The organism is Sedimentitalea todarodis (assembly GCF_032595355.1).
GTDB lineage: Bacteria > Pseudomonadota > Alphaproteobacteria > Rhodobacterales > Rhodobacteraceae > Sedimentitalea > Sedimentitalea todarodis.
In genome coordinates this window covers 1-46,982 of record NZ_JASMWN010000028.1, presented here as the reverse complement: position 1 = coordinate 46,982, position 46,982 = coordinate 1, and the positions used below count along the sequence as shown (strand labels likewise).

General features: G+C 59.5%; 38 protein-coding genes and 3 pseudogenes. 8 read left to right on the top strand and 33 right to left on the bottom strand.

The features are described from left to right. From QO231_RS23045 to QO231_RS22995, 11 genes are all read right to left on the bottom strand, one after another. The coding region (locus QO231_RS23045; RefSeq protein ID WP_316782021.1) for a VCBS domain-containing protein at window positions 1–1,786 on the bottom strand (1,786 nt) is incomplete at its 3' end. A gap of 10 nt (window positions 1,787–1,796) precedes the next feature. Continuing rightward, window positions 1,797–3,098, bottom strand: coding sequence for an HlyD family type I secretion periplasmic adaptor subunit (locus tag QO231_RS23040; protein WP_316782019.1), 1,302 nt, complete (start codon window positions 3,096–3,098; stop codon window positions 1,797–1,799). Beyond that, window positions 3,088–5,028 (bottom strand): ATP-binding cassette domain-containing protein, encoded by a 1,941-nt coding sequence (locus tag QO231_RS23035; RefSeq protein WP_316782017.1) that lies wholly within the window; start codon window positions 5,026–5,028, stop codon window positions 3,088–3,090. Before QO231_RS23035 ends, QO231_RS23040 begins: the two co-directional genes overlap by 11 nt. After that, the gene (locus QO231_RS23030) at window positions 5,028–6,461 is read right to left on the bottom strand and encodes an ABC transporter family protein (RefSeq protein ID WP_316782015.1); all 1,434 of its coding nucleotides are present in this window, start codon (window positions 6,459–6,461) and stop codon (window positions 5,028–5,030) included. The genes QO231_RS23035 and QO231_RS23030 overlap by 1 nt, the downstream gene beginning before the upstream one ends. Before the next feature lie 585 nt (window positions 6,462–7,046). Continuing rightward, the gene (gene pldH / locus QO231_RS23025; protein WP_316782014.1) at window positions 7,047–7,790 is read right to left on the bottom strand and encodes a pyridoxal 4-dehydrogenase, SDR-type; all 744 of its coding nucleotides are present in this window, start codon (window positions 7,788–7,790) and stop codon (window positions 7,047–7,049) included. Window positions 7,791–7,817: 27 nt separating this feature from the next. Continuing rightward, window positions 7,818–9,005 carry a pyridoxamine--pyruvate transaminase gene (ppaT, locus tag QO231_RS23020; protein WP_316782012.1) on the bottom strand — a complete coding sequence of 396 codons (1,188 nt, stop codon included), beginning with the start codon at window positions 9,003–9,005 and terminating at the stop codon, window positions 7,818–7,820. Next, window positions 8,998–9,804: a 4-pyridoxolactonase gene (gene pldA / locus QO231_RS23015; protein ID WP_316782010.1), complete on the bottom strand. Its 807-nt coding sequence runs from the start codon at window positions 9,802–9,804 to the stop codon at window positions 8,998–9,000. Before pldA ends, ppaT begins: the two co-directional genes overlap by 8 nt. A gap of 33 nt (window positions 9,805–9,837) precedes the next feature. Continuing rightward, window positions 9,838–10,773, bottom strand: coding sequence for a putative B6 ABC transporter permease subunit 1 (locus QO231_RS23010; RefSeq protein WP_316782008.1), 936 nt, complete (start codon window positions 10,771–10,773; stop codon window positions 9,838–9,840). Window position 10,774: 1 nt separating this feature from the next. Continuing rightward, window positions 10,775–11,866: a putative B6 ABC transporter permease subunit 2 gene (locus tag QO231_RS23005; RefSeq protein WP_316782005.1), complete on the bottom strand. Its 1,092-nt coding sequence runs from the start codon at window positions 11,864–11,866 to the stop codon at window positions 10,775–10,777. Beyond that, a complete protein-coding gene (locus QO231_RS23000) occupies window positions 11,863–13,464 on the bottom strand; it encodes a putative B6 ABC transporter ATP-binding protein (protein ID WP_449421124.1) in 1,602 nt (533 codons plus the stop codon). Before QO231_RS23000 ends, QO231_RS23005 begins: the two co-directional genes overlap by 4 nt. Before the next feature lie 8 nt (window positions 13,465–13,472). Continuing rightward, window positions 13,473–14,489, bottom strand: coding sequence for a putative B6 ABC transporter substrate-binding protein (locus tag QO231_RS22995; RefSeq protein ID WP_316782000.1), 1,017 nt, complete (start codon window positions 14,487–14,489; stop codon window positions 13,473–13,475). A 51-nt stretch (window positions 14,490–14,540) separates the two neighbouring features. Between QO231_RS22995 and QO231_RS22990 the strand changes: the two genes are divergently transcribed. After that, the gene (locus QO231_RS22990; RefSeq protein ID WP_316781998.1) at window positions 14,541–14,996 is read left to right on the top strand and encodes a hypothetical protein; all 456 of its coding nucleotides are present in this window, start codon (window positions 14,541–14,543) and stop codon (window positions 14,994–14,996) included. Window positions 14,997–15,004: 8 nt separating this feature from the next. On the opposite strand, the gene QO231_RS22985 is transcribed toward QO231_RS22990, so the two are convergent. The 11 genes from QO231_RS22985 to QO231_RS22935 all read right to left on the bottom strand — a co-directional run bounded on the left by QO231_RS22985 (window position 15,005) and on the right by QO231_RS22935 (window position 27,119). Then, window positions 15,005–16,024, bottom strand: coding sequence for a TRAP transporter substrate-binding protein (locus tag QO231_RS22985; protein ID WP_316781996.1), 1,020 nt, complete (start codon window positions 16,022–16,024; stop codon window positions 15,005–15,007). 32 nt (window positions 16,025–16,056) lie between these two features. After that, window positions 16,057–17,331, bottom strand: coding sequence for a TRAP transporter large permease (locus QO231_RS22980; protein WP_316781994.1), 1,275 nt, complete (start codon window positions 17,329–17,331; stop codon window positions 16,057–16,059). Next, window positions 17,328–17,849, bottom strand: coding sequence for a TRAP transporter small permease (locus tag QO231_RS22975; RefSeq protein ID WP_316781992.1), 522 nt, complete (start codon window positions 17,847–17,849; stop codon window positions 17,328–17,330). The genes QO231_RS22980 and QO231_RS22975 overlap by 4 nt, the downstream gene beginning before the upstream one ends. After that, window positions 17,846–18,760 (bottom strand): 5-formyl-3-hydroxy-2-methylpyridine 4-carboxylate 5-dehydrogenase, encoded by a 915-nt coding sequence (fhmpcd1, locus tag QO231_RS22970; protein ID WP_316781990.1) that lies wholly within the window; start codon window positions 18,758–18,760, stop codon window positions 17,846–17,848. The genes QO231_RS22975 and fhmpcd1 overlap by 4 nt, the downstream gene beginning before the upstream one ends. A 29-nt stretch (window positions 18,761–18,789) precedes the next feature. Continuing rightward, window positions 18,790–19,392, bottom strand: coding sequence for a glutathione S-transferase family protein (locus tag QO231_RS22965; protein WP_316781989.1), 603 nt, complete (start codon window positions 19,390–19,392; stop codon window positions 18,790–18,792). Next, complete coding sequence (locus QO231_RS22960; RefSeq protein ID WP_316781987.1) at window positions 19,389–21,335, bottom strand: TRAP transporter permease; 1,947 nt, start codon at window positions 21,333–21,335, stop codon at window positions 19,389–19,391. Before QO231_RS22960 ends, QO231_RS22965 begins: the two co-directional genes overlap by 4 nt. Before the next feature lie 19 nt (window positions 21,336–21,354). Then, the gene (locus tag QO231_RS22955) at window positions 21,355–22,296 is read right to left on the bottom strand and encodes a TAXI family TRAP transporter solute-binding subunit (protein ID WP_316781984.1); all 942 of its coding nucleotides are present in this window, start codon (window positions 22,294–22,296) and stop codon (window positions 21,355–21,357) included. A gap of 80 nt (window positions 22,297–22,376) precedes the next feature. Then, a complete protein-coding gene (locus QO231_RS22950) occupies window positions 22,377–22,763 on the bottom strand; it encodes a RidA family protein (protein ID WP_316781983.1) in 387 nt (128 codons plus the stop codon). A 22-nt stretch (window positions 22,764–22,785) separates the two neighbouring features. Beyond that, window positions 22,786–23,910: an LVIVD repeat-containing protein gene (locus QO231_RS22945; RefSeq protein ID WP_316781982.1), complete on the bottom strand. Its 1,125-nt coding sequence runs from the start codon at window positions 23,908–23,910 to the stop codon at window positions 22,786–22,788. 45 nt (window positions 23,911–23,955) lie between these two features. Beyond that, window positions 23,956–25,110, bottom strand: a complete 1,155-nt coding sequence (locus QO231_RS22940) for a cupin domain-containing protein (protein WP_316781980.1) — start codon at window positions 25,108–25,110, stop codon at window positions 23,956–23,958. 278 nt (window positions 25,111–25,388) lie between these two features. Further along, window positions 25,389–27,119, bottom strand: coding sequence for a GMC family oxidoreductase (locus QO231_RS22935; protein ID WP_316781978.1), 1,731 nt, complete (start codon window positions 27,117–27,119; stop codon window positions 25,389–25,391). 77 nt (window positions 27,120–27,196) lie between these two features. On the opposite strand from QO231_RS22935, the gene QO231_RS22930 reads away from it, so the two are divergent. Then, entirely contained in the window at window positions 27,197–27,910 is a 714-nt protein-coding gene (locus QO231_RS22930; RefSeq protein WP_316781977.1) for a FadR/GntR family transcriptional regulator, read from the top strand. Window positions 27,911–27,915: 5 nt separating this feature from the next. Then, a complete protein-coding gene (locus QO231_RS22925; RefSeq protein WP_316781975.1) occupies window positions 27,916–29,466 on the top strand; it encodes a GMC family oxidoreductase in 1,551 nt (516 codons plus the stop codon). Window positions 29,467–29,560: 94 nt separating this feature from the next. Here the strand turns inward: QO231_RS22925 and QO231_RS22920 are convergent, their stop codons facing one another. The 3 genes and pseudogenes from QO231_RS22920 to QO231_RS22910 all read right to left on the bottom strand — a co-directional run. Beyond that, on the bottom strand, window positions 29,561–30,730 hold the full coding sequence (locus tag QO231_RS22920) for a M20 aminoacylase family protein (RefSeq protein WP_316781974.1): 1,170 nt from the start codon (window positions 30,728–30,730) through the stop codon (window positions 29,561–29,563). A 3-nt stretch (window positions 30,731–30,733) separates the two neighbouring features. Beyond that, the gene (locus QO231_RS22915; RefSeq protein ID WP_316781972.1) at window positions 30,734–31,246 is read right to left on the bottom strand and encodes an L-2-amino-thiazoline-4-carboxylic acid hydrolase; all 513 of its coding nucleotides are present in this window, start codon (window positions 31,244–31,246) and stop codon (window positions 30,734–30,736) included. Window positions 31,247–31,371: 125 nt separating this feature from the next. Next, window positions 31,372–31,500, bottom strand: a pseudogene (locus QO231_RS22910) (transposase); the annotation flags it as partial. Window positions 31,501–31,701: 201 nt separating this feature from the next. On the opposite strand from QO231_RS22910, the gene QO231_RS22905 reads away from it, so the two are divergent. From QO231_RS22905 to QO231_RS22890, 4 genes are read left to right on the top strand one after another with little or no spacing between them, the layout of a single operon-like run. Further along, on the top strand, window positions 31,702–32,460 hold the full coding sequence (locus QO231_RS22905; RefSeq protein WP_316781970.1) for an energy-coupling factor ABC transporter ATP-binding protein: 759 nt from the start codon (window positions 31,702–31,704) through the stop codon (window positions 32,458–32,460). Further along, a complete protein-coding gene (locus QO231_RS22900) occupies window positions 32,435–33,031 on the top strand; it encodes an energy-coupling factor transporter transmembrane component T family protein (protein WP_316781969.1) in 597 nt (198 codons plus the stop codon). The genes QO231_RS22905 and QO231_RS22900 overlap by 26 nt, the downstream gene beginning before the upstream one ends. A gap of 21 nt (window positions 33,032–33,052) precedes the next feature. After that, entirely contained in the window at window positions 33,053–33,598 is a 546-nt protein-coding gene (locus QO231_RS22895) for a biotin transporter BioY (protein WP_316781967.1), read from the top strand. Next, the gene (locus tag QO231_RS22890; RefSeq protein ID WP_316781965.1) at window positions 33,595–34,278 is read left to right on the top strand and encodes a nitroreductase; all 684 of its coding nucleotides are present in this window, start codon (window positions 33,595–33,597) and stop codon (window positions 34,276–34,278) included. The genes QO231_RS22895 and QO231_RS22890 overlap by 4 nt, the downstream gene beginning before the upstream one ends. Here QO231_RS22890 and QO231_RS22885 read toward each other — a convergent pair. The 7 genes and pseudogenes from QO231_RS22885 to QO231_RS22860 all read right to left on the bottom strand — a co-directional run bounded on the left by QO231_RS22885 (window position 34,275) and on the right by QO231_RS22860 (window position 41,641). Further along, a complete protein-coding gene (locus QO231_RS22885) occupies window positions 34,275–35,381 on the bottom strand; it encodes a thiolase family protein (protein ID WP_316781963.1) in 1,107 nt (368 codons plus the stop codon). The genes QO231_RS22890 and QO231_RS22885 overlap by 4 nt on opposite strands. Beyond that, window positions 35,378–36,445, bottom strand: coding sequence for an AMP-binding protein (locus QO231_RS22880; protein ID WP_316782022.1), 1,068 nt, complete (start codon window positions 36,443–36,445; stop codon window positions 35,378–35,380). Before QO231_RS22880 ends, QO231_RS22885 begins: the two co-directional genes overlap by 4 nt. Window positions 36,446–37,014: 569 nt before the next feature. Further along, window positions 37,015–37,207 (bottom strand): annotated as a pseudogene (locus tag QO231_RS26295) (transposase); the annotation flags it as partial. A 3-nt stretch (window positions 37,208–37,210) separates the two neighbouring features. Continuing rightward, window positions 37,211–37,582, bottom strand: a complete 372-nt coding sequence (locus QO231_RS22875) for a hypothetical protein (protein ID WP_316781961.1) — start codon at window positions 37,580–37,582, stop codon at window positions 37,211–37,213. Continuing rightward, window positions 37,485–38,470: pseudogene (locus tag QO231_RS22870) on the bottom strand (IS30 family transposase). The gene QO231_RS22875 and the pseudogene QO231_RS22870 overlap by 98 nt, the downstream one beginning before the upstream one ends. Next, on the bottom strand, window positions 38,433–40,742 hold the full coding sequence (locus QO231_RS22865) for a response regulator (RefSeq protein ID WP_316781959.1): 2,310 nt from the start codon (window positions 40,740–40,742) through the stop codon (window positions 38,433–38,435). Before QO231_RS22865 ends, QO231_RS22870 begins: the two are co-directional and overlap by 38 nt. Window positions 40,743–40,750: 8 nt before the next feature. Further along, entirely contained in the window at window positions 40,751–41,641 is an 891-nt protein-coding gene (locus QO231_RS22860) for a PhnD/SsuA/transferrin family substrate-binding protein (RefSeq protein WP_316781957.1), read from the bottom strand. A 202-nt stretch (window positions 41,642–41,843) separates the two neighbouring features. On the opposite strand from QO231_RS22860, the gene QO231_RS22855 reads away from it, so the two are divergent. Further along, entirely contained in the window at window positions 41,844–45,887 is a 4,044-nt protein-coding gene (locus tag QO231_RS22855) for a PEP/pyruvate-binding domain-containing protein (protein WP_316781955.1), read from the top strand. 562 nt (window positions 45,888–46,449) lie between these two features. Here QO231_RS22855 and QO231_RS22850 read toward each other — a convergent pair. Further along, window positions 46,450–46,982, bottom strand: a 533-nt coding sequence (locus QO231_RS22850) for an IS6 family transposase (RefSeq protein ID WP_316781954.1), incomplete at its 5' end; no start/stop codon positions are given.

Sequence of the window (46,982 nt, the reverse complement as noted above, 5' to 3'; positions counted from 1 at the left end):
ATGTGTCCTCGGTGCCGCCGGGAAGGCTCACCGGGCCGCTCACGACCGGGCCGTCGTTGCTGCCGGTCACCGTGATCACCAGCGTCTTGGTGTCGCTGCCGCCCGCGCTGTCGGTCACCGTCACCGGGATGCGCACCTGCTCCGTCGCACCCGCCGCCAGATGCTGATAGGCCGCATCCGTCGGATCAAAGCTCCAGGACCCGTCGCCGGTCAGCGCAAAGCCCGCCGGCGCCGCCTGGCCCAGCGAATAGGCCTGCGTGTCGCCGCTGTCCACATCCGTCGCCGACATCTGCCCAGACACCGCGCTGCCGTCCTCGGTCGCACTCGCCGTCGCCGCACTCAGAACCGGCGCATCATTCGTCCCGTGAATGGTGATCTGGATCTGATGCGACGTCCCGTCAACCGTCCGCACCGTCACCGTATCGGTCAGTTGATCACCCGACTTCAGAGCCTGGACCACGGGCTGGCCATTGTTGAGAGCGTAGCTCCAGATACCATCAGGCTGTACCGTTAACACACCGTGCGCGCCCGCCGCCAAAGGTTGCGGCACAAAGGATGCCTGTCCTGCATCCGGATCGATCGCATCAAGCTTGCCGCCCGCGCTCTGCAGCGAGTCCTCTGTCACGGTGCCAACGCCCGTGCCTGAGATCACCGCCTTGTCATCCGTGCCCAATACGTTCACGACGATCTGGTGGGCGGTGCCGTCAATGCTGTGGACCTTGAAAACATCGCGCACCATGGCACCGCCCAGGAGCGCCTGAACAGGGGCACTGTTGTTGCTCAGTTCATAGGTCCAATGCCCCGATTGGTCGGTCGTCAAGTTCCCAAACTGACCGAACAGCTTTGATGCCGCGAAATGATCCTGGCCGGGATCCGGATCGATCACATTGAGTTGGCCGGACGCGGATGTGACACGGTCCTCGACCGTTGTCCCGCTATCGGTGCCGGAGATGATCGCCGGATCCGGCGTGGATTTCACCTGAAATGGCACCTGCGCCTGCGCCATTTGCCCGTTCGGCTGAACAGCGGTCAGCGTCAGACTTCCGTTACCGGACCAATCCTTGGGGGGCGTCATTACAAGATTGCCGAGATCTGTTCCGGGATTGAGTACCCAGACCCCGCCCGGGCCAGGGTGGCCATGGTTGAGAGTCGTACCCGCCGGCAGCCCACCTATCGTAAGAGCCAGACCCTTGCTTGAATTGTGCCCGTCCACGGCGGTCAGATGAATGGCGAGGGGTTTGCCTTCGGTGCCATTCGGAATTAGCCCTGCCACCGCCGGGCCATTGTCATGACCGGCAGCGATCAGATGGCCTCCGGAACCGCCGGTATGGTTCTGAGACGCCACAGGAAACACGGCAGCCCCCGAGTTGCTGCCACCACCAAGCAGCGGCAGAATGTGGGTTGCAGGTCCGGACGTGAGGTTGGCCATCACGGTGTCCCGAAGAGAATGCGAACTGCTTTGCGGGAGGGGGGACAAGCCGTTGCCGGCTCCGATCGCTTCGCTTGACACCGCCCCCGATATTCCGGCGTCCGTCGTTGCTTCGGGAACGTCGTAGCCGAGGGCCCGCGCCACTGCCGGGGCCGACAGGACAAGTTGTCTGCCTGCCCCACGCGCGACCTGCGCAGCTTCGACGTCGTCGGGAGCGACATGACCACCTTCGGCAGCCTCGGGAGTCATGGGCGAGTCATCGACGACGACCCATGCAAAGATCTCTTCCGACAGCGTGTCGGACGGGTTTCCGTCACCTAGCGGCTTTTCTGGTTTGCGCCCATCCGAGTGTGCCATGATATCTCCATCAGCGTTCTGACAACGCCAGATCCAAGTTTGTGTAGATCGGCTTCCAGACATACTGGAAGACGGTTTTTTGGCCGGTTGTGATGTCTGCTTCACCCGTCATTCCCGGCAGCAGGCGCAAGCCCGAGTCCGAGGCGCGAAAATGGTCGGCCTCAAGGGCCACCTGAACTTCGTAATATGGCGCACCCTGCTCATCGAGCAAAGTCGTCGGTGAGACCTCTTCGACTTTTCCGCTGAGCGAACCAAACCGACTATAATCGAAGCTATCGATCTTTACGCGAACCGGTTGTCCGACGGCGACGAAGCCCACGTCCCGGGGTGACAGCCGTCCGGCAAAACGAAAACCTCCAGCTGCCGGAACGATCGTCACGACAACGCCGCCCGGATCGATCACATCTCCGACTGTGTCGTCAGGAACCGACTGAACCAACCCGGCAATTGGCGCATGGATTCTTGTCTCTTCGATCCGGCTCAGAAGACCATCCGCCTCAGCACGAAGCGCACGCAATTCAGCTTCCGTTTCCACAATCCGGTCTCGTGCCTCGGAATACTCCTGGAGATCCAGACCGGTAAGCGAAGATTCCAGTTCCGTGATTTCTGCTTCAGCGACGCTTCTTCGACCAGCAAGCCGGGCGAGATCAAAGCGGTATTGCGCTTCCTGCTCTCTCAACTCCGCAAGCGGTGCCCGGACACCGAGACCGCGTTCCCGCAAATCTTCCTGCACCGAGCGTTCTTCCTCTGCCACTTCGATTTGTCGATTCAGTTGCGGGAGCTGGGCGTCGATCGCCGCAACTTCGGCTTTCTTCTCGTCGATCTGGGCACGAATTGTTGCCCGCTCAGACCGCGCGAATTCCTTGATGGCCGCCAAAGAGGCCTCCTCGCGCTTCACCAGATCAGGATAGAATTCCCTGTAATTCTCAAAATCGGCATCCCGCCCTTCGACCAGCGAGAGCATTCGCTCAATTGCCAATACGTGACCCGCAATACGAGCGTTTGCAGCATCCAACGCTGATTGTGCTTCTACCTGATCCATAATGGCGACGACGTCGCCTTGCTCGACAAATTGGCCCTTGGAGACAAGCACCTCCTGCAATTGTCCCCCATGCCGGCTCTCTACCCGGTGAACCTGCGAAATCGGCTCAACCTCGCCGCGCGCCTTCGCGACCTCGTCAACCGTCGTGACAACCATCCAGACAACAAGGGCAGCGACTCCCAGAACCGCAACACCTGCGGCGCGTTTTATCCACCGCGTCGCGTCAGTCTCACCTAGGTCGAGTTGTATGTCAGTGGGTTTATTCTGCATCAGAGACCTCTGCCGGAGCCGCAACCGCGGCCTCCGCATTTTTCTGGACTGGGCCAAAGTAGACCATTGATCCACCGTCGAGAACTATTGCCAGATCAGCGGATGAAACGAGTTCGGTGTCGTGTGTCGAAAGAAAGACCGTCGCATTGCCGCGCTTGGTTTCGAGAAATGCAGCCAGAACGTCACGCTGTGGTTTTCCACCGGAAGCAAGCGGGTTATCGAGTACAAAAAACTTCGCTTGCGCATTCTGGATTTCTGTCCAGACCTCGTACTCTGCGTCGGATTGCATGATCAGCCCGCCCTCTTTGCCCAAGCCGTCGCCCTGCATCTTGGGCACCCTGCCGCTGCCAATATAGGCGCAACGCAGGCTGATTTCGTCTGGATCAAACTGCGTTGCCGCATGTCCATTGAACGTTAGCTGCCCAGACATTGTCGGCAGCCGACCGGCGATCATCTGCAAAAGCGTTGATTTCCCGGATCCATTGGCACCGATCACCGCGACAATGCTTCCAGCCGGTACGTCAAAGGTCACACCGGATACAGCAGGCGTCTGATTGCCATCAAACCTGAAATACAATCCTTGCCCTGAGACGTCGGGTGCCGTGGCCGGCATGGCGGCCTGCATGTGCGCGTCCCGCGCGACAGTCGGGGCCGACATAGATTTTCGCAAAGTGCTCCAACTTGACCGGAGAGATGCAAGTCTGGGAAATGCCATGTACAGCGCTTGCGCAGGCCCGGTAATGCGCCAGGTCAAAAGCATCGTACCGATAAGAATGCCGGGTGTGATATGCCCACTTAGTGCGAGGTCGATGCCGATCATCAGAGTGACCAACGCCGTTCCCGATCCCAATGTCGTCGCGACTGCAGATTGGCCACCACTGCGCACCATCGCCCGATAGGTGTCACGTGTCATCGAACGCAATGTCGCATCAAAGCGCCTTAGCCAGGCTTCCGACAGTCCCGCCGCCTGTATTGCACCGTTGGTTTCGACCAACTCTGCAACCATCGTCTGCCGCCTTTGGGATTGGTGCACCGCGAGCGGATCTCGAACAGATGGGCCGGACTGCGCCAGATATCCCAACCCCAAGAAAACGACCAGGTAGACAGCCGGAACAATTGCCATCGCGCCGCCAACGACGACCAGGGCCAGAAACGTCAACAGAATAAACGGAGCGTCATAGATCGCGGCGATGTTGGCCGAGGAAAACAAATCGGCGGCGCGTTCACCCTGGCGAATTCGAGCGATGGAGGCGCTCCCGGTCGATTGAGCGGCACCACCCATGGGACTTCGCGCTGCCTTGCCAGCCAGAAGAATTGATACTTGCCCGGCCAGATTGGCGTGTTCACTCGCGGCAAGTCCGGATCGAACGAAACGCAAGAGCAACATCGTTGCCAGCACGATCGCCGCGCCTGACAGGAGTGCTGGCAGCGAGTGAACGGCGCCAGCCCCGAGAACTCTGTCGTAGACCGCCATAGTAAAAAACGGAACGGTCAACGCGCAAAGGTTGATCGCGAGCGATTGCCAGGCGATGTGAAAAACGCCTCGTCTGGCGCGGGTTTGAATGCGGGCAAATGTCACCCTGGCGGCTTCCGATTCCGGCAAGACCCGCAGGTGGATGAAACCCTTTGAATTCCCCTTCGCGGAGACCCCTCCCGAACCGGAGGGGACATTGGTCATTTCGCCATCCTTGCGTACGACGGCGACCCAGTGACCCGAATCCAGACTGATAAGCGCTCCGTCGTGCCCATCACGCCAATTCGCCGGAACGTTCTTGCTGTGAGAGGCGTACAGGCCCAACAAATTACTTGCCCGGGCGATGTCACTCAGGGACTCGGCGCTTTCGCCAAATGCCACGTCGATGACCTCGGGCGAGTGGCGCCCGTCAAGTTCGGCCAGAACGGAATGGAGGAACAGTTTTGCATCTTCCATCATGTTTCCGCCATATCCGGGGACCTATCGATCAGGCCCACTTTCGGGTCATTGATCGATGACCGCAGCATCTTGGAATTGGTTGTCAGAATGATCCGCATTCTTTCTGAACAGGTCACAAGCAGGTCACCGAGCCTCTGCACACCGTCAACATCCAGATCAATTTCCGGATACTCCAACAGAACAACTCTTGGGCTTCCGACCAAAACCTGAACCAGCGCAGCCCGTTTTGTTGCACCATCCGAAAGGGGTCTTCCAGGCGACGTCAGTTCCGTCAGGAAGCCATGTGGAAGGCGCGCAACCATCTGTTCCAGCCCCAGGAACCCTGACAGTTCCCTCGCCTCGTTCTCCAGATCGGCATCCAGTCTGGAAACAACGCTGATCACGCTCGCCGAGATCAGCGATGGGCGGGCCGGAACAACGCGAATGCCAACGTCATTTCGTACCGAAGCAACAATCTGTGCCAGTTCTTGATCGGCAGAGAGGTCGGGCGACCCGTTCAGGATGACAATCCCGCTGGTTTCAGAATACAGATTTTCATGTTTCGCTGCGACCGGAGGATTGTTGCTCTCTGCCTGCGCCGCCAGGGCCTTGTCGGTTTGGGTTGCGGCGATTCGAGATGGCTGCGTTCTCAGGACCGTTGCGGCTATGCCCATCATCTGTGAGGCTGCCCGCGACCCAAGCAGAGTGCAGGCTGCCAATCCGCCAGTCGTAATCTGACCCGAGAGCACTTCGCCTGCCCCAAGCCACACAACAAAAACAGTCGTTATCAACGCACCACTTTGCAGCAGATCCATCTGTAGGCTGGCTACGCGTTCGATCTGTGCATTCGCTCGCGACACGTCAGCGCGCGACGCCGTCAGCCTCCCAAATGCCCGACCCAACAACGAAACACCTGGCGCCCTGTTGTCCGCGCCAACCACATCGTTGAGATTTCTCTCAAACTCTGCGCTGGCTGATTGGCTGAACCGGAGTGCCTTGCGATAGCCCGGAAGCGCAACAACAACGATCAGGAGAACAACAACGGCTACTCCAAGCGGCGCTGCCACGACCACGCCTCCGAGATATGCGATCAGAAGAACGAAAACGACCGTAAATGGGGCATCGTACAACGCAAGCGATGTCTGACCGACATTTGCGTCACGTGCTTTGGCCGGAACCGTGGACAACAACAATGCCTCGGATCGCTCGTGGTTCCCGGTGATCAATGCGCGAGAAACCTTGACCCAGAGTCCGTACTCTTCAAGCGCCGACCAGCGGGCGAATATCGCCGACCTCGCATATCTGAGGAGTCCAGAGAGAATGAGAGCGACGACCACTGCCGAAAAAATCACAAGCGCCGATCCGGCAGATTTGTTTGGAAGGATGCGATCATACACCTGAAGAAGCGCAAGCGGCAGGGCGAGCGCCAGTATGTTGATCGCAATTGACAAGCAAACGATCCAAGTGCGCGGCCCGATTCCCATGGAAGCTTCGCGAACTTTCTTTGTATCGGCCTGGATTTTACCAGACATTCTTATGTTGCTCGCCAATTCTCTGCATTGGTTAAACCCTTGACCCTAATCTCTGTTGGTTGGGCTGCGTCTGCGAAAGCTCAATTTCGTCTAGAAATTCCCTCCACGCAAGACCCGAGTCAAATAAATCTATGGTTTGCCGCAAAAATATTGGCAGCATGCGTTCGAAAAACCGCTTTGCCGACGCGCGTCTTTCATCGACTGAATTGACCAGTTTGCAGGGCGTAATTGGAGTAGCCGGCTCTCGGCTGATTGAAATGGTCCTGCCTATCTGGACAGTTTTACAACCTAAAGTGTTTCGCGCTAAGCCTGAATCACCTAACGCTGCCTGGCGCGCTCTCAGGCGAACATATATGGTCAAAACCCTGATCAACGACGTCATGATAGGGTTCCACCGTCAGACGGGCGCGACCCCAGATATGAGATCGGGAACATCGCAAGCACGGCCCCTGTATCGGGCATCTGAGCGACCAAAAGCGTGTTTCAGCCGCCAATTTGTTGCTCTCACCAGCGTATCATACCAGCATCGACATTGACGGTCTGACCGGTCATCCAGCCGGCGTCATCCGAGACGAGAAAGGACGCCACATTTGCGATATACGTGGGCTGGCCTTTGCCCGGCATTGCCTGCAGCATCTCGACAAACTCAAACGCTTCGTTGTGCGGGCTGGCCTTTACTCCGTCGGATTCAATCAGGCCCGGGGTCAACGCATTGAGCCGAATGCCCGCCTTGCCCAGTTCCGTAGCCAGCGCTCGGGTCAACCCGATCACCCCGCCTTTGGCCGCGACATAGGCCGCCATGTTTGGCGTGCCCGCAAAGAAGGTGTTTGACGCGATGTTCAGCACGACGCCCTTGCGCTCTGCTGCGCGCATCATGTCAGTCGCCTTGCGGCAAGTCAGAAACACACTGGTCAGGTTGGTGCCAATGATCTTGTCCCAATGCTCCAGATCCACGTCATCCCATGCGACGAATGGCACGATGCTGGCATTGTTCACCAGGATATCCACGGCCCCATCCCGCGCCGCCATTTCGAGCATCGCATTTACGGCTGCGGGGTCCGATACATCGCAGGCAATCCCTTGTGCCCCGTGGCCAATATCGGCGGCAGCGGCCATCGCCCCGGCCTCGTTGATATCGGCGATGAAGACGGTTGCCCCGTCTTCTGCCAGCCGCCTGGCGATGGCCTTGCCGATCCCCTGTGCGGCGCCCGTTACCACGGCGTGGCGCCCGTTCAATTTTCCAGTCATTGCAAATAGTCCCCTGCTGTTTTGATGTCAGTTTCCGTCGATATGCGCCTGGACCGCCGCCATCCCGGCGGCCACGTCCAGATCCACGCCTTGGGCCGCGAGCGCGCCACCAAGTGCTGCCACTGCGACCAGCGCATAGATCGGCTGCGCGGTTGGCCCCATGTGGCCGATACGAATGAGCCGGCCAAGCGTTTCCGCCCGCCCCGCCGAGAGCGACACACCATATCGGGCCCGCGCCTCGGCCAGAACCGGGCCGGCCTCGACACCGGCTGGCATCCGCACCGCGGTGGTGGTCGGTGACGCAATGTCTTCGCGTGCGGGCCACAACGACAGCCCCATGGCCTGAACACCCGCGCGACAGGCCGCCGCTGTCATCGCATGCCGCGCCCAGACCCGCTCTGCGCCTTCGTCCAGATATCGGTCCAGCGCCGCGTTCAACCCGTTGATCTCCGCGACCGACGGGGTGAACGGAAACGGCTCGGTCGATTTCCACGCATGACGCCAATCCTTGAGACTGAGCATCGACGCAAAGGGGGCATCCGGATTGGCCTCGATCTTGGCCCAGGCCGCATCCGACACCGCCACCAGCGACAGCGCGGGCGGACAGCCCAGGCATTTGTTGGGACCCGTGACATAGACGCCCGCCTTGCAAGCTGCCGGTGTTGTGGGCATGCCACCAAAAGACGACACCGCATCGACGATCAACAAGGCCCCGGCCTCGGCCACGACGGCACCGATGGCGTCGATATCGTTGAGTGTGCCGGACGGGGTATCGTGATGACAGACACTGACCACGGCAATCTCGGGGTTTTCGATCAGGTATCGTCGCACGGCTTCGGGATCGATACAGTCGTCATAGGCGACCTCGATCTCTTCGACCCTCTTGGCGTAGCGCGCGGCCCAATATCCAAACCCCTTGCCATAGACGCCCGAGGCCAGGTTCAGCACCACGTCGTCCCTCGCAATCAGGGACGCCGCAGCGGCTTCGAGCGCAAGAACCGGCTCTCCCTGCAGGATCATCGGTGGTGTATCCATACCCATGACCGACTGCGCCTTGCGCGACACCTCTTCATAGAACGCCTGAAACGCCGGGTCGTAGTCATATAGAACCGTGGTTCCGAGCGCCCGCAGCACTTCGGGGTAGGCATCCACCGGACCGGCGGTCAGTGTGAACACCGGTGGCATCGTTTCGGCGTATCGCAAGGAGTCAGCCATAATAGTTCACCCCGGTTCGGTAGTCCTTGAAACTCTCGGCATCGTGCGAGAACATCAATTCCGCGCCGGTTTCCTTGGCAATGTCGCGCAGGCGCTGCATTGATTGGACCCCGGCAATGGGGTCGATGTGGAACCCGGCCTGCACCCCCAATTCGAGGCTTTTCTTGGTATAGGCCGCGTCGATGGTGAACAGAATTGGCGCGCGGTTGGGCAGGTCAACCAACAGGCTGTAGTTGCCGATGGCGTGACCGGGCGTGAAGATCAGCTTGACCCCCTTGGCCAATTCGACATCGCCCTCGACCACCTCAAAGCGGCTGTTGGCGTCGGTCTGACCGGCCATCAGTTGATCGGCCATGCCCCGTGCGGCGGCGGCCTCTGCGGAAAAGGACATATCCGAATATCCCAGCACCTCGAACGGCTGCGGATTGGCCGCCTGTTCGATTTCCGCCTTGTGGCAAATCTTCCTGGCATCAGGAAAGAACTTGTTGCCGCCCACGTGGTCAAAATGGAAATGCGAATTGAACACCACGTCAATGTCCTTGGGCTCCAACCCCAACAACTTCAGTGCACCGGGAATGGTCTGCTGCTCGGTCTGCTGCGGCTTCTCGAATGGCAGGACTTTTTGCACATGGTCAAAATCATATCCGGTATCGATCAGAAACCGCCCTTCGGCATGTTCGATCAGGATCGAGTAGACCGGAAACCGGACTTCTCCGCCGGGCCCTTTGTTCCACCAGATGTGAAACCCGTCCAGAACCAGCGATCCGCCGTCCAGCAGGTAAACCTTGGTATCCGTCATGTTGCGTCTCCTTCCTGTTGTGTTCGGCCCCGATCAGCGGGCCCCTCTTTCATATGAATTACCCAGTGTTGCAGGCAGCCGCGCCTTGCGACCAAACACCACCAGCACAAGCATGACGGCGGCAAAGGGCAGCATCTGGATCACGTCGGTGGGGATATTGGACCCCGCGACCTGCAAGGCCGTCGTCAGCGACAACGCCGCCCCAAAAATCAGCGCACCGATCAGAACCCACAGCGGACGCCCCCGCGCCAGCATCGCCAGCACAATGCCGATGAAACCTGCCCCGCCCGTCATGAACGGAATGAACAGACCCGCGCCCACATTCGCCAGATAGGCGCCGCCCAGCCCGGCCATCGCACCGGTGAACAAGACCGAAAAGACCCGCACGCCCAGCACATTGCCCCCGGCCACATCGAGCGCAGCCGGGCTTTCACCCGCCGCACGCAGGGTCATGCCCAAGTTGGTGCGCCGGTACAGATACGCCAGCACAACCACCGACAGCAGCGCGAAATAGACAATGGGGTGGCGTGAAAAAATCGACGGGCCGATGACGGGAATATCGCTGAGCACAGGTATGTCCGCCCGCACGGGCGCGGGCAGTCGCGGGTAGGTCCGCGAAAACTGGAAATGATGCAGCAACGCCGTCAGCCCTTCGACACCCAGAGTCAGCCCGATCCCGATGACGATCTGGTTCAAACCAAGCCGGACACAGAGCACCGCCATCAAGATCGCTACCAGCATCCCGCCGACAAGCCCGCCCAAGAACCCCAGCCAGATCGAGTCAAACTGAAAGGCGACGTAGAACCCCAGATAGGCCCCCATCAGCATCATGCCTTCGATGCCGATGTTCAGCACCCCGGCCTTTTCCGACATTTGCTCGCCCAGACCGGCCAGCAGCATCGGGATTGCCGCCACGATGGCACCGGTCAGCAGCGACGACAGAAAGGCCTCGGTCAACAACCCGTCCATCCTATTGCTCCTTCTGCCGCAGGCGGTGATCGATGTATTCGCCCAATCCCAGGCAGATGAGAAGACTGGCCACCAGAACCAGTGTGAAATCCTGTGGCACGCCCAACCGGCGCGCAGCGCTTTCGCTGCCGATCAGCAGCGCGGAGTAGAAGAACACCAAGACGATCGAGGCGATGCCGTGAAACCGCGCGAGGAATACAAGCGGGATCACCATCAGACCATAGGCAGGGTTCCAGTCCGCCCGCACATTGCCCGCCACGCCCAGAATCTCACTGGCTCCGGCCAGCCCGGCAAAACCCGCCGACAAGGCAAACACCGCCATCGTTAGCAGCGGCACCGAAAGCCCCGCATGCGCCGCCGCATGAGGGTTGGCGCCCACCATCCGCAACCGCAGGCCAAAGGCCGTGCGCGTCATCATCAGGTGCACCACGATGACCGCGATCAGCCCCCAGATCAGCCCGCTTGAGATCGAGGTCTCAAACAGGCGGGGCAAGCGGTCCGCCACAGGCAAGGTGCGCGTCTGTGGCACCGTCGTCGCCGGATCAAGGAACACCAGCTTGACAAGAACACTGGCGAATAGAACCCCCAAAAATGACATCATCAAGGTGGTGATGATCTCGTTCACACCATGATAGGCACGCAGGAGCGCCGGCAGGATCGACCAAAGCGCCCCGACCAGAGCCGCCAGAACGAAACCTATCAACAGGACCAGCCATCCGGGCAGAACCCCGACCAACAATGGCGCCGTGGCCGCCGCAATCACCGCGCCCAGCAGAAACTGGCCATCGGTTCCCAAATTCCAGATCCCGGCGCGAAAGGCGATGATCAGGCTGGCGCAGAGAAACAGCAGCGGCGCCATCCGGGTGGCAGTCTGCTGCAACCCCAGCCCCGAGAACAGCCCACGCTGCAGGACATAGGAGTAGTATTTCAGCGGATCGACCCCCACTAGCAACAGGATCGCCGCCGACAGCACGAGCGCCGCCAGGATCGGGCCCAGCGTCAGCAACGCCACCCGCAGGGCCGGCCGGCGGCGCATGACAGCCGCCTGAACGCTCGTGGTGTCCGGTGTGTCGATTTCATCCGCCATGCTCATGCCGATGCCTTATGGTCCAGGTCTTCGCCTGCCATCAGCCGCCCGATGCGCAGCCGCAGGGTTTCTCCGCCGCCGTCATTGTCCAACGTGCCGCGGATACGGCCACCTTCCATCACCATGATGCGATCAGCCAATGCCATCAATTCGTCCAGATCGGTCGAAATCAGGATCACACCCTTGCCCGCCGCCGCGATCTCGCCGATGCGCTTGCGCGACGCTTCGATGTTCTGCAGATCCAGCCCGTAGGTGGGTTTGTTGAAAACCACGACGCGGGCATTGCCCAACAATTCACGGCCCAAAAGAACCTTTTGGATGTTGCCGCCCGACAACCGGCCAATAGGCGTGGTTTCATTGGGCGTGTGGACCTGGAACTTCCGGATCAGATCGCGGGCATGCTGCGTTATCTGCGCCCTGCGTTCGATACCTCGCACCCAGAACGGAGGCTCGCCAACGTCCTTGAGCACGGTGTTGTCGGAAATCGGGAAGGCACCGATCGATCCTTCACCCAGCCGGTCGTCGGTCAGATATCGCAACCCCACACGGCGTCGCTCGGCCACCTCCGCCGTGGTCACGGTCTTGTTCTGCAATTGCACTTGCCCTTGGGCGACCGGGCGCTGCCCGGCGAGGGCCTCGGCCAACTGTTTCTGCCCGTTGCCATCAATACCGGCAATACCGAGGATTTCACCGGCCCGGACCTGCAACGAGATGTCGTGCAGGCCCATCACGTCCGCGTCACCCTCGGTTTCCAGACCGACGACGTCCAGCAACACCTCGTCCGTGCGGCTGGATCGTCTGCGCTCGGCGTCGCCACCACTGTTGTCGCGTCCGAACATCAGTTGCACGATCTCATCTATCGCCTGCTCTTCGGACAGTGTGGCCAATCGGTCCGGCCCCATCTGTCCAGCGAGCCGCCCTTGCTTGAGCACCGAGATCCGGTCTCCGAACCGGTAGGCCTCACTCAGCTTGTGGGTGATGAAGATGACCGCCAGCCCGCTCTGCACCAGCTTTTGCATCCGCGCGCCCAGTTCTTCGGCGCCTTGCGGTGTCAGCATGGATGTCGCTTCGTCCAGGATCAGGACCCGGCTGTCGCGCAAAAGAGCGCGGGCGATTTCGATTTGCTGTTGCTGGCCAAGCGACAGCTCTCCCGTCAGCGCATCCAGCGGCAGGGACAGCGCGAATTCACGCTGCAACGTGGCCATGCGCTCTTCGATCAACTCGCGATGGGGTCGATTGTACCAGGGTGCCCCCAGAATCAGGTTTTCCAGCACTGTCAGGGTCGGCACCAACATCGAGTGCTGAAACACCGTGCTGATCCCCGCGTCGAGACTGGCAACTGGGCTGGTCAGACGCGCCCGGCTGCCAGCAAGTGTCAGGAACCCCTCGTCCGGTTCCTGCAACCCGGCCAGCATGCCGACCAGCGTAGACTTGCCCGCTCCATTCTCGCCCAGCAGGACGTGCACCTCACCGGTATGAATCGTCAGCGAGACGTCATCCACGGCAATCACTCCGGGAAAACGTTTGGTCACATTGCTCAATCCGATAATACCTGCCCCCGTGTTCGGGGGCAGGTCAGTCGCTTGGGTGGCAAGGCCGCTCATCGCGTTGGTCACTCGGACACGGTCACGAGATCCCGGACCGCCTGCGCGTCAAAGATCGGTTCGAGGCTCAAGTCGCCCGCGACGATCTGGTCCCGCATCGCCATCACCTCGGCCCACGCGGCCTCGTCGACCTGCGGCGTCTTGATCAGCTTGACGCTGTCATCCGCGAGGCTGATCGCATAGCTGCGGGTGCCGAACTTGTCCGCTTTCAGGTCCTCTATCATGGCGGTGTAGACCGGGGTCATGTCCCAGACCACCGAGGTCAGGAAATGGCCCTTGTCCAGCGAAGACTTGTCACCGATCACATCGATGAACAACACGTCCGAACCATCGGTCGCCTTGTTGGATTCCACCGCCTGGATCATGCCAAAGCTCGATCCGTTGCCCTGACCAAAGATGATGTCGGCCCCGGCGGCAATGACACTGGTCGTCACCCGGTTGCCGCCTGCCGCATCGGAATAGGCGGCCGGCCCGATGACCGAATAGAGGATCTTCACGTCCGGGTTTTCGGCCTGCACGCCCTGCGCAAAACCCGCCGACTGCGAGTTCCACGACGGCGGCTCGCCGGACACGACGATCCCGACGGTGCCAGTGGTGGTCATCTTGGCCGCCAGCCGCCCGGCCAGCCATGCCCCTTCGTGCCCCGAAAGGGTGTAATCCGCGACCAGTCCGGGTTTCAGAGCCTCGGGGCTGTCAACGATTGCAACCGGAACCCCGGTTTCTTCGGCGATTTCCGGACCGGCTGTATTGTAGCCACTGGCATGAGCCAGCATCAGGTCGGCCCCTTCGGCGGCCAGTTCGCGCATTGGAGCGCGCACATCCCCATAGCCCAGCCCTTCGGCCACGATGATCTCGACGCCGGTCGCCTCGGCAGCCGCGCGGGCCGCATCGACGCCTTGCTGGTTCCAGCCAAAGTCACTGCCCTGTTCCGGAGTCAGCACGGCTATGGTATCGACATCGGCGGCAAACAGCGCCGTGGCGCTGAAAACCGCGCCAAGCGCCGAGGACATTAAAAGGTTACGCATGGTAAAAGTCTCCCTTGTAGGTTTGGTTGCCGCCCACCGGGGCATCAGCTGATGCACGGAAGACGTTTCTTTCTGGCCCTGTTGGCAGGGCTGACTCCGTTCGGCGCAATTGCCGAAAGCGGGCCTTATTTGCCCTATTCGGGCATTGCTCGCGGCACCGAAGGTACGACCCCGGTCGCCGTCACGATCCGGAACGATACCGGTTCACCGCTCACCTGCCAGGCCGCATTGGCGCATTGGTACTCGGCCGATCTGGGGCGGCTGCCACCGGGCGGCACATTGCCTGTCGGGTTGCATCACGACCCGGAAAATGGCGAAATCAGCCTGCTCAACGACAGCGCCGACCGAATGCCCGTAGAGGCTATTTGGTGTGGCTCGCCCCAGTCTCCGGAAACCGCGCGAACCCGTCTGACCCTGCCCATTCGACGTGGCGCTGCCCCGGCTGCACTGATCTTTGTCTGTACGGTCGAACCGGACGGCACAATCGCCTGTGGGCAGGAGGGCTGAGCCGTGCATCACCCGCCCCGGCGCGCCTGAAGGATCGCGAAAATGCGGTCATGGAGTTCGACCACCTGCGACTGGTCGGCGATCAGGGAACTGCCCAGTTCGGCGAAACCCTGCATCATCGCGACCTGTTGCGCCTCGGGCAGACTGTTGATCTTGCCTCCGGCCTCGGTCCAGGCCGCATTGGCGCGCTCGACGTTCTGCACGCCCCAGGGGAAAACCGTCTGCTCGGCAGCCCGACCCGCTGCGCGGATCGCATCCTGGATCTCTTCGGACTGTTCGGAGAACCAGATTTCGTTGACCAGGGTCAGCGAAACCAGTTGTGACAGGTTCAGGTCCGTGACGTTCTCGGCCGCATCATGGAATTTGAACGCAGTCAGGATCGGCATGCCGGCGAGCATCCCGTCGATGCCGCCCGATTGCAGTTGCGGCATGACTTCGGACAGCGCCAGCGGCGTTGGGTTTGCACCCAGCATCTTCATCGGCTCCATCTGCAACGGCGAAGCAAAAGTCCGGACCTTGAGCCCCTGAAACGCATCCAGATCGGCGACCGGCTCGCGGCTGAGCAGCAATATGGGTGAATTGTAGATCGCCCCGATTACGCGCAACCCCTTGTCCAGAAACAGGGTTTCCAGGTAGTCGCGGAATTCCGCATCGTGGATGACCGCTGCGACCTCGTCCGCATCCAAAAACAGGCCGGGCAGATCGAAGGCCTGAAACCGACCATCGACATTGGTCATGAAAGAGGTTGGCGTGGTGAACGCCTCGATGGTACCCAGCAACACGCCTTCGGACATGCGCGGGATGGCACCCAGCTGGCTGGCCGGATAAATCTCGACCGTAACCGCATCACCGACCCGCGCGGCCATTTCCTTGGCGAATTCCTTCTGCCATTCGTGCTGCACGTCGTTGATGGTTGCACTGGCCAGTTTCATCGTGCTTTGCGCTGCCGCACCTGCGGCCAGCATCATCGCCACCGCCGCAAGCGCGCCTGCGAACCAACCGCGTCGCGTGATCGAGTTCTGTGTCATCTTTCCCTACTCCCTGTCCTGTTCTACTTCCTTCATTTCATTCCCTGCAGCATCCACAGCGACAACGCCGGTATGGTTGTGATCAGTGCCAGCGCCGAAACCTGCACCGCCATGAATGGCAGCACCCCGCGATAGATCTCGCCCGCGCGCACGCCCAAAACGGATTGCGCCACAAAGATGTTCAGCCCGAACGGCGGTGTGAACATGCCGATGGCCAGGTTCACCGTCATGACAACACCGAAGTGAATCGGGTCGATGCCCAGCGACACCGCAATCGGAACCAACAGCGGCGCAAGCACCAGAATGGCCGACGTCGGATCCAGAAAGCAGCCGATGGCCAGCAACAGCATGTTCACCGTCAGCAGGAAGCCAAGCGGCCCCAGCCCCGCCTCTGCGGTGGCCGCGATCAACGCCTGCGGAATGCCCTCGACCGTCAGCACCCAACTGATGACCCCGGCGGCGGCTACCACGATCATGATCTTGGCGGTCAGCATGGCCGACCGCGTCGCGGCCCCAAGCAGGTCGGAGAATGTAATACTGCGATAGACGATCAGCCCCAGGAATGCCGCATAGGCGCAGGCAAAGCCGCCTGCCTCGGTCGGGGAAAAGAACCCGGCGTAGATACCGGTCAGAACCACCACCGGCATGGTCAACGCCCAAACCGCCTGACGGAAGGCAACCCATGCGATCTGGGCACGGAACGCCTGTTCGCGGGGGAGACGGGACAGCAACGCCGAAACCGAGATATAGCCCGCCATCATCATCGCCATCAGGACCCCGGGGATGATACCGGCGATGAACAGCTTGGGAATGGATTGCTCGGCTGCGGCACCATAGAGGATCATGGCGATGGATGGGGGGATCACGATGTCAATCGCCCCGCTCGAGGTGATCAGACCCGCAGCCCGGCGTTGACCATAGCCGTTTGCGATCAACTGAGGATACATGTTGCGCCCGACCGCCGCGACCGCCGCCGCGCTGGACCCGCAAATTGTGCCAATCAGTGTCGAGCCGCCCAGGGCCGCAATGCCCAGAGACCCCGGCAGACGTCCGAACAGCGCCCGCACCAATCCGATCAGCCGATCCGCGATGCCACTGACCGCCATCAGCTCGCCCGCAAAGACAAAGAACGGCAAGGCCAGTAGCGCATAGGCATCCAGCCCGCCAAAAATCGTTTGCTGCAACGCAATCAGCGGTGGCCCGGGAAACAGCAACAGAACCAGGGCCGCGCCACTCAGAAGTGCCACGAAGATCGGGGCACCCAGGGCCGTCAGGAATGCGATGCTGAGACCCAGAACCCAACTCATGTCCGCGTCTCCGCCTTGCCGACGAGCTTGTAGAGGTCCGCGGCCAGCAGTACGGCCGTCACCAACGCAATCCCGGCGAACCCGACAAAGATTGCCGCATGGGGAACGGTCATGGGGACAGCCAGCCCCATGCTGGTCTGCCCGATCATTGCGATACGTTCGATAAAGGCGGCGCTGTGCCAGGCGACGAATCCTGCGATGATCAAAGTCACGAGATCGATGAACAGCCGCAATGCCGTGGCCGCTGTTCCGCTCAAACCTGCGGGCAACAGGTTGATCGACAGATGATCCCGATCCCGCGCCGCCAGGATCGCGCCCAGCATGACGATCCAGATCATTCCATAGACCAGCAATTCGTCTGCCCCGACCAGGGACATCATCCCGCTATAGCGACCAATCGCATTGATCACGTTGAGGGCCACCATGGCGATCAACCCGACACCCAGGCACAGGCGGATGGCCCGGACCAACAGGGATTCGAGACGGACCAAACCCGCAAGAGGCGGCCCAATCGTCATTCTTCACCTTCAAGAACACGGCGCAGGGCAACCAGTTTCCTGCCACGCGCCGCCGGCAGTTCGCGCAATTCATCCTCGGTGTAGGGGAACAGACCCTGACCGGATTTCATGCCCAGATGCCCCTGCGCCGTCTTGTCGGCAACCATAGGCGACACATCCTGTCGATCGCAGAGTTCCTGGTTCAGGAAGCTCGCCACCGAATTGTAGATATCCAATCCAGCCATATCCAGCAGGCGCATCGGTCCGATCGCCGCCAATTTGAAGCCGATGCCCCAGTTGACACAGGTATCCATATCTTCGGCCTCGATGACGCCACTTTCGACCAGATCGACACATTCGCGCAGCAGCGCATAGAGCACGCGATTTTCCACGAAACCGGGAACGTCGCGTTTCAGCACCACCGGCAGCAAGCCCAGATCGCGGATCAGGTCGCGGATTGCGGCAACGGTGCCTGTCGCAGTCTGTTCGCCTCCGATCACCTCGATCATCGGCACGATATGCGGCGGGTTGGACCAGTGCATGCCAACAAAGCGCGCGGGGTTTGTCAGATAGGCCTGGAGTTTCGAGACCGGAATCCCCGAAGTGTCCGACGCGATTATCGTATCGCGACCGATCAGCGGTTCCAAATCCATGTAGAGTTCGGCCTTGGTTTCGATATTCTCGGGCAGGTTCTCGATCACCAGACCGGCGCCCTGAACGGCCTCGGCCAGCGAGTTTGCCATTTTCACCTGGGTGCCCTGATCCGCGATTTCCAATGCGTCCAGCGCAGCCCCAATCATCGGCATCAGGCCCATGGCCCGTTCCTGCGCGGTCGCCGAGATATCATAGCCCGCGACGGAATGACCTCCGCGCGCCAGCCGGGCCGCCATGCCCGGTCCCATGGACCCCATCCCGATGATTGCAATTTTCATAGCGTCGGTCTTCCTTTCGGTCCGCCTGCTCAACCCTGCGTCGCTGCGTCATAGGTCGCGCGGGACTTGATGCGATCAAACCACGCCTCGAGGTTCGGCATTGCCGGGCGATCCAGCGGAAAATTCAGGCAACGGCCGATCACCGGCGCCAGCGCAATATCCGCCAGCGTCAGCTTGTCCAGCGCGAAGAATTCCTTGCCTGCGATGTGCTGATCGAGGATCGCCATCTGCGCATGCAGGTCTTTGATCTGTCCCGCGAATTCCGGCGGCCGTTCACTGGCCTTCAGTTTCGATCCCTTGAACGCAGCAAGGTAGCCGGCGTTCACCGCGGCCAGCAGGAAATCCATCCAGCGCTCTACCTGCGTCGCGTCCGCAGGGGTTGTTCCGGTCAACTGCGGGGCCTGCGTGGCCGCGAGATAGCGCAGGATGGTATTGGATTCCCAGATCACAGTGTCGCCATCGACCAGCGTAGGAACCTTGGCCGTGGGGTTCATGGCCAGGTATTCGTCGGTTTTCGTATTCTCGAACAGGCGGCCATAGTCCTCGCGCTCATACGCAACGCCTGCCTCTTCCAACAGGAACAGGACTTTCTGCACATTGCCGGATGTCTTGCGGCCCAGAACCTTGATCATTTCTGATTTCCTTCATTTGATTTCAGGTTTATTCGGTCATCGCCGCGCGGACGTGGCCGATGGAAAAACAGCGCCACCAGCATGACAACCGCGATCACGTTGCAAACAGCGGCCCAGCCGCCCAGCGTTGCCGGTAACAACAACGCCGCACCCGACACACAGAACCCGGCGCGCTGCAGCCATGATAACATTCCACGCAGGAACCCTGCCGCGCCGATTGCAACCGCCGCGGTTCCGGCCAGTGCGGTAAGTGCCGCCAGCGCTGTTTCAATGAGCGGACCCTGCAACAACAGCGCGGGCGAAAAGGCAAAGAGAACGGGTACGATATAGGCCACCCATGCCAGGCCGACGGCGCAGAAACAGGTGCGCCAGACTCCGCTCTGGGCAATGCGCGCCGCCGTGATCGAAGCCAGTGCCACGGGGGGTGTCAACATCGACATCATGCCGAAGTAAAGAATGAACAGATGCGCCTGAAGCCCGCTCAACCCAACCTCGATCAAGGCCGGGGCCAGCAGAGTGGCGAGCACCACGTAAACGGCAACCGTCGGCATACCCATTCCGAACACGATCGATATCACCGCGACCAGCAACAGAAGGGTCAGCTTGTTGCCACCACTGACGGCGATGGCGTCGGCGGCCACCGAAAACCCGAGGCCGGTCAGGCTGACGAGGCCGATGATCATTCCCGCCGCAGCCGTGATCAACAACAGCGGTGCGGCGGCGCGCCCTGCGGCCACCATTGCGACGGCCAATTGGGCCAGTGTCAGGCGACGGCCATGATAGGGCCGCAGCATGGCCACCACCGCAAGGCTGAGCACGGCCGCCAGAGCGGCCAGTTCAGGGCGCGTCTGTTTGAAGAACAGGACCACGAACATCACGATGAACGGCACAAAGAAATGCGCACCATCCCGGATGGCCCTCCCCAGCGATGGCAAATCTTCGTCACGCAGCCCTGCGATGCCGCGTCGCGCGGCGATCCGGTCCACCTGCATGAACAGGGCAGTGAAATAGAGGATCGCTGGCAGCGCCGCCGCTTTGGCGACTTCGAAATACGGGATTTGCAGGAAGTCCGCCATGACAAAGGCCGCCGCACCCATGACGGGGGGCAGAAGTTGCCCTCCGGTTGAGGCAGCTGCCTCGAGTGCGGCGGCAGTCTCCGGGGGGAGTCCTGTGCGTTTCATAAGGGGAATGGTCACGATACCGGTGCCCGCAACGTTGGACACGGCATTGCCGGAAATCGTTCCGAACAGTGCGGAAGCACCGACAGCGGCCTTGGCACTGCCGCCCCGGTATCGGCCGAACAGCGAAAGGCTGAGCCGGGTCATGTAGTCGCCGCCGCCGGACAGGCGCAGCAATTCGCCAAACAGGATGAAGGGGATCACGATCTGCACCGCCACCCGCAGGGGCAGGCCCAGGATCGAGTTCGGATCGGCCAGCATGTAGACCGCCCACCGGTCCGCCTGTGTTGTGGGCAGGCCCAGAAACCCGCCCCAGATGGCGAGCGCGGAAAAGACCAGGACGATGAGCACGATGGCCAGCCCCAGCTGTCGCCAGACAAACAACAGAACACCGCCGATGACCGCAAAGCTGATCACTACCAGCCAGGTGGGTCGCATCATCGACAGCACCTGCAATTGCGGAAACCGCCACGCGATCACGCCCAGGGCGGCGAGTAGCCCCAGCCCGACAAACAGCCCAAGGGCCGCCCGCCGCCAGGCCGGGCCTTCAGCAGAGAGTGCGATCCCCGCCAGTGCGAGCGACAGACCCAGGGCAAGGGCCAGCGGCTGCTCCTGAAACAGGGCGAGGCCGAACTTGCCCGGCACGTCGAGAACCCAGCCCAACGAAACCGCCACCAGGACAACCGCCAGCGCCGCACCCAAACCGGTCAGGGACCGCGAGAGGGCGTCGGAACGGACCGTGTCCGGGTGAGCGGGGGTAGTCATTCCCGAATATCTCCCGCGATCATTCGCTGCCCAGAACCGCCTGGGCGGCCGGATGATGCGGCAAATCATAGCTGCGCCCCAATGCCTCGGGCGTCAGGGCGGACAACACCTTGTACTTGGCCGCGATCTCGTCCGCGTTATCACGCAGCGTCGCGGCGATTCTCGCCACGGTTTCATCATCCAGCCCGGCCCGTGCGACCAGAACATAGTCATAGGCCATCACCTGTGTATCGGATCCGATCCCGACGATACCGGCATCACCGGACACCGGCAGAACGTAGGCTTCTGGCGCCACCGCCTGCATGCGCGCAACGGCTTCGGGATCATCATCCAGCGGCAACCACGCGATCCCGCCCAGGGCGGCATCCGCCTCGACAACCTTGCCCGCACGCAGCGCAAACAGGGTTGCATCGACCTTGCCGTCGATCAGTGCAGCCACTCCCGCACCGACGCTTGTGACAGGCACCCGGGTGACATCATCGCCCGTTAGCCCGCCATTGGCCAGAACCCCTTCGACATAGGGCTGCAGGCTGGCCTGCGCCGGCAATCCCCACGCCACCTTGCGGCCCTTGAGGTCCGCGATCGATGAGATGCCGCTGTCCTTGGCCACCATAAGGGCAACGGGGCTGGGCAAGAGCGGCGCGATGATACGCAGTTGATCCTGCGCCAAACCCTCGAACGGTCCCTTGCCGCGTACCGCGTCGCCCAGATCGGGCATCACAACTGCCGCAATGTCCAGATCACCGGAGCCCAGAAGCGGCAGGAAGGCGGTCGCGCCACCAAAGGACTGTACACTGGCGTCAAGCCCTGCCCGTTCGGACAGCTCCTGCGCCAAGGCCGCGTTGACACCATAATTCTGCGACCCCTGCTGACCCGCACCAAAACGCAGATCCTGCGCCGATACCGTCGTGGCGAGGCCAAGACAAACCGCTGCTGCGGCAAAATTCGCAAATCTGGTCATTTCAATCTTCCCTGTTGGTTGAAGTAACTTTGTGCATGTCAGGGCGGGATTTTTCCCTTGCCCCGAAAAACCTGTGGCCGTCAGAGGGGCTTGTAGATGATGGCCTCCATCTCGATCAGGACGTTGATGGCGGCACTGCCCTGAACGGTTGTCCGGGCCAGAACCGCGCCGTCGAAATGTTTCTTGAAAACAGCGTTGTACCGCCCGAAATCTCGCATGTCCTCGAGATAGGTCGTGACCCGGCAGACATCCTGCAGGGTGGCACCTTCTTCGGCGATCAGGCGTTCAATGGTCTTGATCGTACCTTCGGTTTCGATCTCGATCGACCCGGTGATCATGTTGCCGTCCGCGTCCTTGGACACCTGTCCGGAGACATAGATGTAGTCCCCGGCCCGAACCGCCGGATGAAACGGCAGGTTCGGGTTCTTCTTGCCGATGGCATAATGTTTGTCGGATTTCTTGGTCATGTCGGTCTTTCGTGAGTGGTGGTTAGAAAACGGTGGTTTCGATAATGTCGACACCGTTGACACGGTCGATCAGGTAGATGATGCCGCGATCATCAATGGTCACATCGTTGGAGGACGGCCGTGCTGCGCCCGGAGCCGCGTCGGGCAGGAAATGCCCCACTTCGGTCGGATTGAACGGATCAGCAATATCCACGAGGCGCAAACCCTGCGCGAACCATGCAAATGGGATGATTGTGCCCGAGACACGTTCGGATGGCTGATGGCAGCCCGTCATTGGCTCTTGTGGGCGGCCATCAACGTCCAATCCGGGCACCTGCCAGGTTGAAATCGGGGTCGGGACGGTTTCGTCTGTGATGTCGTAGATCCAGGTAAAGGCCGGAGGCGAGGGGTACAGCTTGGCGACATCTTCGTCCGCCACGACCATGATATCACGGCCCCTGATTGGCATTGCCATCGGCAGGCAGGTGTGGGTCGGGTGCGGAAAGGCCGCGCTGGTATTGAACCGCGAAACCAGCTTGGGGCTCGTCATGTCCGAAATATCGAGGATAAACAGCCCTTCGTGCCAATAGCTGACGTACAACCGGTTGCCACGCCGGATCGGATGATGACAACGCGGCGATACACCGTGCAGCCAGTTGCCCTCTTCGCCACCAGCCACATGCTGCCCGGGAATCCACCAGCGCCCGATCTCGACCGGGTTGGTCGGATCGATCAGATCCAGGATCATGACAATGTTGCCGACATACCCATCCGCCGTGGGCGAGATATAGGCATAGCGACCGTCGAAATCATAGCGATGCACACCGCGTCCACCGGTGGTCCATTTGCCGATCATCCGGGGCTCGGCCGGTTTGGTCACATCATAGACTGCCAGCCCGCCGCCGAACTTCCAGTCGCCATCGGGGCCCAGTTTTTCATGGTTCACCACCATGATCCCGTCGGAGGAAGCGCGCACCTTGTGTGAATGCCACCCATCGGGAACGTCGATACGCGCGATCACTCTGGGATCGCGCGGGTCCGCCACATCGACAATCGTCGTGCCACTGGGATTGCGCATATGCCCGATGAACAGCGTTGTGCCCTCGACCCAGACCTGACCGCCACCGGGACAGTCGACATGAGACAGCAGTTTCGTGTTGTGTGTCATACCCATCTCAGTGCCCCGAGTCCCGTCCATGGATCACCGCGAGTTTCACAGGTACCGCACCACGTCGCCGGCGGCGGTCTCGCCCCAACGCTTGTAGAGCGACAGCTTCTTCAGAGTGGGTTCGTCGCTGGCAACAAAGAGATAGACTGGCTGGCTGTCGGATCCGTTGTGATGTTCGCACCATGCGCCGCCCGGCACCGCCAAGGTATCAAACTGGTTCCAGTCATAACGCTCGCCATCGATGATCGAATATCCGGTTCCCTCGAACGGCGCGACCAGCAGGCTGGCGGTCTGGCGCGATGGCAGGGTCTTTTCGCCGGGGCGCAGCATCTGGGCAAAGAAAGTGATGGTCTTGAATACGGATTCTCCGCGCGTCGGGTCGGTGTACTCGACCATCAGCGCCTCGTGGGGGTCGCCGTCGATATCCTTGAACCGATCGAAAATCTCCATCATCGCTTCCCAGCGATAGACGTACATCGGCGAACTCAACCCGCCGCCGCGCATGTTGTCGACCCATCGCGGCAGCAATCCGCCCTGCCCGTATGTCGCCGCCGAATAGTCAGATGGATACCTGGCGGACTGGATCTTTTTCTGAACTTCGACACCATCTTCGATCTCGGTGTAGTTATGATCGAAATGGATCGCGTTCAGGGTCTCGACCAGCGGCAAATCCAGAACCGAAAGGTTCACCGCCTGTTCGTCCCCCACGGTGCCATGGTTGTGCCAGGCGTCATTGGGCGTCAGCACCATGTCTCCGGGCCCGAACACAACGTCTTCGCCCTCGACCCCGGTGAAATTGCCCTTACCGGTCAGCCCGAAGCGAATGGCGCTCGGGCTGTGCTTGTGCGGCGGCATGATTTCGTTGGGATCATTCAGGCGATAGGCCGTGTACATCGTCGAGACCGTCGCGCGCTTTGGCGTGAGTCCCGGGTTCACCAGAACCAGCGAGCGGCGCTCGCTGTCATCCATGCTGATCAGTTCAGCCGAAGTCTTGAGCAGAGGCGCGATGTCTTCCGCATAGCTCCAGTGGTAGGGAATCGCGCGGGACGTCGCCATCAACTGGCGAACCTCGTCATTCGTCACATCATCCGACGTCGCCCAGAACGGAAACATATTGCGCGCCGAAATGCTGTCATACATGTCGCGCAGCGCCTTTTCCTTGTTGCTTAGTGAACGTGTTCCGGTCGCATCAGAAGGCATCGATCAATTCCCTGGATTCTACGATTCTGCCCTCACGTTAGCATGACAAATTACCATTACAAGCATTTTGGTCTTTTTTTGGTTCTGCTCGCGAAGTCGAATCCGACATCCCGGCGTTCGGGCGTACATTTACCTCATCATCATATTTTTATGGACATCAGCATCACATTACGCACTTCCGAACAGTGTCGCTCAGCCCACAGGCGTGTCAATTAGACCAAATCTGCCATTTTGGTCACCACTATCCAGAGGAACAACCCACCTTCACTTGGCTGCGGTCAGGCCACCTTTCCCTGGATCAAATCCGCCGCCCGTTCTGCAATCATCAACACAGCCGCGTTGATGTTGCCGTTTGGCAGATCCGGCATCACCGACGCGTCGACAATGCGCAATCCAGATACGCCCTTGACCAACAGATCCGGCGTCACGACACTGTTCTCGTCGGCCTCATCCCCCATGCGACAGGTTCCGGCGGGGTGATGCACCGTAATTGCCGTTTTGCGGATGTAGGCATCTACGGCCTCGCGAGATATACAATCCTTCCCGGGCGCTGTTTCGGTCTTGATGAAGGGTGCCATGGCCGATGTGCCCGCAAGGTCGCGGGCGATCTCAAACGCCTCGCGAACAACTTGCCAATCATGATCCACCGACAAAAAGTTCTGCTGGATTCTGGGCGCTTCGGCCGGATCATCCGAGCGCAACGTGACTTGCCCGCGCGCCTCGGGTCGGGTCAGGACCAACCGGGTTGCAAAGCCATCCTGAAATGGCTGCCGGAATGGTTTCATGTAAGGCCAGGATGCAAGCGGAGCCGCGGTGAACAGAATCTGGATATCCGGTACGTCGGTCGCAAGAGAGCTGCGCAGAAACGCCGTAATGCCTCCGGGAACGTCTCCCGAAAACCCATTTCCCGTCAGATAGGTTCGCGCCAGATCGGGAACGATCCGATCATAGCGCATCATCGAATGAAACGGGCCGGGCTCCTTGCGGTCATACATCAGAATGATCGACGCATGATCCTGGAGATTGCGCCCCACGCCCCGCAACGGAACAGCCGTGCGGATACCGTGAGACGCCAGGTCCTCAGGGTCTCCAATGCCAGAAATCATCAATAATTGCGGGGTGTTGATCACTCCCGCGGTCAGGATAGTCTCTTTGGCGGCTTGCATGGTGACGACCTTGTTTCCCTTGCGATATCGCACACCGGACGCGCGCGCGTCTCGTATCTCGATCCGCTCTGCCAGCGCCCCGGTCACCACGGTCAGGTTCGACCGTTTGAGAGCCGGGCGCAGATATGCATTGGCCGTGCTGGCCCGCCGACCCCGGTGGATAGACATCTGCAACCTGGCAAAGCCCTCCTGGCGCTCGCCGTTGTAGTCATCTGTCCAGCCATGCGCGCTGCGCCCTGCCTCGCCAAAGGCGTCGACCAGCGGATCTTCATATGCACAGAACTGGGTGCCCAACGGCCCCACCCCACCACGCCAGGCATCTGAGCCACCCGCCCAGCTTTCCTGTCGCTTGAAATATGGCAGTACCGACTCCGGACCCCATGCCGCCATGCCGCTGGCCTTTGCCCAGCGTGCAAAATCACCGCGATTGCCCCGCACATAGGCCATGGCATTTGTGGAGGAACACCCCCCGATCACCCGACCACGCGCACACTCCACGGCGCGCCCATCCACAGCGTCTTCGGGTTCGTAGAAATATCCCCAGTCGTGGCGTCGCTCCTTGAAGATCATCCCCCAACCCAGCGGAATATGGATCAACGGATCGCGATCCCACCCTCCTGCTTCAAGCAACAGGACGCGGTCGGTCCCGTCGGCGCTCAACCGATTGGCGAGGACACAACCCGCAGACCCAGCCCCGACGATGATGTAGTCATACTCCAAACCCACGCTCCCGTAATCTTCGGTGCAGAATCTCCGCGCATTCAGCTTGCGAAACCTGAACCTGCCCGAACGATCCATCTTGAGACCATTTCTGTCAATGGTCTTGATCTTTGGTTGAGCCATCGTTACCAAGAGAACACTAGTCTGCTGCGTCGCGAAGCGCTGCGCAGTATTACGGTATATAACAGCTAGGTGGCCGATTGCCTCAAGATGCAACAAACCCCGACGGCGCAGACGCACGAAATCTGTCGCCTGACGCGCTCAAGGAACTGCTGTTGGAGATGGGAGGTCCAGATCAGGACCTGCCATCCGAGCGCCAACTCTCAAGCGATCTCAACGTGCCGCGGTCGCGATTGCGGCGGGTACTGGCCGAATTGCGCGCCGAAGGCGAACTGCCTCCGGCACAGGTCGGACGCAAATCGAGCCGCCGGGACAATTCCCATATCGACGATCTGGTCAGCGTTGCCAATCCGACTGACGTCATTGAATTGCGCATGATCCTTGAGCCGCAATTTGCCCGCCTCGCGGCAATCCGGGCGGCAGGCAATGACATCAAGCGCATCCAGCGTCATGTTGAAAGCCGCAGGGGTGACGACTATGGAGCGGCGGACCTCGCCTTTCACCGCGAACTGGCCCGCGCTTCGCGAAATCCGCTGGCGCAGGAATTGTACGATCTGTTGCGTCAGGTCGGCACCGACAGCCGCGTTCGGCTGGCCCAGACCAGCCCACCCTGCCCCAAGCGCCGCGCGGAACGGGACAAGGAACACCAACAGATCGCGCAGGCCGTGGCCGAACGCGACCCGGATCGCGCAGAGGCCCTGATGCGCGCGCACCTGGTCAACGTACGCCGGGTGATCGAGATGAGGATGCAGACATTTACCGCTGCTGATCCCGCCGAAATGACACGGCAATAGGTGAGATGGCCGACATCTGCGACGTGATCATCGTGGGTGCCGGATCTGCAGGATGTGTTCTGGCCAACCGGCTGAGCGAACACACTGACCTGCACGTAATGCTGATAGAGGCCGGCGGGGAACCCGACGATCCGCGCATCGCCGATCCATCGGCCTGGTCATTGTTGCAGGGATCGCCGGTGGATTGGGCCTTCCGAACCGTGCCGCAGCCCGGCCTTGCGGGCCGGATCGAGGATTGTCCGCGCGGCAAGGTGATTGGCGGATCCAGTGCCATCCATGCAATGGGCCACATGCGCGGGCACCCCGGCGATTTCGATAGCTGGGTCGCATCCGGCGCGACCGGATGGGACTACGATACGCTCTTGCCTTACTTCATGCGGTCTGAAACCTCGCCCTTCGCCGATTGCCCCGGGTACGGTGCGAACGGGCACTTGCCGCTGCAACAACCGACAACACCCCACCCCCTGACACTGGCCCATATCAAAGCAGGTGCCGAATTGGGTCTGCCACGTCTGCGCGATCACAATGGCAGGCAAATGGCGGGGGTCACGCTCAACACAATGACCATCCGAGACGGTCGGCGCGTCAGCGTTGCCGATGCCTACCTTGATTTTCGTGTGAGAGCTCGACCAAATCTGGCAATTCACACGACGCACCTGGTAGATTGCGTGACCTTTGACACCGCCGGTCGCGCCAGCGGCGTCAGGATGGACACGGGTTCGACCTATCACGCTCGATTTGGCGTGATCCTTGCCGCCGGCGCCATTGCGACACCCGCGATCTTGATGCGATCCGGGTTGGGCCCCGGCGACAATCTTGCAGCCTTGGGTATCAAAGTGCGGCGAAATCTGCCGAAGGTGGGCGCCAATTTACAGGACCATCTCTTGTCCGGTGGCAACCTATACAGGGCGGCACAGTCGATTCCGATGACGACAACACAACATTCCGAGGCAATGACATATATACCGACCACCGGGCAGAACTCAGCGGCCCCTCCCGAATTGGTGGTCGGGGTGACGACTGTGCCATTGGTCTCCGCCGGTCTTGCTGATCGTGCGCCGGTACTTGAACTGGGCGAGGGGTATTGCCTGATGTTTGGCATCACGCATCCGCGCAGCCGGGGTAAAGTAACTTTGACCTCCGCCAATCCCACGAAACCCCCACGGATCGATCCGCGCTACTTGCAACATTGCGAGGACCGGCAACTGTTTGTCGAAGCCCTGGGTTGGGCGCGACGGCTGGGCGCAACTTCGGCTTATGCTGCTTGGCGCGCAGAAGAACTGTTACCAGGCCCGGGTGATCTACAAAGCGCGGCGACGGTCGAGGCTTTTATCGCTCGCGCTGCGATCACACATCACCACCCTGTCGGAACGGCGCGCATGGGCCAAGACGATGATGCACCGGTGAAGCCTGACCTCACCGTTGATGGAGTTGATCGATTGTTCGTTGTCGATGGCTCCATTTTTCCAAACCTGACCACCGGTCCTGTGAATGCCGCCATCGTCGCAGTTGCAGAACGAGGCGCAGATTTGATTCGCAGTGCAACACTGAAATGATGATGCGAACGAGCCTACATAAGCTTGCTAGATCCCGACCACACCGTCCGCCCGCAAACGCCTTGCAGACCAGTTTTGAACCAACCGGCTGCTGTCACGCCAAGGGCAACCGCTGCCGCACCAATGTTGTCCAATAGGAGCATCCCCAGGGGATCACGTCGTCATTGAAATCGTATTCCGGATGGTGCAGCCCTGCCGAGGATCCGTTGCCTACGTTTATCATGGCCCCGGGCACTTCGTTCAACATGAATGAAAAATCCTCGCCCCCCATGATTGGCGGCATGTCCACGCAAACCTTGTCCATACCTGCGACCTCTTGTGCCGCAGCGGCAGCCAACTCCGTTTCCCGGGCGTGGTTCACGGTCACGGGGTAATGGCGAACATAGTCCAAGTTTCCGACGCCGCCGAACCCGGCGGCGATATGCTCCACCAGGCGCGACAACTGGGCCTCGACATGATCACGCACTTCTTCGCGCAACGTGCGCACCGTCCCGGTCAACTCAATCGCCTGTGGCACGACGTTGAACGCATTGCCCGCATGGATCGTGCACAGGGAAACCACCGCGCTGTCCAGCGGATCGACAGTGCGCGAAACAACGGTCTGGATCGCCTGGATCAGCGCGGCAGCGACGGGCAAGGGATCGATCGTGTCGTTGGGCCGCGCGGCATGACCGCCACGGCCGGTCACTGTGATCCTGACCTCGTCCACCGCAGCCATGATCGGGCCCGGAGCGATGGTGAATTCGCCCACCGGCAGGTTCGGGCGATTGTGCATCCCGTAAACCTCGTTGCAGGGCCAACGCTCAAACAGCCCGTCGTCGATCATCGCCTTGGCCCCTGCTCCGCCTTCCTCGGCGGGCTGGAAGATCACGATGACAGTGCCATCAAAGGCGCGGGTTTCGGCAAGCTGGCGCGCGGCCCCCAACAACATGGTGGAATGCCCGTCATGGCCGCAGGCGTGCATTTTCCCCGGCACAAGCGAGGCCCAGGGCTTGCCGGAGGTTTCGTCAATCGGCAGCGCGTCCATGTCCGCCCGCAAGCCGATCATGCGACCCTTTGTGTCGGTCTGGCCATGGATCACCCCGACAACGCCGGAGCGCCCGATCCCTTCGATAACCTCGTCCACACCGGCGGCGCGCAGCGCAGTCGCAACAGAAGAGGCTGTGCGGGTCACATCATAGAGCAGTTCCGGATTCTGGTGCAGATCCCGGCGAAAGGCGGTCAGGCTTTCGATTTCCTTGGCGACCCAGTTTTCAACGGCCATGGTTCAGGTGTCCTTCTTCTTCATGCGATAGCGAAAATCGCAGTGGCTGGCGCCCTTCATGATCGTCTGGGTGCGGGTCAGCTCGATCTCCGGATTGTAGCCGATGCAGAAATCACCGTCGCGATTACATGACAGCAGGTGCCCGATGTCGCCCAACCCCATGTCCCGGTACATCTCGGAATACCGGCAGCGGGTCACGTTGAAATCCATCTTGTCCTCGGACAGTTCGATGTTCTCGATCTGCAACGCGTCTTCGCGGGTCCAGTTGGGCTGGATCGCGGCAAAGTCGTTCAGATCCGGCGGGCTGCCCAGATCTTCGGCAAGCTGCTTGCCCTGCTCGATCGCCGAGCGGGAACAGGTTTCGCCGATCACCGCCTCGGCCTCTTTGCGGCTGCTGCGTTCGGTGATGACTTCCAGCACATGCGCAAGGATCATCGCCTCGATCCTGCGGCGCAGCAGGATCGGGATGTCGTTGATATCCATGCCTTCGGTTTTTGGGGTCTCGGTGGTGCTCATCGGAATCTCCTCAGGCTTTGCGGCACAGCATGTTCTAGGGGGCATCCCCTGGACGCAAGCTTTCACTCGCGCTGCTCGCCTCCCGACGTTAATCATATCTTATGGCTGGTGTTGTCAAATTTTCAGCGCCGAAACTGGCGGGAAACGCTCAACCATTTGCCAAACTCCTCGGGCAGGTCCCGCCACGGCGTTCCAGTTCATGCTATCCAGAAAGACCCGTCAGGAACAATGCGGTGATTGGTCGGGCTGCGCCCGGCAGATTGTATCGCCTCTATCAGTTGCTCCCGGCTCAGCAGATGCAAAGAGTAGCTCGGATCAGTCCGATCCTGTCCAACAAATGGGGAGTAGCTCAGAGGCGGAAGCTACGGAAAGTGTAGAGGTCGGCTTTGCATTTTTTCAAAGCGACAGCTAAGCGTCACTTGCGGTTCGAGCTGAGGCTTTGATGAGAGATGGAAATGCAAACGAACGTGTTGGTTTCGGACATCGGTGGTCAGACGGCAACGCTTGAAATGACGGATGTTTCGTTCTTCCGGGAGGGAAACATGGTCTTGAAAGATATTGGCTTTTTGGTGCGCGAGAAGCGGATTGGTATCGTGGGCAGGAACGGATCGGGGAAAACAACCCTTGCGCGGATACTGTCCGGTCTGGCGGTTCCGGATCAGGGGCGGGTTCGTATCTGCGGTGTTGACGTTGCCAAAGATCGAAAGGCAGCGCTTCGGACGGTCGGGATCATGTTTCAGAACCCGGATCATCAGATCATCTTTCCGACCGTCGAAGAAGAGCTTGGTTTTGGCCTGCTTCAGATGGGTCATTCAAAACCTGAAGTGGAGCAGCAAGTATCCGGTGTTCTTGACGATTTCGACAAGAACCATTGGGCGAAAGCTTCGATTCACCAGCTTTCGCAAGGGCAAAAACAACTGGTTTGCCTGATGGCGATCATCGTCATGAAGCCGAAAGTCGTCATTTTGGATGAGCCATTCTCAGGTTTGGATATTCCGACGCGATTGCAGCTGACGCGCTATTTTGATCGTATTGATGCCGCTTTGATCCACATTTCTCACAGCCCGGAGAGTTTGCAAAGCTATGAGCGCGTTATTTGGCTGGACAAGGGGCAGATCAGGCAGGACGGCCCTGCCTGTGCAACTTTGACCGATTTCAGCAGGCAGATGAATGATGTAGGAGGTCTGGATGATATCTCTGACCTCACCGGTTGAAACATGGGCGCATCGCTGGCCCGCAGGCATCAAACTAGGGGCCCTGTGCGGTGCCACGGTTGTTCTTTTCTCGCAAGAAGCGCTCGCGTTTCACGCGTTGGTGTTTGCGGGATGTCTCTTGCTCTATTGCTTGCCTGGTGCAGTGTTTTTCAAGTCCGGCATAAGGCGGCTTGTGGCCCTGTGGCCGTTTGTCGCTCTGATCCTGATCTGGCACGTGGTGACCGGGGCCGAAGTCGAAGGCCTGGTCGTGACACTGCGGCTTCTGTCTGCGGTGGCACTGGCAAATCTTGTCACCATGACCACCAGGCTTTCACAAATGATCGAAGTCATAAAGTGGCTGTCAGCGCCGTTGAGGAAGATTGGATTGAACACCCGTGCGCTTGAAATCGGTATTGCGCTGGTCGTCCGGTTCACGCCAGCCCTCATCGAGAAAGGCGGGCAGCTTGCGCAATCCTGGTCTGTCCGATCACACAAGAAACCAAGCTGGAAAATCGTCATGCCATTCACAGTGCTGGCAATTGACGACGCAGAACACGTTGCCGATGCGCTGAAGGCGCGCGGTGGCCTCTAACCTCGCACAAGGAGAAAAGACATGGAACGTAACCTTGCACTCATCGCCCTCTTTGCCGCTTTGATTGCCGCATTGGGACTGATCCCCAAATTCACGCTGGCATTTGGCGTTCCGATCACGGCGCAAAGTCTTGGGATCATGCTCTGCGGGACGGTTTTGGGCTCCAAGCGCGGTGCTTTGGCGGTGCTTCTCTTCTTGCTGCTCGTCGCTTTGGGATTGCCCTTGCTGGCAGGTGGGCGTGGCGGTCTTGGCCTCTTTGTTTCGCCGTCTGCGGGATTTCTCCTTGGGTGGCCGGTGGCGGCGTTTGTCACGGGTCTGGTCGTCGAGAATTGGCGCGCTGCACCGTTGACCCTGGTGGCCGGGGTCGGCTCCATCATCGGCGGCATCATCGTGCTCTATGTTTTTGGTATTGTTGGCCTCGCGATCACGCTGGATAAATCGCTGGTCGAGGCCAGCCTGCTTGTGACCGCCTTCCTGCCGGGCGACGCGATCAAAGCCGTGCTTGCGGGATTTGTTACCGCCGCCCTTGCCAAAGCGCGACCGCAGAGTGTCCTGTCACGTGCATGATGAACCGAGACATTGAACATCTTCTGAAAGCCCGACGATCCGTTCGAAAATTCAAAGACTCATCGGTGTCAAAGGCAGATGTGGGGAAAATTCTTGAGCTTGCGCGCCTTGCGCCAAGTGGTGCCAACCTGCAACCCGGCAAATTCCATGCTCTGACCGGCGGTGCATTGGAAAACCTCAAATCCGCATTGCTTGGGGCCGTTGCCGATGGGCGTCCCCAGGTATCGCAGTTTTCGTATTTTCCGAGCCCGATGCCTGCGGATCTGAAAGCGAAACAGCGCGCGGCGGGATATGCTCTCTATTCAGCCCTTGGAATTGATCGCCGTGACATCGCTGGACGGCGGGACCAGTTCAATCAAAACTATATGTTTTTTAACGCGCCCGTCGGTGTTGTTGTCACGATCCACAAAGACCTCGGAAAGGGGTGTTTCATGGATCTCGGAATGACAATGATGGCGCTTTTCATGGCCGCAGCAGGCATGGGGTTTGCCACGAGTGGCATTGGTGCGTTGGGAAACTACGGCGATTTGGTGCATGAAACGCTGGCGCTGCCGGAAACTGAGCTTGTTGTTTGTGGCATAGCGCTTGGCGTCGCAGATGACTCCGACCCGGTAAACCAGTTTCGAACGGATCGCGATCCACTGGATAGCTATGTGCAATTCGCGGGGTTTGTGGATTAGGCGCGCAATAAGAGCGCCGTTCCCAGACCTCCGGCCGCGGCGATCGCCGCAATCCCATTGCCGCCACTGCGCAGCAGCTCGTGGTAAAGACGAACCGCATTGATTGCGCCAGATGCGCCGATCGGATGGCCACGCGCGAGCGATCCCCCCCCGAGGTTGGTACGCTCGCTTTGCAGGCCGCTTTGCGAGACGCATGCAATGGCTTGCGCGGCAAAGGCTTCCATCACCTCGACGACATCGATGTCACCGGGCGAAAGTCCTTCATCCAGAAGCACCTGTTGGATCGCAGCAACTGGGGTGATGCCTGGGCGATCCGGCTGGCCACCGACGGTGCGCCCGGCAACAACCTCAACGCTGTCACACTGCACGGATCCGGCGACGTCTTGGCTTGTGACGACGCAAAACGCCGCCGCATCCGCTGCGACACTGGTATTCGCGGCGGTGATACTACCCGCGATTGGTGTTGCGCGCGCGCAGGTCTTTTGCGTCAGGTTTCGGGTAAAGGTATCTTTTTCGACGGTTTCGATCGGCACGATTTCTTCGGTCAACCGCGCGCGCGAAGCCAACGCCTTCTGATGGCTGGTCACGGCCCATGCATCCTGCTCCTCGCGCGAAATCCCAAGCTCATTCGCGAGGTGAGCCGCAGCAACGGCCATATCCGGGTCTCGTTCGGGCCAAGGCGTAAACGGAGGCTGATCATAGGGCGCGGGGGGGCGGCCATCGGGAAAGGTCTGCGCGCGCAACGGACGGCGGGAATAGCTTTCCACGCCACCCGCAACAACGATACGGGCCTGCCCGGACCTGATCATCGCGTCGGCCAGAATGATGGCATCCAATCCGCTACAGCATTGCCGATCAATGGTCATACCGGCGACATGCTCGCCGAAACCGGCGGCAAGCGAGATCAGTCTTGCCGGATTGCCGCCCGCACCCAGTGCGTTTCCAACGATGATCTCGTCAACATCACCCGCGCCGACGCCGCTTCTGACAAGACAGTCCAGCAGGACCGGTTTGGCCAATTCCTGAAGGGACAAATGCGAAAACCTTCCTCCCCGTGGCACCACTGCGCTGCGGGCCGCCGACAGGATGAATGACCTGTTCACAGCTGGTCTTCCAGCCAGGCAGTGATCTGCACGTAGTCCGGTTTTCCGGATGCCAACTGCGGCAGGCTTTCGACAAAGAAGACGTGCCGGGGTGTGCGATGCGCTCCGTGAGCTTTGCGGCAACGCTTCATCGCGGTTTCAAGGGCTGCCTTGCCATTGCCCGCCGTCGCCACAACAGCCAAACTATGTCCGCGTTTGGCGTCTGGCACCGATACAACAGCCAGCTGCCCTGCGGCGTAATGCGCGGCCAAGAAATTCTCGATTTCATCGGGAAAAACGTTTTGATCGGATATGGTCACCATTCGGCTTTTTCGCCCGGCGATGAACAGGTTCCCGTCATCGTCCATCCGCCCAAACTCTCCGACGGTGACAAACCCGTCCTGATCCCTCGTGTCACTGGCAACCGGATCGGCATAACCGCAAAACAGATAGGGACTTCGCACCCAGATTTCCCCAAGCTCGTGAGTGGCTTGCCCTCTGTTCGAGCGAATTGCGATCTCGACGCCAGGATAGGCTTTGCCGACCGAGCCTGCGGGCCTCTGGTCATCAGCCATTGTGATGAAGCTCGTTTCAGATGCGCCATAGAAGGGGGTCAGAGTGGCATGGGGAAAGAGGCCATGGCATTTTTCTGCCAGAGCGGGTCTGAAAGCACCACCACCGACCAACACGCGCCGTATTCTTGCAAGCCTGAATTCAGGGCCGGCCGCAATCAGGCTCTCGAGCTGTGTCGGCGTAGCATATAGCATGGTGACGGATCTCTCATTCAGTTGCCCGAGCTGCCTGTCGGGCCGCAGCCCAGCCAACATGCATACATCAGCGCCAACATGGCCCGCCTCCAGAACTCCATAGAGAGACAGTGAATGCGAAAGCGCTCCCAAAACCGCATACGTGTCTTCCGGGGACACTTCAAAAAGCCTTGCATTAACCTCAAAGCTGGCAATCCACGAAAGATGAGACCTACGAATATATTTTGGCGAACCGCTGGTTCCCGATGTCGCACATTCCAGTATGCCACCACATGCGGCATCCGCCGAATTGAGTGCTCTCGGCCCATCGGGTTGCATTCGAAACGATGTGCCGTCCTTCACCTGCAAGCGGATGTCGTGCAACATTTTCATGTTGCGAAGGTGACTGGTTTGTTGCGTCGGACTGCTCCCGGGCACCGCTTGCGCGCCGATCTTTTCGGTCCGGACGATTTTTGACAGCTTCGACCAGCGAAACCGGTCAGTTTGTTCAGTCATGGTTCACACCGTGGGCGTCAAGTTGCACGCTGGAGCAAGATCGTACTGAATGGGCTGAAACGCGCAATATCTTTGTCAATTCGGGCAACAGGGAATCCCGGTCTGCTGAGTTTGCTATGAGGTACATGGCTTTCTGCTGGAATCCCACCGTCGCTCCCAAGAAACGGGATGGGGGCTTCCTCCTGATGCCCGTATGGCGAGATGTCGCAGAATACGAACTGGGCCACGTGCAGCAACCGGCGGCAACGTCCAAGGCTTGTAGCTGCTGTCAGCGCGAGCTGCATCGGCAATAGATCTGACAAGGAAGAAAGCGCGGGCGGATCTTGGTGCCATGGAGGATTGCGGTCAAAGGCCGCATTGGTCGGTCTTCAGGCGTCCCGGCTGGATGACGCCAACTTGCCTGCCCGGTGTAGTCTGGCCAACTCGTCGAGGACCAAAGGTCGGAACAGCCGTTACAACATCTTCACGGGCAGAAAGAACCCGGGATGGCAAGCGATCCATCCGGTAAAAATCCGCCACTCGGCACACTGACATGCGGATGGAGGTCATCGCAGATCCCCAAGTGTGGAGCACGCTGGTCATGCCGGGTCAGTTCTCAGTGATATTTGACGCAAGGGCAATATTGAGCGAAGGCACCACACGCGCAAGAGCCGCATCCTGCTGGAAGACGGCGAGCTGCCGGACGACCATAATCGCAAGATCGACGCCTTTGATGAGCACTGCAATAGGCGGCGGTATCATGAGATCCCCTAACTCCTCACAGCCGCAGATGTCCAAATTGGACAAGGCCAAACCATTCTGAAACAACGAGAAAGGATCAAGCGAAAGACCAGATAAGCGCAATTTCTGTGTTACGTGGTTATCAGCAAGACGATGCTCCTTCCATATGCTCTGTCCGGCACATTTCAGCGGGTGTTTGTTCCCCGAGACATTTGCGCCGCGTGTCGTTCGAGCGATCACAAATCAACGCCAAATAGCGATTTGTGATCGCCGTTGGGTCAGACGTGCGGGGAAGCTATCGGCGCAAATCGTTGCTGGTGTTCTCGACAGTATCCACTTGCCACGGTGTTTGAGGGTCACAGAACAACGGATCAGCACCCAGACCATCCTTCATATGCTGCCAGACACTGAACTCGGTCCCACGATCACAGTTGATCGATTGGCGCGCATGGGCAGGGAGGGATGGCAGGTCCAGACTGCCTGTCAGGGCTCTCTAGAGCAACCGCAAACCTACTGGCGCGCACAACCAGTAATGTGACGTTGGCTTTGCCAAACTCCTTGCGAAATTATGCCAGATCGCAATTCCAATGGCCAAACTGGACGCGATCCCCAATGACTTCAACACGGTGTTTGATGACCATTTCAACTGGGAGATGACGACCATGATGCCTACGCATGCCACGTGGGCTGCGCTTGCGCCGATGTCATAGCAGATGTTGGCAGAACGTCTCGGCGGGTCCCTCTTCGGAGTATGCAAATCGGTTCGTGACTGACCCGCATCGGGTGATGTTCCAGCCACATTCAGCCTGCGATCCCTTCAGGCGACCACCCGGCGTCAAGACCGCTGTGCACAACGGCCATGATTTTGGGATACCGGATAAGTTTGCGATCAACGGCACAGCGGCCTACGCACAGGTCTTGCGCATTCAAGACGTGATGGCCGTTCAACTCAGGTTGATCGTTAAAGTGAAGCGAGTTGCGCTTCAGCTCGCCGTAGATTGTCAAGGGGGCTCAGCCCAACCGATCTGCAACTTCAGGAACTGAAATGTTAGCATGCCATGGGCTGCGTTTCGCGAATTGTGGACGTTGTTCAGCGACCTGCCCCGCCGCAGGCCAACGTCGTCTGATCCGGACGCGGCCGACTCCGCCTACGCCATGTCTTTACCACCGTTATGAGTGCCCTCTTGTTTATTGGTTTGGTGAGGAAGTCATCCATCCCCGCCTCAAGGCATCGCATTTGGTCTTCAGGGAGTGCATTGGCAGTGAGCGCAATAATTGGGCAATGCGCAATCCTCTGGTCGTTTTCAATATTGCGGATCGCATGGGTTGCTTCGATGCCGTCCATTTGCGGCATCGACATGTCCATCAAGACCATGTCTGGTCTGATCTCTATATACTGATGCAAGGCTTCACGACCATTCTCGGCAAATGTCAGCGAAACGTCCGCGTCCTTCAGCATCGACTTCACGATGAGCCTGTTTGTCTTGTTGTCCTCTGCAACGAGAATACTCAGAGTCCGGTCAACATCAAATTCTGGTTCGTTCGTCACCCCGGGATGCACCGGCGCCGATCTCATTCTCAGAGATCGAGCAATCGTGTTTTTCAACTGTTCGGAGCGCACTGGTTTCAGGAGCAATTCACACGCACCGATTTCCTCTCTGACGGCTACACTCATCGACAGATCCAGCGACGACAATACGATCAACGGGGTCATTGAATAGGTATTCATGGCTCGTATGCACCTGGCGAGTTCCTCACCATCCATTCTGGGCATGTGGTAGTCTTGGATGATCAGATCGAACCCATCATCCGTCTTTGCAAGTATGTCCAGCGCCTCGGCACCGGACGACGCGAGTGTGGTTGTAACGTTCCAGCTGGCCAGTCTTTCGGACAGGATCATACGATTGAGCTTCAGATCATCGACGACCAAGACACGAAGCCCGGCAAGATTCGCTTCTATGTCAGTCGGAACAGTGGACCGCATATCGCCGACGGGCAAATTCACATTTATGGTAAACGTGGATCCCTTGTTCTCCTGGGATATCGCGGAGATATCGCCGCCCATCAATCGCATCAGCCTGGTCGATATTGCAAGCCCCAGACCGGTCCCCTCGAATTGTCGGTTTCTGGCGCTGTCGACCTGTTCGAACGCATTGAAAACCCCTGCGATCTTGTCCGGGGAAATGCCAATTCCGGTGTCCTTGACATCGATGCGCAGATCGTATCCGTCAGCGCATTCGGAGCCGTTGACATCGATATAGACATACCCGTCAAGCGTAAATTTGACTGCGTTTCCGGCAATATTGGTCAGCACCTGGCGCAACCGTCCGACATCGCCCACAAACACTTTTGGAAGGTCTGGATCATAACGAAGCGTGATTTCGACTCCCCTCTCGCTGGCCTTTGTCGCAAGCAACGTCACAATATCTTCCATCGCCGACTGAAGATCGAACGGGGCCTCGTCCAGTTCCATCTTGCCGACTTCGATCTTGGAAAAATTCAAGATGTCATTGATGATTGACAGCAGAGCCGAGCCAGATTTGGAAATCACCTCGGCATACAGCCTTTGATCTTCGTCCAGAGCAGTTTCCAGGATGAGTTCGGCCATTCCGATAACGCCATTCATCGGTGTGCGAATTTCATGGCTCATGTTGGCCAGGAAATCGGATTTGGCGCGGCTCGCCCTGTCCGCGCTCTCCTTGGCCTCTTTGAGGGCCATCTCGCGGTCGTCGCGTTCGGCAAAGGTTTTCTGCAGCACGTCTACCGAATGATCCAGGGCTATGAACTCGCGCGAGACAAAGAACGGAAGCGCCACCTTGTCGTGGGGCCGGCCGGCAATAACTGCGGACATCCTTTCATGGATATTGTGCAAAGGGCGCATGGCCAGAACGCTGGTTTGCAACAGGAAGATCAGGGACAGAACGAAAACCGTCGCAGCAATGGTCAATCTGCTGCTTTGAACGTTCTCGTCGATCAGGGCCTGCCCTTCGGCAGTGGACCAGGTAATCTCCATGGTCCCGAACGGCTCACCTTCGACAATGATATCCCGTTCGAAATGGCTAACGGTCGCGGTCGTGAAGAAGTCACTGCGTTCAGTATGAGCAATCACGCTACCGTTGTTGTCCTTGATTGAAATTGCGAGAAGCTTTGGGTTACGCGCAAGGGCCTCTTGCATCGCGCTATTCAGGACGGGTGTATCCTGGATGATGATCGGCTCAATCATCAAACCGCTGATCAGAGAGACCGTCAGATCTGCCTGTGCGAGCAGATCGGCATTCATTCGGTCGGTTTCGCTCCGGCGTTCGTACTCGCCCACCAGGAACATCACCAGAACCGCCGCCAATGCCATGGACAGTGCGATTTGAACGCCAAGCCCCATATGTTTGAAGAGTTTTGCCATTGCTGCTGTCAGAATGCGGCGCTGTGTTTCATTGCAGCGCGGATAAAATCGTAGTCCGCATCGGTACCCTCGACGAAGCCGTCCTTGTTGATGCTATCCAATATGCCCGGGTCAGTCGTGTTCAGCATGACCAGCCGCATGGCGGCGAGAATCTCCGGATCAAGGCCGGAAGACGCCAGCCACGGCTTGGTCACATTGTCAAATTCGAACAGCACCTTGATCGGCACTCCCGAGGCCACAAGCTTGTTGAAAGTGCTTTCCTTGAGTGCTCCCGCAGTGAACCTGCGCGCGCCGACGGCTGTTCCCACCCGATCGTGACGGCCCAGAAAATCGTATCCGCTCAGCTCATGGCTGGTGATGCCGGCCTCGATCAGATGGCTTTGCGCAAGATAGCGACCGATCGTCGAGAGCTCGTCCCCGAATGCGAAACTCTGACCGGATAGCGCGGAAAGCGACGGAATGGCACTGTCGGAATGAACCACGATGACGCCCTTAAACCGCTTGTTGCCACCCTTGGATTCCATCGCGACAATCTGAATGCCGTCATTGCGCTCGCGGACAGTAATGTAAGAGGCCGGCCCGAACCGCGCGAAATCGACCTGCCCCTCGGCGAGGTGATCGATGCCGGTCTCGTAGTCGCGCGCGATCTTCATCGTAATGCTGACAGGCTTTCCCAGAACCTCGGTCATCTGCAGAGCAAGATAGTTCAGGAACGGCTTGTACTTTCGGACGGTCGTTGTCGGTTTGTCCGCTGCATAAGTGCCGAAAACCAGCGCAATCTCGGCCGTCGCGGATGTTGCCTGAAAGACCCCGCAGAGTGCAGCAGCGATGGTCAAGCGTCGAGCGGAGATCCGAACCGCACGAAACCCGGAGGCCAGAATCGTGAATGCGTGTTTCATTGCTTTCCCCATTTTCTCCAATCTTCTTGGCAGGCAGGGGAAAAGGATCGGTTAATTTCACCAGCCACCCGAAACGGGTTCCTGTATGAATGTCCTGAAATTTAATCACATTAACCAACTGTTTTATAAACTATTTATTTACCAAGAACTATTCCTAATGATCGGGTTCAGTCCAATTCATCAGGCGAGGCGCATTGCAGGTATGCTGGTTACACCAACGAGTTCCGAGTATGAAATTCCTCCGAGAGCAATCAAACTCGGATTGCTGGGAGCGTTGACGCTAATGCCCGGCCCTGCACTTGCGATCCCGTCGCCGGAGCTTCTCATCGGATCGGTGTCCTCGCTCTCGCAGGTCTTTGCGGTCGGAATCGCGGCTGTCACCGGAACGGCTGCACTGGTTGCCAAACGGTTTGGACTAGAGCCTGTATCGGGGTCGAAAGGCACCCGGTTCCCGACACGTCTGATCGGTGCGCTGCTGCTGATCACACTGGCCTTCGGGGCGTTGAACATCTGGCAATACCAAAGCAGAAACACCGCCGAACTGGCGCATCTGCAAGCGACCCTGGTCCGGCCTGCGCAGTTTGACGGCACGACGATCAAGGACACAAAACTGAAGGAAACCAGCTTTGACAAACAGGCACAGAGCCCGCTGGCGCTGAGCACGCAGGACGCGCAGGCCTTGCTGGATACCATCGACAACTCCGATTCCGCGCTGTTTTTCGACGTGCGGGAAACCGCAGAACACCGGATGGGCACCCTGCCTGGCGCACAGCATGTTCGCTTTCCCGATTTCCTGAACGCGGAGATGCCGATGGACGGAAAGACGGTCGTGCTGTTCTGCCACAACGGCAACCGCAGCAGTGAAATCTGCGCCGAGCTCGCTGCCCGCGGGATCGACTGCCGGTTCATTGCCGGAGGCATCGAGAAATGGATCGTCGAAGGTCGTGAATTCAGCGATGCCGACGTTCAGACCTTGTCTGATCTGCGTGCGATTCCCAGATATCCGAACCGCGATGCCCTGCTCGGCACGCCAGGTTTCAAGAACCTGCTGGACACAACCGATCTCCAGATCGTCGATACCCGCTATCCGGGAGATTTCGCCACCGGACACCTGCCTGGTGCCATCAACATTCCGATACGCGCTTTGCCGACCGACGAATTGACGCGGCGCATCGCAGAGTTGCAGGACAAGCCAACCGTGGCGGCCTGCTATGACCGGCGCAGTTGTTTCATGGCGCAGGTTCTGGGTCTGGAGATGTCCGAGGCGGGCATTGATTTCAGAGGCCGCTATACGACACCATGGGAGTTCTTCGTCGCACCAAAGCCGAAACCACATGTGCAGGCATGGTTGAATCAACAGCAGCTGACCTATTGGCAATCCGGCATTGATGCGCTGGCAGCGGCGTTGATCTGGATTGGAGAGCGGTCTCATTTCGTGCTGGGCCTGCTCGCCCTCTCGCTTGCATCGCGCCTGCTGGTGCTGCCCATCGCTCTGAAATCCGAGCGCGACCAGATGATCACCGCGCGCTATTCAGAAGACCTGAAGGCGCTGAAACAACGCCTGAGCGACGATCCGGCCCGCAAGGCCCGCGCCATACAGCAATTCTATGCAGACAAGGGGCTGACCCCGATGCGCAACCTGACCGCGTTGCTGTTCCTGCCGGTACTGATGCTGGGCCTCAGCGCAACAGAGCAAGCCGCCTCGGCATTCGACGTGGAATTCCTGTGGCTGACCAGTCTGGGCCGGCCGGACCCCACCTATGGGCTACCGGTGCTGTTCGCGGCCCTGGCATGCTTCTATCTGCACTGGGCCGTGGCCAAGTCCCGGCGGCAGGCCGCCCTGTTCTGGGCGATCGGTGCGCCGCTGATGTTCGCGCTGGTGTTTCGGCTGAGTGCGGCTGGCAACGTTTATCTCTGCATCAGCCTGACATTGCTGTTGATACAGCGCGCTTATGTAACAGAAACGCTGGCGCAGCTGCGCCACATGGCCGCAAATAGGCTGCGCCGGGTTTTTGAACGCCGCCCGCTCGCCGATGTCTATCCGCTAGCTGCGACCGATGCGCTCGTGGGCAGCGGTAACAAATCCTATCGTCTTTCGGTGATGAAACAGGCCGGTCTGCCGGTGCCTGACGGGCTGGTGATCCGCACTGGCGCGATCCATGCCTATACCGCGATGGCAGAGCCGCAGAAGGACGCGTTTGCCGCAAAAATCTGGCGCATGATCGGGTCGCGGCCCTGCGCCGTGCGCAGTTCCGCCGCAGGAGAGGATGGTGCCGATCACAGCTTTGCCGGTGTATTCGACAGTGTTCTGGACGTGGATGGCCACACCATGCGCGATGCTCTGGACGCGGTGGTTGGATCGTTCGCATCGGCACGAGCGGCAAGCTATGATACCGAGAATTCCGCCGGTCACGACGGCAATATCCTCGTGCAACACATGGTGCAGTCCGACTATGCCGGCGTGCTCTTTACCGAGGATCCCACCGCGCCCGGTCTGGCGATGGTTGAGCTGGTGAAGGGATGCGGCGACGATCTGGTGTCGGGTCGCGTCACGCCCCAAAGCCTGCGGTTCGGTCGCTATTCCCAGGCCGCTGCCGATGAACAATCGTCTCCTATCGACCTCGCGCCCCTGCTTGATCTGAGCCGCCGCATCGAAGCGATGTTCGGCTGTCCGCAGGACATCGAGTGGACCTATGCAAACGGTGCGTTCCAGATCGTGCAAAGCCGTGACATCACGTCGCTTGCGAGCAACAGTCCCGCCGACATCGCGATCCGGGAGGAATGGCGGCGCGTTCTTGAAACCTATCGCGACAGCGACCCGGATGAGGTGATCCTGGAGCAGGACGAAATGGCCGAAGTGCTGCCCCGCCCGACCCCGCTCTCATTCTCGCTGATGGCCAACCTGTGGGCGCCAGGCGGCAGTGTCGATCTTGCCTGTCGCCAACTGGGGGTCGGCTATGACCTGCCCGAAGGACGCCCCGGCCATCTCTTCACCCTGTTTGGCCGCACCTATGTCGACCGCAAGCTGAAATCGCGTCTGGCTTTGCGATTGAGCAAATCCAAAGCCCGCCACCTGCGCCAAGAGGCCGATGCGATCCTCGTGCGGTTCCGTCAGCACACGATCCCGGCGCTGCAGCGCGATATCGCGTTGTGGCAAGCCACGGATTTCACCGCGCTGCCTCGCGAACAAATCGTCGAGATCATCGACCGGTTGCAGCACAAACTGGTGTGCGAAACCTATGTCGAGGCCGAGAAGATCAACATACTGGCCAAATTCACGATGACCCAGGCCGAAACCATGGCTAAGGGCGACGCGGCAGCGCAGCGACGTTTGATGCTCCCTACGCTGCACCACGCTCCGAGCAGCCTTATCGATGCCTGTACGGCCCTGGACCCGGCTGATCGTCGCGACGCTTTGCTGACGGCGATGGGGCATCGGGCGATCTTTGACTATGAACTCAGCACGCCGCGCTATGTCGAAACGCCCGAACTGCTCTGGCCGCTCCTTGACAGCGCGACCTGCGCGCCGGTCGAGGCCATCGAAGATGCTGCCACCGCACCGACCGATCCGGTCGATCTGGCCATCGCGTTTCAGGATCTCAAGGAACAGGCCAAGCACGAGGCGCTGCGCATTTTTGCACAACTGCGGCGCGCGATTCTGGCCCTGGCTGAGGAAACCGGGCTTTCGGATCTGATCTTTCACTTGACGATGGATGAAATTCTGCTGATTGACGACGTCGATCTGACCATTCTGCGGACCCGTGCAATGCTGCGCAAGAACCGCGCTGCATTGCTTCGGACGCAACCGCCGGTCGCCGTGTCACTGACCTTGCGCGACTGCGAGCGCCTGTCCTCGCCCGTCTCTACCCAAGATCAGGACGACGCCGATGAGTTGCACGGCACCTGTGTCGCAGGCAGCGCGGGGACGACCGGCAGGATATTCGTGGTGAACGACGAATCTACCGAAACGGACCCGTTTGCCGGATTTTGCGACGGCGACATCATCCTGTGCCGAATGGTCAGCCCCGCTTGGTTGCCACAGGTGCAGCGCGCGGGAGCGGTGCTCAGCAACATCGGCGGGTGGCTCAGCCACATGGCCATCGTGGCCCGAGAAAAGGACATCCTGATGCTTGTGGGATGCAACGGCCTGTCCCAACTCGAAACCGGAATGACGGTATCGGTCGGCACCGACGGAAGCATCACACCGGACGGTTCGGATCGAGTGGAAACTCGCAAATCAGCCTGATCGGAAGCGGCAGGCTGTGCGAAAGCGCCGCCTATGCTGTTTCGCCCTACTACCGCTTCGCCATACCCACGGCTGACGTCGAAAACCCGTTTGCGGCGCGGGGCGTAGTCGACAGCCGGAAAGCTGTCCGGTCCGCAAGCGAGAGGAGATAGTTGATCGGCCCAGGTCTCGCCGGCGAGCAAAGAGATTTCTGACAACGTGCGATCAGACCACCCTGATCGTGCATCCGCGCCGCGACAGGCTCACAGCAACACCATATCGAAACGTCAGGGGCGATACGTTCGACCCCTGGGATGACCAAATCTCAAATCATCGGGGTCACCAGTTTGGCGATCATGACAACAGAGTAGCCCGGACGACGCGAGAGGCGGGCGGATTTCTTTTGGCCGACTTGACAGACGTCACGAACCAATCAAGAATTGTTTGACATGACCAAACACCCCGCCCTCTGCTACAGATCATTGATTTCAGCCTGCAGTTCCGCAGGCATTCCGTGCCCGTTGTCTCAGGGGCATCGTCAAGTTATCGGAGTTTCTGTCGGCGAAAGCCGTGGCACTGGATCTCAGGCAGCCTTCAGCTCACGCGTGGTGTCGTCCCAAATCCAGTGGGCATCGGCTCTGGTTTGGCGATAGGCAGCGGCTGAAAGTGTATGGCGGCGCGGACGGAAGATGGTTTGGACCTGATCATGAACGGAAAGAAATCGCTGGGCTTGTCTCGGCGATTTGAACCTCCCCATAATCTTTTCTCGCCGTCGTGTGGGGCGATGTGACCCTTCGGATCGATTGTTAAGGCCCTTGTGACTGCGGTGCTCTACTCCCGGAGCAAGCTCCTTCAAGGCGGCGCCATAGCTTCGGAGTTTATCGGTGACGATCACCCGTGGCTCGCCAAACGCCTTGAATAGTTTGCGAAAGAACCGAATGGCGGCCCGTTTATTGCGCCGAGATTGCACGAGGATGTCCAGTACATCGCCTTTGCTGTCGACGGCGCGCCACAGCCAATACTTCTTACCATTTATCGGAAGGACGACTTCGCCCAAGTGCCATTTGTCCGCCGCTTTGGGTCGATCTCGGCGGATCGCCTTGGCATATTGTAACC

What these genes read in the sequence shown, in the direction of transcription:
- QO231_RS23040 (WP_316782019.1), bottom strand. Translation starts at nt 3,098, where the DNA reads ATGCAGAATAAACCCACTGACATACAACTCGACCTAGGTGAGACTGAC.
- QO231_RS23035 (WP_316782017.1), bottom strand. Translation starts at nt 5,028, where the DNA reads ATGGAAGATGCAAAACTGTTCCTCCATTCCGTTCTGGCCGAACTTGAC.
- pldH (WP_316782014.1), bottom strand. Translation starts at nt 7,790, where the DNA reads ATGACTGGAAAATTGAACGGGCGCCACGCCGTGGTAACGGGCGCCGCA.
- ppaT (WP_316782012.1), bottom strand. Translation starts at nt 9,005, where the DNA reads ATGGCTGACTCCTTGCGATACGCCGAAACGATGCCACCGGTGTTCACA.
- pldA (WP_316782010.1), bottom strand. Translation starts at nt 9,804, where the DNA reads ATGACGGATACCAAGGTTTACCTGCTGGACGGCGGATCGCTGGTTCTG.
- QO231_RS23010 (WP_316782008.1), bottom strand. Translation starts at nt 10,773, where the DNA reads ATGGACGGGTTGTTGACCGAGGCCTTTCTGTCGTCGCTGCTGACCGGT.
- QO231_RS23005 (WP_316782005.1), bottom strand. Translation starts at nt 11,866, where the DNA reads ATGAGCATGGCGGATGAAATCGACACACCGGACACCACGAGCGTTCAG.
- QO231_RS23000 (WP_449421124.1), bottom strand. Translation starts at nt 13,464, where the DNA reads ATGAGCGGCCTTGCCACCCAAGCGACTGACCTGCCCCCGAACACGGGG.
- QO231_RS22995 (WP_316782000.1), bottom strand. Translation starts at nt 14,489, where the DNA reads ATGCGTAACCTTTTAATGTCCTCGGCGCTTGGCGCGGTTTTCAGCGCC.
- QO231_RS22990 (WP_316781998.1), top strand. Translation starts at nt 14,541, where the DNA reads ATGCACGGAAGACGTTTCTTTCTGGCCCTGTTGGCAGGGCTGACTCCG.
- QO231_RS22985 (WP_316781996.1), bottom strand. Translation starts at nt 16,024, where the DNA reads ATGACACAGAACTCGATCACGCGACGCGGTTGGTTCGCAGGCGCGCTT.
- QO231_RS22980 (WP_316781994.1), bottom strand. Translation starts at nt 17,331, where the DNA reads ATGAGTTGGGTTCTGGGTCTCAGCATCGCATTCCTGACGGCCCTGGGT.
- QO231_RS22975 (WP_316781992.1), bottom strand. Translation starts at nt 17,849, where the DNA reads ATGACGATTGGGCCGCCTCTTGCGGGTTTGGTCCGTCTCGAATCCCTG.
- fhmpcd1 (WP_316781990.1), bottom strand. Translation starts at nt 18,760, where the DNA reads ATGAAAATTGCAATCATCGGGATGGGGTCCATGGGACCGGGCATGGCG.
- QO231_RS22965 (WP_316781989.1), bottom strand. Translation starts at nt 19,392, where the DNA reads ATGATCAAGGTTCTGGGCCGCAAGACATCCGGCAATGTGCAGAAAGTC.
- QO231_RS22960 (WP_316781987.1), bottom strand. Translation starts at nt 21,335, where the DNA reads ATGACTACCCCCGCTCACCCGGACACGGTCCGTTCCGACGCCCTCTCG.
- QO231_RS22955 (WP_316781984.1), bottom strand. Translation starts at nt 22,296, where the DNA reads ATGACCAGATTTGCGAATTTTGCCGCAGCAGCGGTTTGTCTTGGCCTC.
- QO231_RS22950 (WP_316781983.1), bottom strand. Translation starts at nt 22,763, where the DNA reads ATGACCAAGAAATCCGACAAACATTATGCCATCGGCAAGAAGAACCCG.
- QO231_RS22945 (WP_316781982.1), bottom strand. Translation starts at nt 23,910, where the DNA reads ATGACACACAACACGAAACTGCTGTCTCATGTCGACTGTCCCGGTGGC.
- QO231_RS22940 (WP_316781980.1), bottom strand. Translation starts at nt 25,110, where the DNA reads ATGCCTTCTGATGCGACCGGAACACGTTCACTAAGCAACAAGGAAAAG.
- QO231_RS22935 (WP_316781978.1), bottom strand. Translation starts at nt 27,119, where the DNA reads ATGGCTCAACCAAAGATCAAGACCATTGACAGAAATGGTCTCAAGATG.
- QO231_RS22925 (WP_316781975.1), top strand. Translation starts at nt 27,916, where the DNA reads ATGGCCGACATCTGCGACGTGATCATCGTGGGTGCCGGATCTGCAGGA.
- QO231_RS22920 (WP_316781974.1), bottom strand. Translation starts at nt 30,730, where the DNA reads ATGGCCGTTGAAAACTGGGTCGCCAAGGAAATCGAAAGCCTGACCGCC.
- QO231_RS22915 (WP_316781972.1), bottom strand. Translation starts at nt 31,246, where the DNA reads ATGAGCACCACCGAGACCCCAAAAACCGAAGGCATGGATATCAACGAC.
- QO231_RS22905 (WP_316781970.1), top strand. Translation starts at nt 31,702, where the DNA reads ATGCAAACGAACGTGTTGGTTTCGGACATCGGTGGTCAGACGGCAACG.
- QO231_RS22900 (WP_316781969.1), top strand. Translation starts at nt 32,435, where the DNA reads ATGATATCTCTGACCTCACCGGTTGAAACATGGGCGCATCGCTGGCCC.
- QO231_RS22895 (WP_316781967.1), top strand. Translation starts at nt 33,053, where the DNA reads ATGGAACGTAACCTTGCACTCATCGCCCTCTTTGCCGCTTTGATTGCC.
- QO231_RS22890 (WP_316781965.1), top strand. Translation starts at nt 33,595, where the DNA reads ATGATGAACCGAGACATTGAACATCTTCTGAAAGCCCGACGATCCGTT.
- QO231_RS22880 (WP_316782022.1), bottom strand. Translation starts at nt 36,445, where the DNA reads ATGCAACCCGATGGGCCGAGAGCACTCAATTCGGCGGATGCCGCATGT.
- QO231_RS22865 (WP_316781959.1), bottom strand. Translation starts at nt 40,742, where the DNA reads ATGGCAAAACTCTTCAAACATATGGGGCTTGGCGTTCAAATCGCACTG.
- QO231_RS22860 (WP_316781957.1), bottom strand. Translation starts at nt 41,641, where the DNA reads ATGAAACACGCATTCACGATTCTGGCCTCCGGGTTTCGTGCGGTTCGG.
- QO231_RS22855 (WP_316781955.1), top strand. Translation starts at nt 41,844, where the DNA reads ATGCTGGTTACACCAACGAGTTCCGAGTATGAAATTCCTCCGAGAGCA.